The following is a 55,185-nucleotide window of genomic DNA, read 5'->3' as shown; positions in this document are numbered from 1 at the left end:
GTGTGGCGGCCTGAGTCTATCGGCCAGCAGCGTCATTGAGTGGATGGCCTGGCCGTCCAGCCTTTCGGTCGGCGCCGGTGGCGCGATCGGCTTCATTGGCGTTACAGCGATTAGAGAGTTGATCATTAAGTTCTTGGGTCGCAAGGCGGAGACGCCATGAAAGCAATCGCCGCTGCATTCATCATTACGCTGGTCGCCGTCTTGCTTGTCGGCCTGCAGCAGTTTCGAGTGATCGCTTTACGGGGTGAGGTGGCTGTCGAAACCCAGGCGAGACAGCAGGCCGTCGCAGCCAACCTTGAAAGCCAGTCCACCATCACCACACTGCGTGCGGAGATCGACCGCAACAAGGCATACCAAGCGGACCTCAATAGTCGGCTCAAGGCCAGCGAACAAAAAGCCCTGAAAGCGAGGAAAGACTTTGAAGACCTCAAGCGTAAGAGCCCGGCCGTTCGCAAGTGGGCTGATCAGCCTCTGCCTGACGGCCTGCGCGGCAAGCCCGCCGCCGGTAAGGACGACCACGGTGAGGCTCGAACCCCCTCAACTGGTTCCATGTGAGCGGATCAACGAGAAGGATGAGGACCTCGTACTAAACGGCGATCTTTGGGCTTTGAAGGATCGGGCGGTAAACCTGTTAGACACCTGCGCCGATCAGGTCGATGCCCAGATTCAGCGCAGTAAATCGAAGTGACAGTAAGCTAGGCTCATTTCACCAGTCGTAATTGAGGCTTGCCCATCGCTGTGATTGGTCTCGCCGTGCGGGGATAATTTTTTAGCTGTGCTTTTAGCTTACTGTTGGCGTCAAGCAGGATAGATACTGCGCTAATGAACCTGGGGTCAGTTACTGGGCCCTCCGTGATCGAGTTCAAAGCTGTCATTTGAGCCTCGAGAACAGTGTGAAGTCTTGATAGTTCAGTAAGGGCATCCACTCCGGATTCCTCGAATATGATGTGGGGGATAATGCCAGCCGCGCTCGCTGTATCCGCGGCAGCAACATACGAAGGCCATTAGCTGGCTGTGAGGCGCAAAATCAGTGCCTCCATGATTTCAACAGACCAAGGCTTGGAAACGTATGTGATACCTGATTCCAGCCTGTAAGCCGCGCCCCTCACGCCAGACGTAACGACGATAGGAAGTCCAGGGATTACCGACATTGCTTCGACTGCCAACTTCCCCCCGTTTGCCGTTCCCGGCATATGGAAGTCAGTCCACAGCAATCGGATCTCACTGCCCCCTTCACGCATAAATTCCAATGCTTCGTCCGCATTGCTGAAAATCAATGGCCTGAAGCCAAGCTCTGTGACCAGTTCGACCATGGCGTCTAACTGTAGAGGGTCATCTTCGACCAGCATCGCTGAACCGGAGCTAGCCGGCCGAGCTGGTAGATCGTCGTGAATCATCGCTTAGATTTCCATCAAAAGCGCGGCGCTGTCCTCACGGCCGCGCTGGCTTACGCCCGTTGATATGGTCTGTCAGTGGGTGGCGACTATGCCAAACATCGGGCTCAAGTGCAGCACCAAGTCAACTCAATCGACGAGATGCGCCTGATTCTTGCCGCACACACCGGAGCAACCTTATATGGCCAGAGCACCGAAAAACGTACACCAACCAACGGCACCCGCGCCCGAAGCGGCACAGGCCGTAAACGTGAATGCTGAGGTCGGACACCTAGAACGGGCGATCAACGCGGCCATCATCAACGCCAAGACTGGTGGTTTGCCCAATGGCTACATCGTCGCCGTGCTTCACGCTCTGGCGTTGAAGGAAACGCAGCGGTTGCTCGGGCAGGAATGAGATGAGCTGCAGTGGATGCGCCGCCCGGCGCGATTGGATCAAGAAGTGGTCGAGGATTGGTTATGAACGAGCGCGTGATCTCGTTGTTGGAAAGGACCGTGGCAGCACAGGAGGCTCAAGCCCAGGCGATGGCCCAGATAGCCGCACGACTCGACTTACTGATTCAAGCGATGGCGGAGGAACCGGAAGATCCTGACGCTCAGCCATTGCGTTACATGGATGGCACGCCATGCCGTTGAGGCCACAGAAGCCATGCAACGCCCAAGGCTGCAAGGCACTGACCCGGAACCCTCGGTACTGTGATGCCCACCTCCACCTGCTCAAGAGCCATGTCCGTGAGAAGCCCCGCGAGACAAGCGCTGCGCGTGGCTACGGCTACAAGTGGCAGCAGGCTAGGGCAGGGTGGCTGGCCAAGCATCCGCTGTGTGTTCGCTGCGAGAGTCGGGGCAGGGTGACTGCGGCGAGCGACGTAGACCACATCACACCGCACAAGGGTGACATGGAGCTGTTCTGGGACCGCACCAACTGGCAGAGCCTCTGCGGGCCGTGCCATTCGGCGAAGACGGCTGCCGAGGATGGCGGATTCGGTAACGCGAGGCGCTGAATCCCAAAAAAGTCTCGAAAAATCAGAAAAAAAAGCTTGAAATGAGACGAATTCTCGTTTCTGGGGTGGGGGAGGGTCAAAAGTCTAGTGCCTTCCGCTTCTAGACCGCGCCCTCAATCGTTTTTTCACACCCGCGAAATTAAAAGTTTAGGAGTTGCGCGATGGGAGGCACCGCCACGGTCGCCGGCCGTGGTCGCAAACCCAAGCCGACGGCGAAGAAAGCACTGGCCGGAAACCCTGGCAAGCGTGCGTTGAACACGTCTGAGCCAAACTTTTCGACGGTGCAAAATGTCGATCCGCCCGGGTGGCTGAGCGAGCGCGCTGCCACGATGTGGAAAATGATCGTGCCAGAGCTGTTGCGGGAGAAGGTCGTTGCCCTGACCGATCTGCATAACGTTGAAGCCTTCTGCGTAGCTTATGACAACTGGCGGATGGCGCAGGAGTCGGTGGAGAAGCATGGCATTGTGGTCGCCGGCGCCACCGGCGGACCGGTGAAAAACCCCGCACTCACCGCGGCGAACGAGACGATGCGGCAGATGGTGACCTTCGGCTCAATGCTCGGCCTGGATCCTGCCAGTCGGACGCGTTTGATAGGCGGGAACAAGGAAAAAGAAACCAACGAATTTGCCAAACTTTTGAGTTCATAGATGCCCAAGGCCCTGCACCCCAACGTCGACAAGGCGATGGCGTGGGGTCGGTCTGTGCTCCGAGGAAAGGTCCCGGCCTGCCGCTTTATCCACTTGGCTATCCAACGCCACTTTGACGACTTGGCAGCCAGCCGCAAACGCGGGTATCGGTTTAAGTTCGACCCGGCCAAGGCAGAGAAAAAGCTCAAGCTGATTCAGCTCCTTCCGCACACCAAGGGCGAGTGGGCGTTCAAACGCCAACTCATCACGCTTGAGCCGTGGCAACTGTTCGGCATGGCGGTCACGTTCGGCTGGGTTCGGAAGAAGGGCGGCCACCGCCGTTTCCGCGAAAGCTACTGGGAAGTGCCGCGCAAGAACGGAAAATCGGTCATCGCGGCCGGTGTCGGCATCAGCATGTTCGTTGCGGACGGGGAGTACGGCGCCGAGGTCTATTCCGGTGCGACGACTGAGAAGCAGGCGTGGGAGGTTTTCAGGCCCGCAAAGCTGATGGTCAGCAAGTCTCCGATGCTGGTCAAGGCGGCAGGAATTGAGGTCAACGCCTCGAACATGAACATTCCGTCCGACTTTAGCCGCTTCGAGCCGCTGATCGGCGACCCCGGCGATGGTGCCTCGCCCAGTTGCGCGATCGTGGACGAATACCACGAACACCGGACTTCTGCTCAATACGACACCATGCTTACCGGCATGGGCGCCCGTCGCCAGCCGCTGATGTTCATCATCACCACCGCCGGCGCCGATATCGAAGGCCCTTGCTACGACAAGCGACGCCAGGTCATCGAAATGCTCGAGGGCACCGTCCCCGACGAAGAGCTTTTCGGTTTCATCTGGACCTTGGATGAAGGCGACGACTGGACCGACCCGAAGATGTTGGCCAAGGCCAACCCGAACCATGGGGTGTCGGTGTTCCAAGAGTACTTGGAGAGTCAGCAGGCCCGGGCAATTCGGTCCGCCCGATTCACCAACACGTTCAAAACGAAGCACCTAAACCTGTGGGTTAGCGCGAAGTCCGGCTTCTTCAACATGGAGGACTGGAAATCTTGCGAAGACAAGACGCTGACGCTCGAGCAGTTCGAAGGGCAAGAGTGGATCGCGTCATTCGACTTGGCCCGCAAGTTGGACATGAACTCAAGGGCGCGTCTGTTCTGGCGGGTAATTGACGGAAAAATCCATTACTACAGCGTCGGGCCGAAATTCTGGGTTCCGTACGACACCGTTTACAACAGCGACAACAAGCGTATGTCGGAGCGGTACCAGGCATGGATCAACTCCGGCCACTTGGAAGTGACCGACGGCGCCGAGATCGACTACCGCGAGATCCTTGAGGACACCAAGGAGGCAAATCACCAAGCTCCACTTCGCGAATCACCAATCGACCCACATGGCGCGACAGGATTGAGCCACGACCTTGATGATGAAGGATTCAACCCGATCACGATCACCCAGAACTACACCAACATGTCGGATCCCACGAAGGAGCTCGAGGCGGCCATCACTGCCGGTCGCTTCCATCATGACGGCAATCCGATCATGACCTGGTGTATCGGCAACGTCATCGGCAAGAACCTCCCAGGCAATGACGATGTGGTCCGTCCGATCAAGCAAGGCGATGACAACAAGATCGACGGAGCCGTTGCGGTGATCATGGCCATCGGCAGTGTGTTGCGGATTGTCGCTCAGGGCAGCGGTGGCGCTGAACAACTTATGGCTTCTATCCGAGACCCTATCTACCAATGAACACGCCAACCATCCTTTATCTGACCGCAGCTCTGTGTGGCTTTGGCCTGGTCACCTCGGGCGTCTACAACCTGGCCGGAACCGGTTGGGCTCTTATTACGGGCGCTGTCTGTTGTTTTGTTGCAGCGGCGTTCATCCGCAGAGGGTTGAGCAGTGAGTAAAACCCTTTCCCGCGTTCTCACCGCGGCCGCCAGTGCTCCCCGGGCTTCGTTGACCGAGTGGGTCGGAAAGACCATTCGGATGACGGATGGGGGATTTTGGGGGCAGTACTTCGGCACCTCGTCGAGTGGTAAGTCGGTAACCGTGAACAAGGCCATGCGTCTGACGGCTTGCTGGTCCTGTGTACGACTGATTTCAGAAACCATTGCCACTTTGCCGCTCGGCCTCTACCGCAAGATGGATGACGGTGGGCGGCAGACGGAAAGCGGCAACGACCTCCACTGGCTTCTGCGTAACAGCCCAAACAGCCGGATGACTGCCGTGCAGTTCTGGGAAGCTGTGGTCGCCTCGATGCTCCTGCGCGGCAACGCTTACGTTGAAATCCAGCGCTTGGGCACTCGCATCGTCGCGTTGGACTTCCTGATGCCCAATCGCGTCGATCTGGACGTCGACGATAAAGGGAATCTGATGTACTGGTACCGACCACCGAAAGGTGACCGCCGCCAGATACCCTCCCAGGACATGATGCACATCCCGGCATTCTCGCTCGATGGCCAAGTCGGGCTTTCACCGATTGCCTACGGTGCGGATGTGTTTGGCTCGGCGATGTCAGCCGAGGATGTGGCAGGTGCCACGTTCAAGAACGGCTTACACCAGACCGTGGCATTCGAGGTTGACGCGACGCTCAACAAGCAGCAGCGAGACGAATTCCGCGACTACGTTCAGATGATTTCCGGGGCAATGAACGCTGGGAAATCCCCGGTCTTGGAGAAGGGCGTCAGCGCCAAGACCATTGGAATCAACCCTGTGGACGCGCAATTGCTCGAGTCTCGCGAGTTCAGCGCCGAGGATATTTGCCGCTTTTTCATGGTTGACCCGACACTAGTGGGCTATAGCGACAAGGCATCGAACTGGGGCACCGGGCTCGAACAGAAGCTGCTGCGTTTCCTGACTTTCACGTTGCGGGCCTACATGCGCCGGATCGAGGAAGGCATAAGCCGCAGCCTGCTGTCGCCTGGTGATCGGCGCGTGATCTACCCGGAATATTCAATCGAAGGATTACTTCGTGCTGACAGCGCAGCCAGGGCTGCCTTCTACTCGCAAATGGTCCAGAACGGTATCTACACCCGTGATGATTGCCGAATTCGGGAGAACCTGCCCCGGCGCGGTGGCAATGCTGATGTCCTGACCGTGCAAACCAACCTTTCACCCATTGACCAACTCGGTCAAGAGAATGACGGGCAAGCCGCAAGGGCTGCTCTGCAGAACTGGCTCACCCAGCCGGAACCTTCCAAGGAGTAACTCATGCAACTGAACGTGAAAGCTGGCACCTTCCGCTGCGAGCTGAGCCCGCGTGCGCTCGAAAAATGGAATCCGGCTCTACGCGCGGCGGTGGAGACCTCATCCGACACCATCACCATCTACGGGGTGATCGGCGAAGACTGGTATGGCGAGGGCGTGACGGTTAACCGGATTGACGCGGCGCTGCGCGCCATAGGCGACAAGCCGGTCACCGTCTACATCAACTCTCCAGGTGGCGATATGTTCGAAGGCATCGCCATCTATAACCGCCTGCGTGAGCACAGTCAGGAAGTCACGACCAAGGTTCTCGGTATGGCCGCCAGCGCGGCCTCTATCGTTTATCTCGCAGGTGCCAAACGGCAAGTCGCTTCAAGCGCATTCCTCATGATTCACAACTGCTGGACGCTGTTGGCGGGCAATCGCAACTACCTGCGTGACGTGGCTGATGACATGCAGGAGTTCGACGCGGCCATGGTTGATCTGTACGCCGAAACGAGCGGACAGCCCGCCGCCGACATCGCCGAGATGATGGACGACGAAACGTACATTCGCGGCAAGCGTGCTCTGGAACTGGGCTTTGCTACCGGGCTGCTCACAGCCGACGAAGTCGTCGAGCGTGAGGACGAGGCCAGCCAGCAGACGAACGCCCTCAAAGCGATGGACGTGGCACTCGCTAAAGCCGGTGTTACGCGCAACGAACGCCGCGAACTCTTCGCAAATTTCAAGTCCAGCACGCTTCGCGCTGCTGGCGGGGGCACGCATGACGCTGCCCCGACCGACAAGCCTCGCGCTGTCGCGCCAGACCTTTCCGCCTCTCTGAGCGCGGCAACCGACCTTCTTAAATCCCTCAAAGGAAAATGACCATGGACTTCGAAGCCCAAGTCAAAGAGCTCAACGCCAGCCTCAAAGGCATTGGCGATCAAATCAAGGCCCAGGCGGAAGCCAGCCAGAAGGAAATCACGCGGCACGGCGAAATGCAGGCGGAAACCCGCGCCAAGGTTGACGAACTGCTGACCAAGCAGGGCGAGCTCCAGGCGCGCGTGCTGGAAGCCGAACAGAAGCTGGTCAATGCAAGTTCCAGCACTCCGCGCAGCGAACCGATTCAGAGCGCCGGCCAGCTGGTCGTTGCCAGTTCGGAGATGGAGGGCGTCAGTTCCTCCTTCCGCGGTTCGCGTCGCATTTCTGTCCCGCGTGCAGCGATTACCACCGCCTCGAGCGGCAGCCTGGTTCAGACCGACCGCCAGCCGGGCGTGATCGCTCCACCACAGCGTCGCCTCACGATTCGTGACCTCGTCGCACCTGGCACCACGGATAGCAACTCGATTGAGTACGTCCGCGAAACCGGCTTCACCAACAACGCCGCTCCTGTGGCCGAGACCACTGCGAAGCCGTACTCGGACATTCAGTTCGCTTTGGCGACGGCGAACGTGCGCACCATCGCGCACCTCTTCAAGGCAAGTCGCCAGATCCTGGACGACGCCGCGGCTTTGCAGAGCTACATCGATGCCCGGGCGCGGTACGGCCTCCTGATGGCTGAGGAAGCCCAGTTGCTGTATGGCAACGGTACCGGTGCCAACTTGCAAGGACTCATGACGGTCGCTCAGGCCTACGCCGCGCCTGCAGGGGTGACTGTTGTCGGGGAACAGCGGATCGACCGTCTTCGCCTAGCACTGCTGCAGGCTGAACTGGCTGAGTTCCCATCTGACGGTATCGTCATCAACCCGATCGACTGGGCAGCCATCGAGCTGACGAAGGATGGGGAAGGGCGCTACATCATCGGCGAGCCTCAAGATGGCACCACCCCGCGCCTGTGGAATCGCCCAGTTGTGTCCACCCAGGCTATGACGCAGGACGATTTCTTGGTGGGCGCTTTCAAACTCGGCGCGCAGATCTTCGATCGCATGGAAATCGAAATCCTCATTTCGACCGAGAACGCCGACGACTTCGAGAAGAACATGGCGACCATTCGTGCGGAAGAGCGTCTGGCCTTTGCGATCTATCGCACCGAGGCTTTCGTGACCGGTTCTCTGACCGAGTAATCAATCTACCGGCCGGGAAACCGGCCATTTGGAGGTTTGTATGGCTGATGTACTGATCAAGCCGCTGCGCAGCTATGAAGATCGTGGGAAGGTCCGCAAGCGCAACGACGATCCTTATCCCGCGCCGCAGTCGTTGGCGAAGGAACTGATGCAGCAAGGTCTCTGCGAGATCGTCGGCGAGGCTCCCATCGAAAGCGCTGAGGAACCCGAAAAACCGCCGACGAAGCCACAGGCCAAGCCATCCGCCAAAGCCAAGGACTCCTGAAAATGAGCGCGATCGACATCGAAACCGCTATGCACCATCTGCTGGCCGAGCCTGAAGATCAGGATCTCGTTCAAGCCATGCTTGATGCAGCGGAGGAGTCGGCCGCGCAGTTCATCCAGCGTCGTATCTATGCCGATCAAGTATCTTTGGATGCGGACCGGCTTCTCGTTCCAGAACTGCGGGCCAATGCACGAGCCGTTTACGAACAATCGATCGCCGCTGCCGATGAGGTTAGCGCCGGCTGTGACCGGCAATCCGCGATCAAGGATGCCGAGTTCATTTACGGGGTCGCGCTCGTCGACGCAGATAGCCGTGTTTATGGCGTCGTCCTCAACCCCGCAATTCAAGCCGCTTGCCTCCTGATTCTCGGACACCTCTTTGCGAACCGTGAGGATGTCATTGTAGGCAGTGCGGTTGCTGAAATGCCCATGGGTTCCAGACCATTGCTGATGCCATACCGCATCAAGATGGGTGTGTGATGCAGGCTGGCAAGCTGCGGCACCGCATCGATTTCCAGATCCAGGGCGAGGTGCAGGACCCTGTTACCGGCGAGATGGTGCATGGTTGGGCAACGGTCTGGCGAAAGGTCCCTGCTTCAGTAACACCGCTCAGTGCCCGCCTGCTGTTTGCGGCGCAGGCAGCCCAGTCCGAGGCGACGGCTCGCATCGTGATTCGATACCGCCTCGGCGTGCTGCCAACCATGCGGATCATCTACCGAGGCGAGGTCTACGACATCAAGGGCCCGGCGCTGCCGGACCCAGACTCTGGCCTGGAGTACCTCACCATTATGGTGGCGAAAGGGGTGAACGATGGCTGACGGTGTCGAGTTCAAGCTCGAGGGAATCGATTCGTTGGTTTCCAAGCTTGAGGCGATCAGCTATGACGCCAAGCGCAAAGGCGGGCGCTCGGCGCTCCGCAAGGCCGCTCAAATTGTGGCCAACAAGGCCAAGGAAGGCGCGCAGCGGATCGACGACCCGGCAACGGGCCGATCCATCGCTGCCAACATCGCGCTCCGCTGGAACGGCCGACTGTTCAAGAGCAGCGGCGACCTGGGATTCAGGGTCGGCGTGCTGCACGGCGCTGTCTTGAAGAATGGCGGCGACACCAGCGCGAATGCACCAACACCCCACTGGCGGTTGCTGGAGTTCGGCACGGCGAAGATGCGTGCGCAGCCGTTCATGCGCAAAGCCTTGGCTGATCACATCAGCGAGGTGACCAACACCTTCGTCACCGAATACGAAAAAGCCATAGACCGGGCGATCCGGCGCGCGACAAAGAAAGGAACGACAGCGTGAATTCAGCCCCTATCTTTGCCGTGTGCGCCGCCGATGCTGGCGTGACTGCGCTCCTGGGCGTGTCGCCCACCCGGCTTTACCCGTTCGGGGAAGCTCCCGAGGGGGTCGCCAAGCCTTATGCGGTCTGGCAACTGGTTACCGGAAGCCCCGAGAACTACCTGGCCGGTCGCCCAGACTTGGACGGCTACACCCTGCAGGTGGACGTCTACGGCGCCACCGCTGCTTCGGCCCGCGCTGTGACCACGGCCATCAGTACCGCCATCGAGTTGCAAGCCTACGTGACGCGCTGGGGCGGCGAGAGCAAGGACACCGAAACAAAGCTCTACCGATCCAGCTTCGATATCGACTGGCTCGTCCCCCGATAGTCACACCCAAACCATCCGGCCCGCCTTGTGCGGGTTTTTTTATGCCCGACATTTGGAGATCACCATGTCGATTCTGTCCCAAGGAACCCAGATTTACGCCCTGGTGCCCCCGCTCAATGGCAACGGTGCTCGGACTGTGCTGGCGATCGAGTGCGCGACGGCGTTCAGCCCAGGCGGCGCTCCCGCTGACCAGATCGAGGACACGTGCCTTGAGGATCAGGAGCGCAGCTATAAGAAAGGCCTGCGAACGCCGGGTCAGGCCTCGTTGACCGTCAACGCAGACCCGAACAACGCCAGTCACATCCGGCTGCATCAGTTGTCCGAGGCTGATGGCGATACAACCATCAACTGGGCTGTAGGTTGGTCCGATGGAAAAGCGCCTCCGACTGTGAATGCCGATGGTGATGACTTCGAATTGCCGACTTCACGGACTTGGTTCGTGTTTCGGGGGTACGTGTCGGACTTCCCCTTCGACTTCGCGGCGAACACAGTAGTCAGCACCGCCGCAACGATTCAGCGGTCTGGCGGTTCGGCCTGGATTCCAAAAACCACGCAGGCCGGCGCATGAAACTCACTCTGGAAAGCCTGAAATCGGTGGGCGCTTTCACTGGGCGCCCGGTCGAGAAGGAAATCAAGTGGTCGCAGGGCGACGATGAATACACCGCCACCGTGTTCATCCGCCCGCTGGGCTATCAAGCCGCTGTCAGCGATGTCAACGCTCTGAACGGAAAGCATGACAACCTCGCGGGCCGTATTGCCGCGAGCGTCTGCGATGAAGAAGGCAATCCTATCTTCACCGTGGGCGATATCACCGGCACTGCCGATCCTGAGCGCGGCGCCCTGGATGGTCGGCTGACGGTTGCGCTGCTGGCGGCCATCTTCGAGGTGAACAACCTGGGAAAGACGACGACTTCACCGCCATCGAAGAGCTCTGGCACGAACTCGCGATCACGTTCGGCTGCACGATCGCGGAAGCCCAAGAGCGACTGAGTCTTCGTGAGTTTAACCGGTGGGCCAAGTACCGGCGCGAGCGCGGATCGCTGAACCCCGCTGCTCGCATCGAGCGGGCGGTGGCGTTGCTGACCACCATCTATGCCAACAGGATTTCCAAGGACAGCGATTTCAAGCTTTCCGACTTCCTGCCCCATGAGGCTTCCCGCGAACTGAGCCTTGAGGAAGCGATGGAGGCGTGGGCCTGATTATCTTGGAGACAATGAATGGCCAACTCACTGGGCACCCTGACGCTTGATCTGATTGCGAAGATCGGTGCCTTCACTGGCCCGCTGGACAAAGCAAGTCAGGAGTCCAAGAAGCGTACTGCCGAAATCGCCAAGTCGTTTGACAGCCTGGCGAAGGGGGTAGGGGCGGCCGTGGGTTCGATCCCGGCGGTGCTCACCGCGCTGGTCGTGCACTCGGCCAGTGTGGCAAAGGAGATATCGAACCAAGCGGCCCTGGCCGGCCTGGGCACGACGGAATTCCAGAAGTACGCGGCTGGCGCCCAAAGCGTCGGCATCCAACAGGACAAGTTGGCCGACATCTTCAAGGACACCAACGATAAGCTCGGGGACTTTGCGAACACCGGTGGTGGCGCGCTCAAGGACTTCTTCACCAATATCGCGCCCAAGGTCGGTGTCACGGCCGACAGCTTCAAAAAGCTGAACAGCAAGGACGCGCTGGCGCTGTACGTGACGAGCCTCGAAAAGGCCAACGTCAACCAGCAGGAAATGACCTTCTACATGGAGGCGATCGCCAGCGACTCCACCGCCTTGGTCCCGCTGCTGCGCAACGGTGGCAAGGCTTTCGACGAGCTCGGCGCTTCGGCTGAGGCTGCTGGGGTCATCTTGGACGAAGGTACGATCGCGGCGGCCAAGCAGTTCGGGATCGAAGTTCAAGGTCTGGAGCAGTATCTAACCTCTGCGAAAACCATGCTGGCCGCCGAGTTCCTGCCGGTGCTGGCGCAGTTCACCAAGGACATCAATTCGTCGGCCAAGCAGGCAGGCGGCCTGAAAGGAGTGGTGGGCGACCTCGGCGAGAAGCTTGTCGAATCCACTGCGTTCCTGGTCAACGCAGGCGACGGGGTGGTTCGCGTTTTCGATATCGTGGCCAACACCCTGGTCGGCTTGTTCGCCACCGCCGTGGGCCACACTGATAATCTCGCCGCGCAAGCGAACGCGGCGCTGGGGGCATTGACCTTCGGGGAGACCTCCAAAGAGTTCAAGCAGAACGCTGCCGACTTCGCCAACAGCGCCCAGGTGCAGTTCGGCGTCGCTGCGCAGGCGGCTGGCAAGATCAAGGAAGACCTCGAAACCCCGCTGGCGGGAGACACGTTCAAAACCTACGTGGCCAATGCCAAGGCCGCTGCGGCGGAACTGGCCAAGACCAATCTGTCGGTTACCCCTGGCACCGGATCTGGCGTTAACCCCGCTGCCATTGCCGCGGCCGCTGCTGCTGCAAAAAAGGCTGCATCTGACGCGGCCGCTGCCGCCAAGAAGATTCAGGACTCTTTCAAGGACTCTGAGACCGACCTGCAACGGCAAATCGAACTGATCAACACCTCGGTCGATGCCCGGAAAAACGCCACGGAAGTCGCAAAGGTCCAGTTCGAAATCGAGTCAGGGAAGTTGGTCGGCATCAATGCGGACCAGCAAAAGCGATTGCTTGGGTTAGCTGCCGAGCTGGATGCAAAGAAGAAACTCAAGCAGGCGAACGAAGACGAGGCCAAGGCCGCTGCCTACGCCGCCACGCTCGATGCGGCCAACCGGACAGCGAAGTCAGGCTTCGATCAAGAGATTGCGGGTATTGGGCTCGGCGACAAGGCGCGCGACCGGCTGAAACAGGATCTTGCCATCCGGGAAGATTACAACCAGCAGATGGCTGACCTGCAGAAGCAGTTCAATACCGGCGACCTCAGTCCGGAAAACTTCAAAAAACAAACCGAGCAGCTCAAAGCCTCGTTAGCCGAGCGCTTGGCGATCCAGCAGGACTATTACACCGGTTTGGACAAAGCGCAGGCCGACTGGACCAACGGGGCGACGGCTGCTTTGGCCGACTATCTCGACAGCGCTCAGGACGTGGCAGGACAAACCAAGGGCCTGTTCACCAGCGTCTTCACCGGGTTGGAAGATGAGGTCAGCAGTTTCGTCGTGAAAGGCAAGGCGTCGTTCGCGGACTTCGCGAAGTCGGTGCTGGCGGACCTGGCCAAGATTGCGGCGCGCCAGGCGGCTAGCGGGCTGCTCTCGGCAGGCGTCTCGGCAATCGCTGGTCTGTTTGGTGGCAGCGGAGCCGCGGGCTCGTCCCAATCGGACTACACCGGTGCAGCCTTCGCGAACTGGACGAAGACCCAGGCGAAGGGCGGGGCGTGGCTGGACGGCATTCAGATGTTCGCCAAGGGCGGTGCATTCACAAACGGTTTAGTTTCCTCGCCAACTGCATTCGGCATGGCTGGCGGAAACCTCGGGCTGATGGGCGAGGCGGGCCCTGAGGCGATTCTGCCGCTATCCCGCACCTCTGACGGCTCGTTGGGGGTGAAGGCGATTGGCGGCGGGGGGGCCGCATCCTCCACTCAGGTGCTCATTCAACAAACGATCGCGGTGCCTGATTCAGGCGGCGCTTCCACTCAGGACGTACAGGCGGTCGGCCAGGCCTATGCGGACACAGCGAAGCGCGGGGCCCAGCAGGCAATCGCCGAGGAACTTCGCCCGGGTGGCGCGATTTGGAGGGTCATCAATGGCCGTTGAGACATTCACCTGGTGCCCAAGGATTGAGCCGACCAGTGCGCCGGGGTACCGGGTGCGCTCATCGAAATTTGGGAGCGGTTATGAGCAGGTGGTAGGCGACGGGATCAACAACCGCGAGGACAGTTGGCCCCTCACCTTCGTCGTGAACGAAACGGTGGCCCGGCAGATCAAGGCCTTCCTTGATCGCCACGGCAACTTCAAGTCGTTCTTCTGGACGCCGCCGCTGGGCGAGCTGGGGTTCTGGCGAGCCACCGCCCCGGCCATCACACCCAATGGTGCCGGGGTTTACACGCTGACTACCACCTTCACCCAGTCATACCTTCCATAGGGCTCATATGCCTCTGATCAAAGATATTCAGGTACTCGAGCCTGGGAGCGAGGTGCTCCTATTCGAACTGGACGGCAGCGACTACGGCGCCGACGTGCTGCGCTTTCATGGGCATGCCATTCCCTACACGGCAGCTGAACTGTTGGCCGCTGGCGCCGATGCGGATCAACTGCCAGCCAAGTCGATCTGGTGGCAGGGCAACGAGTACGGCGCCTGGCCGATGCAGATCGACGGCATCGAGGCCAATGGCGACGGCACGGCAGTTCGCCCGAAGCTGTCAGTCGGGAACGTGAATGGGCGTATCACCGCTCTGTGTCTTGCCTTCGAGGACCTGCTCGAGTTCAAGCTGACCATGCATCACACGCTGGGCACCTACCTCGACGCCGAGAACTTCCCGGCGGGCAACCCCAACGCAGATCCGACGCAGGAGTCGATCGAGGTCTGGTACCTCGATCAGAAGACCTCGGAAAACGGTTCGAGCGTAACGTGGGAACTGGCCAGCCCTGGTGACGTGGGCGGGGAGTCGATCGGCAGGCAGATGACGACGCTTTGCCACTGGTGCATGACGGGTGGATACCGTGGGCCGAACTGCGGCTACACCGGTCCATACCGGGACAAAGACGGCAACCTCACCGACGACCCCGAGAAGGACGAATGCGATGCCACGCTGGCGCGCGGGTGCGTGCCTCGGTTCGGTGATGGTAATCAGTTGCCCTTTGGCGGTTTCCCAGCCGTCTCCCTCATCGCTCGGAGTTGATCATGCTGAAACACATCCTGAAAGCGGTGCAGGCGCACGCGGCCGCCGAGTACCCACGGGAATGCTGCGGGCTGCTGATCAGCATCGGCCGCAAGCAGCAGTACATTCCGTGCACGAACACCGCGACGGAGCCGAACGAAGAATTCTGGATCGCGCCGGAGGAGTACGCCGCCGCCGAAGACCTGGGCGAGGTGATCGGCATCGTTCATTCGCACCCCGACGCCACCAGCCGACCGTCCCCGCGCGACCTGGCCATGTGTGAGGCGACCGAGTTGCCCTGGCACATCCTGAGTTGGCCGGAGGGCGACTTGCGAACCATCGTGCCCACCGGCAACACGCCGCTACTTGGGCGCCCGTTCGTGCACGGCGCTTGGGACTGCTGGCAGGTTTGCGCTGACTGGTACAAGCGCGAGTGGGGGTTGGAGTTCGAAGCCTTCAAGCGTGAGGACGGATGGTGGGAGCAGGCCGGAGGCTCAAGCTTGTACGAGCAGGCCTACGAAGCTGCCGGGTTCGAGCGTGTCGGCACACCGCAGCGGGGCGACATGATCGTGATGGAAGTAGGGCGCACCAAGCATCCGAACCACGCTGGGATCTATCTCGGCACCGATCCTGCGCTCCCGGGCGAGTCTGCGGAGGTGCACGGAGCGGGACCGTTCTTGCTGCATCACATGTATGGCAGGCCGTCCGAGATCATCGTCTTCGGCGGTCCTTGGCATGACAGAACCCGCCTGATCCTCAGGCACAGGGCCGCAAGGTTGTGATCCACACTGCCAAGAATTTTGAGTCGAGTGCTTACTTTAACTTTAGTTCTTGAATGAGCTGCTTCGCCCAAGCCGGCGCATTTTCAGGATCAGAAGCAGCTTCAGCTAAGCTGTGCATGTACACCGATAACGCTTCTCCGGGAGTCATGCCGAACTTTTCGGAAGTCTCCAAAAACTGGAGGTACGCCGCTTTGGTCGCAGCAATGACTACGGGCTCTTCGACCTCATTGTCAAATTCAAGCTGAATTCGGACAGTTTCATCTCCATCCTCAAAACCGCCCAGAGCCGTCGCTTCTACCCCCAGCGCTTTCGCTAATTCATATAGGTCTTCGGTGCTTGGTGAAAGATCGCCGAGTTCAAAATCAAGAAGCACAGATGTTGGGATGCCGGTCATCTTTGCAAGCGTATTTAAGCTGATTTTTTGCTGGGCCCGCAGATCTAGCAGGCGTGCGGAAAACCCTTGATAGAGAGGAATGCTTGGCCTGTCATCTGTTTCTCCGGTCAGGGCCTCTGGCGACACGTGTAGTGCCTCCGCAAGCTTAAGCAGCATCGTTTTTCTAGGCATAGCCTGGCCGGCCTCATACCTCGAAATTTGTGAGGGGGATACGCCCGCAGCATCACCTAGTTCTTGCTGAGTGATGTTTTGTTCACTTCTGATCTTGATCAGGTTGGAGGCGAAATTCTTCATAAGCGAGGGTTCCTATTCAGCACGCAGCATACTGCAAACTCACAAAAAGCAAAAACCTGTTTGACAAACGCATGAAAGGCAATAAACTCACAAAACGCAAACAGGGAGGCATCATGACTAAATTGAAGATCACAACGGCCGTGCGGATGCTGTCTGAAATGAGGGAGCGGTTGGAGCTTAAGGCTCTAGAAAACGGCCGCAGCCTTAGCGGCGAGATTGTTTTTCGGCTCCGGAAATCTTTGGAACTGGAAGATGAGCAGATCAGGAAGGCATGAAAAAGCCCCAACCGCGCCAACGGTTGAGGCTCATGAAGCAGAACGTCTAACTACCAGGAAAAACGTCATGAGCGATCATAGCACAAACGTAATACCTTTCAATTTCGGCGAAAAGCTGGTTCGCACCATGCTGATTGGCGATCAGCCATGGTTCGTTGCGACCGACGTAGCCGTAGCTCTCGAATATCGTGATGCGTTCAACATGATCCGCATTCTTGATGACGACGAAAAGGGTACTCAGATAGTGAGTACCCTTGGCGGCGGACAAATGCTGCAGGTTATTAACGAGTCCGGGTTGTATTCGGCCATTTTGCGCAGCCGCAAATCTGAGGCTAAGCGCTTCAAGAAATGGATAACCTCGGAAGTTTTGCCAGCGATTCGCAAGCATGGGCGCTATGAGGACAATCATAAGAAAATGCCAACCCTCATGGATGAGCTGATAGGGATGAGCGAACTCAACGTTCTCAAGGGCTTGATTCGCGACAAGGCAAAAGCGGTTCCCGCATCGATGCAGCAGAGTTTTGCGATGACGATGCACCGTCGCCTGCATACCCGCTTCAATGTGCCTCGCACAGAGTTGATACCTGTCGGTCAATTCGACATTGCATGTAGCTTCATCGGTAGTTATGCCCTTGAAGGCGAATATCTTGGGAAGGAGATTGATCAGCCAGGACGGCTCAATATCCATCAGCCTCTTGACGCGTTGACCTGTCGCAGGCCGTCGATGTTGGTTGACCGAGGCAATGGACATGCCTGGCTGGATGTGAAGATTTCCGATCTGCATGAGAACTTTCGCTCACCTTGCGAGCTGATCTTGAGCGAACTGACGCGGGCTGGCTACGACGTCGACGGCGCATGGTGGGAAGTGCGGACAATGCGCAACAAGCTGCGAGACATCGGTTCGTTTGTCAAAGGCTTGAACGCCCTGATCGATGAGCCTCAGCGTTACGCAATCAAAGATGGGGTGATGGCATGAGTGCGTTGATGACTGTGCCATTTCACGGCGTAAATCTTTCTCTGGTAGAGCCCGATGGTCACCCATATGTGCCTATGAAAGCCATTGTGAATGGCATTGGGTTGGACTGGGTAACTCAACAGAACAAGCTGAAAAGTAATGAAGCTCGGTGGGGGTATAGGCTTATCCCTATACCTTCTCAGGGTGGTGAGCAGGATGCTGGCTGCCTACCGCTTCGGAAGCTTCCAGGCGCAATCAAAGACGGGGTGATCGCATGAGTGCCTTGATAATTGCGGGCATTGAGATTCACCAAGACCAAGACGGCCGGTTCAGCCTGAATGACTTCCATCGTGCAGCCGGTGGCGAAAAACGTCATGCGCCGAATGAGTGGATGAGGATCGGGCAGGCCAAGGAGCTGGCGGAAGAAATTGGCAAAGCGGGAATTCCCGGTTTGAGGACTGCTCGCGGCGGTCGCGCCCCAGGCACTTATGCTTGCAAAGAGCTTGTATACGCATACGCGATGTGGATCAGCCCTACGTTCAGCCTGCATGTGATTCGCACTTTTGACTCAGTAGCAGCAAACGACCAACACATTCCGCAAGAAAAACGCTTGCCCGTAGCCGCTGACAACCTTGATGCAGCCAGGCGCATTGCCGAGCTGTTCGGGCTTGAAGGAAATCAGGCGCTACTGAGCGCGAACAGCATGGTGAAGTCAGCCATTGGCGTAGACCTGATGGAAATGGCCGGGGTCAAGCGGCTGGTGAACGAGTCGCAGGAGCTGAATTTCACGCCCACTGAACTAGGTGCGAAGTTTGGTATGAGCGCCGTCGGCATGAATAAGCTGCTTGCGGACTGCGGCCTTCAACGCCAAGTGATTTGCAAGCCGGGCAAGAAGCGCTGGGAGGTCACGCCGGATGGCAAGCTATTCGCTGTTATCACCGACACAGGGAAAAAGCACAGTGACGGCAAGCCTGTCCAGCAGGTCCTCTGGAAAGAGTCGGTGCAGGAAATGCTAAAGCGCCTGGCTGACAAGCTGCGTGCTGAATCTACGTCAGTAGTAATAGGCGGTTCCCGCAGCTAATCCTTAATGATCACGAATGCACCCCGCAGATGCGGGGTTTTCGTGCTGTTGCTTCGCGTACCTTGTTGCCGGTGATAGAGTCTGCCGAAACCACAATGAGGGATCATCATGAGAATTTTTGTAGGGGCGCTTGCTGTTGCTCTGCTGGCTGGATGCGGCACAACGCCTGTGTCGTCAACCGATGCGTCACCTGTTCCCGAACAAAGGCTCCTTGCTCGCCAGTCGGCCGTAAAAGATGGCGGAACGTTGGTGGTGACCAGAGACAACGGATGGACGGCTGGCGGTGGATGCTACGTCGCTCTGCTACTTGATGGTCAAGTGGCAGCCCGCATTGGTACAGGTGAAGTTGCCCGGCTACAAGTCTCCCCAGGCCGACACTTGATTGGCATTTCTGGTGATTCTGAAGGTGCTGGTTTGTGCGGCCTGCAAATAGGTCAGCCAACCAAGGAAACATCTCTTGAACTGAAGCCTGGCGAATTGCAGAGATATCGCATCTCTGGCGATACAAATGGTCTTGATCTCAGGCCGACTTCGCTCTAGTTAAAAGCCAGAGCCGCTGAATAGCGGCTTTTTTATTGGAAGGTAGAAATGTCAGATCCAGCGATCCTCTACACCCCTAAAACGACTATTGAGCTTAGCAGCATCCTTGGCCGGAAATTCTTCCGAAAGCATCAATTCCAACTTGACACCGGAAGTGTGTGGGAAGTCTTCAGGGCTTTGAAAGCTGCTGTTCCTGGTTTTGCTGAAGAGATCTTAAGGCTGCAGCGGCTAGGAATGGAATTTGCGGTATTTCGCAACGGGCAGAACGTCGGCGTCGAAAACTTCGAACTGGGTGGTACGAAAACCCTCAGGATTTTGCCGGTAATCAAAGGTGGCAAGCGGGCAGGTTTACTGCAAACCGTGATCGGCGCGGTGCTCATAGTGGCCGGTTATGGATTGTCAGGATTTACTGGTGGTGCGAGTACCGCTCTCGTACCAGTTGGCGCCGCGCTAGCTGCCGGAGGCGTCATCCAAATGCTCAGCCCGCAAGCCTCAGGACTTCGCCAGAGCGCGTCGCCTGAGAATATGCCCTCGTACGCATTCGGCAGTGCCAAGAACACCGTCGCGAGCGGCAACCCGGTACCGATCTGCGTTGGCAACCGCCGATGGGGCGGGGCGATCATTTCCGCCTCAATTGTTGCCGAAGACAAAGCCTGACCCTGAACTGAAACACCCGGCCGCCAATAGGCGGTTTTTTTGTGCCTGGAGAAAAGTATGGGCGTAGTTGAACACCTGGATATCCACGGCTCGAAAGGCGGTGAGAGCAAGCCAAAATCGCCGATCGAGGCCGCCGACAGCCTGCGCTCTACCAACTTGGCCAAGATCCTGATCGCGGTGGGCGAGGGTGAGTTCGACGGCGTGCCGACGGCTGCGGACATCTACCTCGACAACACGCCGATCAACGATGCCAGCGGCAACGTCAACTTTCCGAATGTGAAGTGGGAATGGCGTTCGGGTTCGGTTGAACAGGACTATATCCCCGGCATCCCCTCCGTTGAAAACGAGACCACCGTTAACGTCGAGTTGCGCAGCGACAGCCCATGGGTGCGGTCCGTCACCAATACCCAACTGTCGGCTGTGCGCGTCCGCCTGGCCTGGCCAGTCCTTCAGCGTCAAGATGACAACGGTAACGTGGGCGGTTATCGCATCGAGTATGCAATCGATGTGTCCACAGATGGGGGCGCTTATCAGCAAGTGCTCAGCGAAGCCGTCGACGGCAAGACCACCACCCGCTATGAGCGCTCGCGCCGCATCGATCTGCCCCCGTCGACGTCTGGCTGGCTTATTCGCGTCCGTCGTCTGACTCCGAACCAGAACACCAACAAGATCGCGGACACAATGATCATCGCGGGCCTGACTGAGGTCATCGACGAGAAACTGCGCTATCCAAACACGGCGCTCCTTTACATCGAGTTCGATGCCGAGCAGTTCAGCAACATTCCGGCGGTGACGGTGAAGTGCAACGCCCGCAAGTGGCAGGTCCCGAGCAACTACGACCCAGTCGGGCGCACCTACAGCGGAGTATGGGACGGCACCTTCAAGCAGGCCTGGACCAACAACCCGGCGTGGATCACGTTCGGCATCTGCACGGTTGACCGCTTCGGCCTGGGTAAGCGCATCAAGCCGTACATGGTGGACAAGTGGGAGCTTTATCGGATCGCTCAGTACTGCGACCAACTGGTACCCAACGGCATTGGTGGCCAAGAGCCGCGTTTCCTGTGCGACATGAACCTGCAGGGCAAAGCCGAAGCCTGGACGCTGCTGCGGGATATCTCGGCTATCTATCGAGGGATGACCTACTGGGCCCAGGGCCAACTGGTTATGCAGGCCGACATGCCGCGGGCGCAGGATTTCGATTATGTCTTCACGCGGTCGAACGTGATCGATGGCGAGTTCGACTATGGCAGTGCCTCATCGAAAACCCGCTACACGCGGGCGATCGTCAGCTACGACAACCCGGCCAACAACTACGACACCGATGTGTCCGCTTTCTCCGACTTGGCGCTGCAGCGCCGTTTGGGCGACACGCCAGTTGAAATCAGCGCTATCGGCTGCACGCGCGCCTCTGAGGCTCAGCGCCGAGGCAAGTGGGCGGTGCTGAGCAATAACCAGGACCGCACCGTCATGTTCAAGACCGGCATGGAAGGTGCGATCCCGCTGCCTGGCTTCATCATCCCGATCGCTGATTCTCTATTGGCAGGCCGTGAGCTTGGTGGGCGTATTTCCGCGTCGGCCGGGCGCGTCGTGACGCTGGACCGTGACACGCTGGCCAAGGCGGGGGATCGGCTGATCATCAACCTGCCCAGCGGCAAGGCAGAGGGGCGGACGGTGCAGTCGGTAGCCGGCCGCGCTATCACCGTTACGATGGCCTACAGCGAGACGCCGAGTCCGCAGTTGCAGTGGGCGCTCGACGCCGATGACCTGGCCATTCCGCTGTACCGTGTGCTCAGCACCAAGCGCACGGCCGAGGGCGAATACGAGATCTCGGCGCTGCAGTACGAGCCGAGCAAGTTCGCCTACATCGACACCGGCGCGCGCCTGGAAGAGCGTCCGATCAGCGTCATCCCGATCACAGTGGTACCCGCGCCGGCGAGCGTCACATTGACGTCGACAACCGCCACTGCACAAGGCCTGGCTGTCACCACGATGACCATCATCTGGCCTGCGGTAAACGGCGCCGTCGGCTACGACGTGGAGTGGCGCAAAGACAACGGCAACTGGGTCAAGGTGCAGCGCACTGGCGCGACAAGCGTCGACATCGTGGGCATCTACGCGGGCGCCTACCTGGCCCGCGTCCGCGCGGTGAGCGCTTACGACATCTCGTCGATCTGGCGCACCTCGATTCTGACCCAACTGAACGGCAAAGAAGGTCTGCCCCCGGCAGTCACCTCGCTTGTAGCCACACCGCTGATCTTCGGCATCCACCTGAAATGGACTTTCCCACCAGGTGCCGAGGACACCCAGCGGACCGAAATCTGGTACGGGCCGACCACGGACCTTGAAGCCGCGACAAAGCTCAGCGACCTGGCCTACCCGCAGTCCGAATTCACCATGCAAGGCTTGCGGGCGGGGCAGAGGTTTTTTTTCTGGGCACGTCTGGTCGATCGTACCGGCAACGTGGGGCCATGGTTCCCGAATGACGGGACCGTCGTTTCCGGCATAGCCAGTACCGATGCCGACCCTGTACTGGATCTGCTGCTCGACCAGCTCACAAAGGACCAGTTCGGGCAGGACCTTAAGGCGGAGATCGACGGCAAGGCCACCCAAGCCTATGTCGACGGCCAGGTTGCCGACCTCGAGGAGCAAATCGGCCAGATCGTCAGTGGAGGTGTGTACGACCCGAACACCGCCTATGTGAAATACAACACGGTCCGTGTTGGAAACAATCTGTGGTCCGCCATTCAGGATGTCCCAGCAAACGCAGACGGCTCCAATGCTCCGCCCAATCCGACCTACTGGACCAACGCCGGGCAGATTACTCAGGAAGCCGGGGCGCTGGCGGCGCAGGTGGAACAGAACCGCGTGGACATCCAGCAAACCGACGACAAGGTCGAGGCGCAGGCCGACACCATCGAGGGGTTGCAGACTGAAATTGACGGTAAGGCAAGCGCCAGCGCTGTCGAGCAACTGTCCACGACGGTGACCCAACAGGGTCAGACCATCACTTCCCATGGGCAGTCGATCACATCGATCACCAACAGGATCAACGATCCGAATACTGGGCTGGACGCCCAAGCGGGCGCCATTGATTCGCTCGAGGGCACCGTCAGCAATCAGGGCAATCAGATATCCGCCAACGCACAAGCGATCGGCGGTGTCTATGCCCAGGTGAACCCGGCAATGGCTGGCGAAACCACCTCTTACGCAGGATCGGAGCAGACCTATGTCGGCGTGTACTCGATTCAGTCCGCCATCATTGAGGGCGACTTGGCTCAAGGGCAGCGAACCGACAACGTCGTCGTGCAGTTGGGCCAGCAGAGTGCAGCGATATCGGTCGCGCAGTCGGCGTCAGTCCGCGCCCAATCCACTGCGGAAGGGGTTAAAAACGCGGTCGATATCTCCTATCAGGTCAAGCTGCAGGCAAATAATGCGGGTGACTTCACCTGGGCGGGTTTCGGCCTTGGACTGAGCAACGCGAGCGGGGTGTTCCAATCCCGGTTTGTCATTGCCGCTGACCAGTTCGTCATCGCGACGACGCTGGGTGCCGATTACGCGACCTCGCCGTTCGCGGTGGTGGGCAACCAGACCTTCATCAAAGATGCATTCATCAGCAAGCTGGCGGTCGTCAACGGCGTAGTGGGCTCGACGTTGTACTCACAAACGCTCACCAGTTACGGGACGCCACGCATGACGGTGAATTTCAACTTGGGTGAGATGCTGATCAGAAACAACGCAACCAATGGTAAGTATCTACAGCTAAATGAAAGCGGCCTGTTTATGGTCTCTGGATCTGTGGTGGTCGTCGAACTGAGCATGTAGTTAGGAGTTGGTATGCCTGGATTAACAATTAGGCGGCCGGATACCGGGGCGACCATTCTGGCCTTGTCCGACAGAATCACACGCGTATTCGGGACCATTGGGATAATCGCTTCAAACACAAATGGCAGTTACACCTACCCTGGCACTGACGGAAATCCCTGGTACTTCATGCGGCTTCCGGTTGGGGTGGACAAGCCTGCTGGTAGCACTGGCTCCTATCCGTTGAGTGGTAGCGTGACACGGTCTGGAAGAACTCTAAGTTGGAGTAACGTTCCCGTGGGAACTCAGATAGTCGTGGGAGTTTATTAGTGCCTACTGTGAGGTTTCGTAACAACACCGGCAATGTTCTTATTGACGACACCTATCAGAACCTTGCGCTGAGAGCGTCGGGGCAAGTGACTACGGCCCCGACCAATATTCCTGGCTTGTCACAGTTCTTCCTGACCCTGCCGTCTGATCAAGGAGTTCTGGCTTTCCGATGTGCAAACCCATGCTCGATATTCAATGTGACATATGCCAACGGTAACGCGACCTACCAGCTATGCACGACAGGCGGCAATGCCGTAGTGAGTTACTGGCAATTCGATCTGCCTCAGTACACTGCAGCGCCGCTGAACTGGCCAAAGCTTATCGTTAGGAATCCGGTTAACGGGAGTCTGATATTTGACTCACGGCTGAAATATATGAGGGTTCTGGACTTCATTGAAATGTCCATAGATGACGGGAATCCCAATCCATATCAGCCTGTGTACGCGGGCAGGTTGCCTGCCGTAATTGAATCGAAGCGAGCATGGAACATGGTTTCGCAGATATTGCCAGGCACCCCGACTATTGCTGTCGGTGGCTATTCTGGAAGCTTTGCGTCTACCCCATCAACGCAGGTCAATATCTACAAAAACCAAGAGTATTACACCTATAACGACCGCCCAGCTAATTCGGATGGGTACCCGGCGGCTTCGTCCTACCAGTCCGCATACATGATTGTCGATGTTTCTAATTTTTAGGGGTCTTAAATGGCAGTTCAGACAATTAACCTGGGTACTCCTCCTACAGGCGTCGGGGGTGATACCCCGCGCAGCGCATTCATTAAAATCAATGCAAACTTCGCCGAATTGGCCACCAGCCCAGCCATTCAGAACTTGCGCGTGTTGTCTGCGGCAGGCTATGGCGCTGGTCAAGGCGGTTATACAGGCTGGAACGACCCGACCGACAGCAGCGGCTTTTCCGGTCATATGGCGTTCACCGCTAACAAGGGCGGAGGGAGCGGCGGATTCAGTTGGCGCTCGGTGAATGCGGACAACACGCAAGGTGGTCCTACGATGACCTATTCGTACGAGGGGCAGCTTAATATTCCTTACCGGTTGACATTAGGCGGCCGGGACGTGGTTGCGAGAGGCGTCAATGCGAACGGCACATGGATCAGGTTCGCCGATGGCACCCAGATTTGTCAGAAGCGGGTGGCCACTGACGCGCTAACCACAGCCGTCGGCAGCGTCTATGCATCAAACGCCTATGGCGGCGGCGCCTTTCCTGCAGCGTTTGTAGAACAACCCGTCGTGGTGGCAGAAGCCTCGATAGCCACCAACGGCACGTCGGGTGGTATCTGGGCTTCTTCGTGGTCTGCAAATGGGATCAACGAATGGGGCAACTACCGTGCATTTTCGGCAACCCAGGTGGCTGGCGCAGGTGCTTATATCAACCTAGTGGCCACGGGCCGGTGGTTCTGATGATTATCAAACTCTCCCCTCAGATCAGCGATGAAAAACTTGAAGTCATCAAGTCAGGCAGTGTCCTCACATTAAATGGCGAAGCGTTTGACTTCTCCCGGATGGCAGACGGCGACACGCTACCCCGGTCCGCGATCGCATCGGATTGGTTCGTGGGCGACGTCGACAAGATCGGTGAAGAGCTCGTCGTGACGCTCACGTTGCCGCTGCCGGTGAATTACAGCCAGGAGCAGGCATTTCCGGCCGACCTGCTGAACGTGGCCGACGGGCCGGTTGCCTTTCCTCAGCCATTGCCTGAGCCAGTAGCGTTACAGGAAATCACGCAGGAGCCCGCCGCATGAGCAATATCGACTGGTCGCAACTCATCACCAAGGCCATGAAAGATGCCGCCGCTGCCGCCGCAACGCTGGCCGCCGCCAAGGCAGAACTTGCATCGCGAAACACTCTCGCTGCTCAGCAGATCGCCAGGATCCAAGACCGTGTCGATACGCTGGGGTACGGCGTCGATTCCGGCGAAGCGACGGAGGAGGACGAGAACGAGCTCGCCGCCCTGACCGTCAGCCTCAAGGCCTGGAAGACCTACAAATATGCCCTAGGCAACGTGACCAAGCAGACTGCCTGGCCTGCAGCACCTGTCTGGCCAACGGCTCCTGCCATCCCTGATATCGCCGCCGATCCCGCCGCGCTGGCGCCTGACACCGTCTGATCGCGATCACGCGACCCGACCCGCCATTGAGCGGGTTTTTTTATGCCTGGAGAAAAGTGAATGCCTGCAGAAACCCGCGGAGTCCGGAACCGAAATCCCGGAAATATCGACTACAACCCCCGCAACCAGTGGCAGGGCCAGCTCCCGCCAGATCCCTCGATTGAGAAGCGCTTCGCCCGATTCGACACCGCAGAGAACGGCATCCGCGCCCTGGCCAAGCTGGTGCTGGCGTATCGGGGCAAGGATGGGATGCCAGGCGTGGGCGCAACCGGCATCGACACGGTTCGCGAGGTCATCAACCGGTGGGCACCGGGCGTCGAGAACGACACCGATGCCTATATCAAGGCCGTGGCGAACGGCGTGGGCGTTGCGCCGAATCAGCCGATCGATCTGCGCAACTTTCGCACGCTGATTGCCATCACCACCGGCATCATCAAGCAGGAGAACGGGGGCGTGCCTTACGCGGCGTCGGTGATAGCCGAGGGCGTGCGGCGGGCTTTGGCATGATCGCTAATCCCGCTGCACCCTCGTCACTCAATGTCTAAGCCTTGGGAACAAACTGGGACTCGCCTGAATCAAGCGTCAGAGAATTGATCGAATAAGCGCTATGCCTACAACGTTAATAATCGACTGGAACTCTCACTGGCGGCTGAGTCCAGACAAGGTGATATGCCGCGGCTGCGAAGCGGAGCAGGTCGAAAAGTATAAAGATCGACCATTTGTGCATATTGATCGCTGTCTCTACGGAGAACGCCGGTAGCCTTGGGTAGAACTGGGGACGGCGCTCAACACCGCTGGCGTCAGGAGCCGGATAGCTAGGCTCTGACTGTTAGGCGCAGCATCGCTGATCGCCGAGGGAGTACCGCGGGCTTCGGTCTGTAGGCTCGTAGAGCTGTTCCTGTGGGCTTTGCGCCTGCAATTCACCGCTGCGGGCCGCGACGGCCTGCTCAACCAGGAGATACGACGTCTCGATCAATGCAGGTTGCAGCGCCTTGGCCCGCTCAATATCCAGCAAAAAATTCTCTGCACGATTACCGTCACCTTCAAGCTCATCGCTGTCGGGCGACCTGTTGATCGTCGAAAGCAGATGGTCAAGCTCTTTGCGGATTGCCGCTGGCATCGCGATGTGGTCTGGCGTCATGGAGCGCCTGATACGATGAGGCTACCGAAATTCATGGTAGATGAGCTGTAACGACGCGGGAGGCTTTCCAAGTGGATTAGTTGCTTGCCTTCATCGCTGCCGGGTTTGATGCACGGCTGTCGGCTTTGGAGGGAGACGACCGAGCAAAATAGTGCATTGTGCCGATTGCTCATCGAAACGTAGAATGCCGCCCCATTCAGGATGCCAGCCAGGCATCGGCCCGGTTTCTACTTTCAAGGGAATTGTTTGATGAGCCTTCACTTCGCGGAAAAGCACAATCCTCACTTGAGCTATCGTCCCGATATAGACGGTATGCGGGCGATTGCCATTTTGTCGGTTGTGCTTTTCCACGCATTTCCAGCCTTGCTGACGGGTGGATTTGTCGGGGTTGATGTCTTCTTTGTGATTTCTGGCTATCTGATTTCCAGCATCATTATGAAGGCTGTATCGAAGGGGAGCTTCAGCTTCTACGACTTCTACATGCGTCGTGTCAGGCGGATATTCCCCGCCCTCATGGTAGTGATAGCTGCCACCTTTGCGGCTGGCTGGGCAGTCATGATGGGAGATGAGTTTAAACTTCTGTCGAAACACATCATGGCTGGCATTGGGTTTCTGCAGAACGTGTTGCTCTACACTGAATCAGGCTACTTCGACGCCAGCGCTGAAACAAAGCCACTACTTCATCTTTGGTCGCTTGGGGTGGAAGAGCAGTTCTACCTAGTCTTCCCTATCATTCTGATCGCTTTGCACAAGGCGAAGATCCCACTCCTGCCAGCATTGGTATCAATGTGGCTAGCATCGTTTATCTTAGGTGTGGCCTTCTTAGCTGACAGCCCTTCTGGCGTGTTCTTCCTTCCTCAGTATCGTTTTTGGGAAGTCCTCACCGGGAGCATTCTGGCTTACCTATCTCTTCGTAAGGGTGGACTCAAGGCTTCAGATGCAACCGGCAACCTGATGTCCTTTACAGGCATCATCATGATTTCCTTGGCGATTGCCTTAATCGACAAGACGGCTCGGTTCCCAGGATACTGGGCGCTCCTGCCTGTCGTAGGTGCTGCATTGATTATTGCTGGCGGCCCTGAGGCATGGGTTAATCGCAAGATCCTGTCAAACCGAGTCATGGTGTTCGTCGGGCTGATCAGTTATCCGCTTTATCTGTGGCACTGGCCAATCTTTTCATTTGCCTATATCGACCTGTCCGGGACACCTTCTACGGGGATTCGTGTTGCGTTGGTGTTAACTGCATTCATTCTGGCCTATCTCACATATCTTCTGATCGAGACGCCACTGCGTGTCAATGTGCCTGGACCAAAAGCATTCGCTGGGCTAATCGTCATTGCCCTCGCATTCATTGCTGTAAGCGCAACGACTGTCCATAAAAACGGCTTTCCGGGACGACAGGATGAGCGCCAAGAATTTGCAGAATACTTCGCCAATGGGCGCCCGGAGTGGCATTACTTCACTGAAAACAAGATCCCAGAACGTTTCCGCTACGACTGCGATTGGTACGATCAGACAGCATTTTTTAGCGGTGCAGCCACGAACGTACCAGTATTAAGCATTGCAGAGAAGTGCTACAAGTCTGCCGCGTCAAAGAAGGTGCTGTTCTGGGGCGACTCACATTCTCAGATGTATATCTATGGCGTAACCCATGAACTGCCAGCAGGTATTGGCATCCTAAGCGCCGCGAGTTCGGCTTGCCTGCCAAATCTTCCAGAGGTCGACACTTCGCCTGCTGAGTACTGCCGCAGATCTAATCAGTTCGCCATACAGACCATAAAAGACCAAAAGCCAGATGTGGTCATAATCGGGCAAATCATCGGTCACGACGTTTCGAACAGCCTCCCTCAGATTGCTGGCGCTCTGAAATCATATGGGGTGAAGCACGTAATTGTTATGGGGCCGGTGCCACGCTGGGAAACCAAGCTTTATCAGATCGTCCTGCGTAAATATTGGAAATCTACACCTCGCTTTATCAAGGATGACGTCGTTCAAGACGTTCTAGTGTCTGATGCATCTCTGCAGGCCAAGTACGGCGAAGGGCAGGGAGGCTTCGAGTACATCTCCATGATTTCGAATATATGCAATGGTGACGGATGCATGGTTTATATAGGTTCAGATCGTAAAATCGGCCTGACTACCTTTGACAACAGCCATATCTCACCAGCGGCATCGGTCTATGTCGCCCAAGGGATACTGGTTCCTGCCATCATGAGGAATCTCGAAGGCGACAAGCGCTGACGTCACCTGTCGCTCGCCATCGCATCCAGTATTGACCCTTTACGTCGATTGCCAGTTAACTGTATGTACATACAGTTCTGGCAGCCCATCATGTATTTCCTCATCACCCCACGCAGGCGGCTCGGTGTCGCCCTCACAAAGGAAGAGGTCCGCAAGGCAACGCCTGCAATGGGCGATGTCCACATTCGAGAAGATCGCGATGAAGCGCTGGGTCGCGTCACAATCACAGCCAGAGTGTTCAACACTTCCGCGACAGGGCTTGATGAATTGCCAAGCCTGGTTGATGCCAGCGTCACTAGCATGGCGCAGAACGGGATGAATGTCTCAGGTGTGGAAGAGGTAGAGGGGGTGTATTACTTTCAGTCGTGGTGGTGCCGCGTTGAATGGCCCGCTGGCAGAATGGGGCGGGGCTATCCGTCAGTCGGCAGAACACGTCATAGATCCCGACGGATTCAGGCGCAAGCTCTCGGTCTTGGCTGTTCGAGCATTTTCTGCGCGCCAGGTCGGCATCGAGGATCTGAACGAAATGCTCGAACTTGTCGATGCCGGGAGGGAGTGGGCGATGGCAGAGTTTGAAGGGGCGAACGCGATCGCCGAGTCGCCCAGTGGGCTTACATGCGACAGCTATTTCGATCGAGGATCCTCTTCAACGGCGGGGCCAAGGAGATCGTAGTACCGGTAATGGAAAACAGCCTGATCCTCGCGACCCTCCACTTTTGCTCTCAATGCCTGCTTCAGGTGCCAATCGCGCATCCGGCGCAGACTTTCCATTTGTCGTTGAGAACGAGAACTCTGCGGCATATGCCCTCCCTGACAGATATTGCTCCCTGATAATGTGAGCATAGCTATTCGAAAAAGGTGCCGAGATTATCCGTACGATTGCTTTTTCCCGACGAGCGTGAAGTTCGCCTATGAAATCGGTATTCTCGCCCAACGCTCGTCGCCTCATCTGTATAAATCCGGGAACAGGGAGGGGGCTGCGTGAATCGAGTAGTGAGAGCTGAAATCGGATCAATGCTATGCCCACAACTTTAATAACAGATTGGAGCGCTCACTGGCGGCTGAGTGCGGAGAAGGTGACATGCCGCGGCTGCCAAGCGGAGCAGTTGGCAGAGTGCAAGGATGAACCATTCAGGCATGCTGATCGCTGTCTCAACGGTGAGCGTCGCTTCCCCTGGGTGGAACTGGAGAAAGCGCTAAAGGCCGCTGGGCGTTAGCTTTTTAGTTTTTCTTGATTCAGAAACCGGGCAATTCAACTCTGAATGTTGTCCCAGTTCTCTCTGCCGATCGCACGCTGATCTGTCCTCTGTGGCCTTTGACTATCTCCGAAGCAATGTAGAGGCCCAGCCCAAGTCCGTCCTGGCGTCCCTGAGCTCGGCTCGCAAGGTTTGAAAATCGAGCGTTTGGCCCGAAGATGTCTGGGATCGCTTCACGAGGGATTGGATCTCCGTAATTGGTTATCTCAAGTACCGCCATCGAATCAGCTCGCTCGAGCGTCACTCTAATCGGCCGGTCTGCATCGCCATGACGAATAGCGTTGACGATGAGGTTTGAGATCACTTGTTCGACGCGATGAGGATCGAATGCCCCAATCATCTCGGTCGACCGCAACTCAATAAGAAGCTCTGTTTCAGGATGAGCGGAGTGAACTTCATTAACGATTTTGCTACAGACATTCGCAAGGTCGTTCGTCTCCAAGTTCATCGCCAAGCCTAAGCCAACGTTGCATCGGGCCAGGTCAAGTAAATCGTCAACCATACGGCTGGCACGCACCGCGCTCGAATAGACCTGATCGGCGTATTGACGAACTCGTTCTGACGCTTCCTTGTTCCGCCGAATCAGGTCCCCTCCAATGAGCACCGAGCTTAACGGCGACCTTAGATCATGTCCCAGTACGCCGAGCACAGTTGTCCGGGTGGTTTCGACTGCTCGGCCATAGGTGGCAACGGACTCAGCGAGTGCTTGATCTATCGCTTCGTCGAACCTGATGACGTCTGCTACCTGCTGAGCTTGGTTTGTCGCTAAATCCCGAAGCCATAATCTCAGAACGCTTGAGCGCAACGCTCGGTACTCCGAAATCATCTGCTCCAAAGAGAACCCAGCCGCAAAGCGCGTCTCTGCGTGAGTCTCGGCGGCAGATTCTCCAGTTTCTCGAGGGCCCAAACCTTGGGATTTTGCGATCTGCTGATCTTCATCTTGATCTTTGCGCATGTCGAGAGCGGCGGTCCGGATTACGTATTCAGCGTGGTTCCGCAGACCGGTTGAATCCATAACGGGTCTAGACGTCTTCACCGTCCGAGCAAAATCTTCCCACTCCTGAAGGATGGGTTCCAGGTTGGTTAGGATAAAATCTGACAATCTCATATTAAAGGTCCTCAGACCGTCTAAACCTATGGCGTCCCTAAACACTTTTGAAGCAGTCCAACGGCACACATGAAGTCTAAGTCCAACCGAAGGGGCAGGTTCGTCAGCCTTTAGGACGACAGCCGAAGCATTTAGGCCGTTCACGGCGCTCGGTGGCTAGGCTCGGAAGTATGCCGGTTGGGCGCACATTAGTAGTAGGGGATGTTATGGGCCCGCATGATCGGCCATGCGCCCATTTAGTCCTCCGGTATGCCGTGAGGCGTAATGATTACTGCTTCGCTTTCTTAAGAATCAAATGGGGGCCTTGATTCCTCACATTTCCAACGTCCTTGCTCACTTCGAACCAGGTGAACTCATCAGTTGGGCGGCAACATTCCTTGGCGATCTCGGCGGCACGCTCCGGCGTGGTCTCCGGATCGACCCACTCCCGCGCATGCTCCGGGCTCAGCACCACCGGGCGCCGGTCATGAATGTCCACCATACCCTGATCCGAATCCGCAGTGATGATCACAAAACCATCCTGCGGGTCCGGCTCCATCCCCTGATATACTTCAGCCAACGCGGCGAAGAACATCGGGCGTTCCTCCTTCAGCCTGATGAAAAAGGGTTGCTTCTTCTTCGGTTCGTCCGGGTCTTTGACCCACTCAAACCAACCGTTTGCCGGGGCCAGTGCACGCCCATTCGGCCACAGCTGGTTGAAGTACTTCCCCGTCATCACCGTCTCGACCCTGGCGTTTATGGGGGTAGGGCGCTTCGCATCCTTCTTCGCCCAGAAAGGCGACCATCCCCATTTCACCTTGTCCACGCTCAATCCGCCGTCCACCGGTCGGATGATCTCCACCCGAGTGGAGGGCGCGACGTTGTAGCGCTCAATCGGCCACAGGTCGTACCCGTTGATCACCAACTGCTCTGGCGCAAGCTCTTTAAGGTAATGGTCCATTGATTCGTAGATCGAGTAGCGTCCGCACATGCTGTCACCCGTCGAAATTTCCCACCCATGAGATTGACCGCAAGCGATCCAGAACGTTAACTGTATATACGTACAGCTACCCAGAGCAAGGCTTGCATCATGAGCGTTTCCATCCTCGGCCCACTATCAGCGCACGGCGAAAAGCTGCCTCTATACTCATTTCACGTACCGGCAGGCTTCCCTTCGCCCGCGGCGGACCACATCGAGAAGCACATCTCCCTCGATGAGTTGTTTGACATCCGCGCGCCACACGTCTACCTCTGCAAGATTGAGGGGGATTCGATGCAGGGGGCAGGGATCTACTGTGGCGATTTGGTGATCGTGGACCGCAGCCTGTATGCCGAGCACGGTGACATCGTCATCGCGGCGCTCAACACTGAGCCGGTGTGCAAGCGCCTGCACATGCGCGGAAACGAAATCATCCTGCAGTCGGAAAATCCGAAATATCCGGCGCGGCACGTTATGGAAGGCGATGAGCTTGTGATTTGGGGCGTTGTGAAATACAGCGTTCGCGATCATGACAAGGCCTGAGCCCGTCTTCGCGCTGATCGACTGCAACAGTTTCTACGCGAGCTGCGAAAGAGTCTTCCGGCCTGACCTGGCCAGGACACCCATCGTGGTGCTGTCGAACAATGACGGCTGCGTCATAGCCCGCTCGTACGACGCGAAGCCTTTCGTGAAGATGGGCCAGCCGTATTTCCAGATCCGCGACCATCTGCGACGAAACGGCGTCGTCGCGTTCAGCAGTAATTACGCGCTCTATGGCGAGATATCTGAGCGCGTCATGACCATCATCGAATCGATGGTACCCGCGACCGAGATTTACTCGATCGACGAGTGCTTCGCTGATCTGACTGGCATCCCAGGGAATCTGACCCAATTCGGCCGCGAGATTCGTGCGCGAATCCTGAAGCACACCGGCATTCCGGTCGGCGTCGGTATTGCTCGCACGAAGACGCTGGCCAAGCTGGCGAACCATACGGCCAAACGGCTGTTAGCGCACACCGGCGGGGTCGTCGACATCTGCGAACCGTTTCGGCGCGATTGGACGTTGCGCAACACCGAAGTGGGTGAGGTGTGGGGCGTGGGCAAGCGCATGAGGGCGCATCTCGAAGCCATGGGGATCAAGACGGCGATGGACCTGGCCCAGGCCGACGCCTGGACGCTGCGGCAGAAATTCAGCGTGGTCATCGAGAAGACGGCTCGGGAGCTGGCCGGTACTCCGTGCCTGGAGCTCAGCGAGGCAGATCCACCAAAACAGGAGATTTGCTGCAGCCGGATGTTCGGCACCCGCCAGAGTGAGATCGAGCCCATCAAGGAAGCCGTGGCCACATACACCCAGCGTGCGGCGGAGAAGCTGAGGGCACAGGGCTCGATGTGCAAGAAGATCAGGGTGAGCATCCGCACCGGGATGTTCAATCCGGAGGAAGCGAAGTATGCCAACGGCGCACTGGTTGAACTGCCATACCCAACGAACGATGTCCGGCTGCTGACGAAGGCGGCGGTCGAAGCCGTGAACCGACTGTTTCGGCCTGGCTTCAAGTACAGCAAGGCCGAGGTACTGCTGATGGATTTGCGGCAGCCAGGCGAATTCACTGAGGACCTGTTCGCGGCGTCTCAATCTGCCGCGGCAGGGAAGGTGATGGAGGTTTTAGATGAGATCAATGGGCGGTGGGGGCGGGGGACATTGCGCGCGGCCAGCGTTCCGTCCGATCCGGCCTGGGCGATGCGGAGGGAGCTGATGAGCCAGAGCTTTACCACACGGCTCGATCAGCTCTGGACGGTCAAATGTAACTGAGGGGTATAGGTCGGCAGAACGCCTAAGGAGGGGGCTAAAACCGTTCCGAAACTAAAAGCGAGGCCCTTGTGGAATGCGGTGTACAGGCCGGTGATTTCAAAAAAGTATGGGAACTCCAATTGCATCCGAGGTCGCGGCCCGGTTGTTTTTCTATAACGGTCTTGAAAACCGGCGAACGTTAATAGCGTTCCCAGGGTTCGAATCCCTGGTTTCCCGCCACACAGATACAGAAAAGCCCTGCAGATGCAGGGCTTTTTTGTTTTCGCCGTTAGGGGCCGGGGGGCTACGGGGCAGCGCTTTCAAGTGTCAGATCCTGAACTGCTTGATGGCGGCCTCCAGGTCTGCACTGAGTGACGACAGCTCCCGCGCGGTATCGGCGCCGCGTTGGGTGTCCTGCGCAACGGCGTCGATGGACACGGCGATCTGCTGGACGCTGCGGTTGATCTCTTCGGAGACGGCGGTTTGCTGCTCTGCCGCACTGGCGATCTGCGCGTTCATCGCGTTGATGGACGAGATCAGACTGGCGATTGCCTCCAGCGAGGTCATGGCGCGCACGGCCTGTTCGCGAGTCTTGCCGCCTGCTTCACTGGATTGCTGCATCGCAGTGACGGTATTGACGGTCCCGGCCTCCAGCCGTCCGATCATCCCATGAATTTCCTTGGTGCTATCCTGCGTGCGGCTTGCCAGCGCTCGGACTTCATCGGCGACGACCGCAAACCCGCGGCCTGCTTCACCGGCGCGAGCCGCCTCGATCGCGGCGTTGAGTGCCAGCAGATTGGTTTGCTCGGCGATGGCGCGGATAACCGCCAGCACCCCGGCGATCGCATCGACTTCGGTCTGCAGCTGAGTCAAGGACAAGCCGCTGGCGGTGAGGTTTTCCACCAGGCCATTGACGCTGTCGACGCTGGCGTTGACGACGGTCCCGGCCGAGGCGCCTTCGTTTTGTGCCTGGCTCGCGGCCCGGGCAGCTTGCTGAGCGTTCTGCGCGACTTGCAGGGCGGCGGTGGACATTTCATGGATGGCCGTGGCGACTTGATCGGTTTCCTGGCGCTGCAGGTCCATCGCCTTTTCTGAGCGTTGGGCCTGATCCGCGACATCCGCGACCAGCGTGTTCAGGCGATAAGTCATGCCTGCGACATGGCCGATCAAGCGGTGAATCTTGTCGACGAAACGGTTGAAGGCCAGGGCCAACTGCCCCAGTTCATCCTCGGCCGCAATGGGCAAGCGATGGGTCAGGTCCCCGTCTCCCGAGGCGATGTTGTCCAATTGCAAGCGGAGTTGGAGTAAGGGCGAAAACAGCCGTTTGACCTGCCACGCAGCCAGCAAGGCCAACAGAACCGAGGCCACGATGCTCAGCGCAAGCACCTGCCAGACCAACTCTGAACGACGCGACTTCAGTTCGGCGGAAACCTGCGCCACCTGCGCGTCGATGTCGTCCAGGTTCACCGCGGTCCCGATCATCAGGTTCCACTTGGCGAGATAGAGGGCATAGCCGATCTTCGGGACAACCTTATCGCTGTTGGGGATGGGAAAACGGTAGCGCTGGTAGTGCGAACCTTCTTGGGCGACGCGCACCAGTTCGTTGATCACGGGCACGCCGTCGGGATCGCGGAAGTCGCGAAAGCTCTCGCCGATTTTGACGTCTTTGTCGGCCCAGAAAACCCTGACGCTGTTGGCATCGTAGCCAAAGTAGTAGCCGTCAGTTCCGTATTTCAGTTGCTTGAGGATGCTGACGGCTTTGTCACGAGCGGTCAGGTCTCCGGGGGAGGAGGCTTCGTAGAGGGCCGCGATGGCGCTTTGGGCAACCTGGACAGAGTGTTCCAGCGCACTTTTTCGGCTGGTGATCAGCGTGTTTCGCGTGTCGTTTACCTGGTCGTCAGCGGTTTTTTGAAGGAGGGTGACCGATAAACCAGCAATCAGGAAGGCGAGCAGGAGTGCGGGAGCGACGCAAAGTACCACCACTTTGCTACGGATGGACAGAGTCATTGTTCAATACCGGAATTGTTATTGGGGTGTCGGCAAACGGCACGATGATAGTCGCCATTTACTTGGCAGGATGCTCGTAATACTACGTAGAAATCGGGCAGTGTTTGACTGCGGCCAATGTCCCGCAGCCAGTGGTGGAAGGCGGGTATGCGGCCTGAGCGTTCACGTTTTCAGCTATCCGAACGCTTTCCCATCATCGTCGCAGGGGTCACATGGCAGCGGATCTATAACGGACCAGACTTTTCAAGATCATGAGCGGCGCGAGCGTTGTTCGCTTGACGCTGCTTTCTTATTTATCCAGCTTTTTTGCCTTCAGTCGGAAACTCACCGAAAAACCCGGATAGCAAACCGCTGACTGTGTCTACGTTTTCCACTTATCACGCTTCCCGACCACTGGTCAGCTCTATTCGAAAAGTCATTTCGGCTATCCGTTTAAGAGTATTGTGGTTGGACAGCCAAGAGCGGCGCTGTTTCGCTCCAAGCTTAAATTGGACGCTTACACTCCAGCCCCCCATTGCATCTGCGGATGACACCGCGCAGGTGAATTCAGCAGGAGCAATAACATGGAACTACTCGGAACACGATTGAGAAACGAGCGTAAAAGACTGGGCCTCACCCAGTTGGCATTCGCAAAGATCGCCGGCGTCGAGCCAAATGCGCAAAGTCATTATGAAAAAGGGCTTCGCTTACCAAAGGCGGACTACCTCCAACGGGTCTGCGATGCAGGGGTGGACCTCCTGTACCTGTTTAACGCAGGTGAGCGCGACGCTGGGAAAGCTGGACCCGGTTTGTCCTCTGTAGCATTCGCGCAACGTAGGCGCGAGGCATATCGTGAAGTCAATAAACCTGTCGATGCCGGGCTGATACTGGATGACCTTTTCCAGTCGCTGTCCCATACCACGCAAGTCATCGAGGACGTCGCAACCTGGTTTCAGCCAGCACACGGGGAAAGCCCGGGCGCCAGTTTCGCCTCTCAGGTCACCGAGTTCAGGAAGGACTCCCAGCGATTCATTGACCGTGCGTTGATGCATATCGCCAGTTCATCTTCATCCCCTTGATGGGTCCGGGCAAACACTGAAATAGCCCTTGCATCGGCCAAGTGCAAGGGGCAGGCCACACTCCACACTCAACCGCCACACTGCTTGACCACGTCCACCCCGGCAATGGCTGAATGTAGCCATCCCGCTCAATGAGGCCGCTGCTTCTCAGACACTCGGCCTATGACGCTTGGCTAGATGGCTGACTGCCCCGGCACACCCCCGGTGAATTCTCCAAAGCGGCTCGCACTTGCGGCACAGAATCTGCTACGGACGCATACAATGACGTCCTTCCCACGCTTTACAGAAAGACCAGGCAGTTATGGCGCTCGACCCAATTACCCTGTTGACCCTCTCAATCGCCTTGGCAGCCGCTGCCGCGCTTTACTTGGCTGCTGAGTGGCGCCATGTCAGAGAAACTTCACTGCTGTTCTGGAGCGCCGGTTTTGCGACGATCACCGTGGGGTCGACCCTGGCGCTCTTGCGCAGCAGCGGCATTTTGTTCATTGGCATCTGGTTCGCCAACGGTTTGCTGGTCACGGCGCACTTCTTGTTCCTGTTGGGCGTGGGACGCTTTACCGAGTCGAAACTGGCGCGAGGCTGGTACCTGATTTTTGCCGTTTGGGTGGGGATGTTGCTGCTGCCCGAGGCGCCGTGGTGGTCCAAGGTCATGCTGATGGTCAATTCGACGCTGGTGGCGTTGTTGATGTTCAAGGCCAGTTCGCTGCTGCGGCCCCACGGCAGGTCGCTGAGTGTGGGCGCGGGTCAGTTGCGCTATGTGTTAATGGGTCATGGGCTGTTTTACCTGGCCAAGGCCATCACGGCAGGGCTGCCGGGGACCTTGATAGACCTCGCGGCATTTCGAGGGGAAATTATCCAGGTTTCGCTGGTGGAAGGTGCGATGGCAATCATGCTGATTGCCCTCTCGATGACGGGCTCGGAACGCTATCGCCGGGAAAAACGCATTGAACGTCTGGCGGCCCGCGACCCTCTCACCGCGCTGTACAACCGTCGTGCGCTGGAGGTCCGTGCACCTCGTTTGCTGGAAGACGTACGCGCCTTTCGCCTGGGTGCCTTGTTGTTGATCGACATCGATCACTTCAAGTCGGTCAACGACCTGCATGGTCACCTCTCGGGTGACCGCTTGCTGATCACCCTCAGTGAGATGGTTCGCTCGCTGTTGCCCAATGGAGCGCTGGCCGCGCGGTTGGGCGGCGACGAGTTCGTGATCCTGTTGAGCGACACGTCCCACGAGCAGGTCGATGCATTGAGTGGGGCGCTGCGCCAGCGCTTTCACGACGCGGCATCGGTGGCGTTCGTCACCCCTGAGGCGGTGACGTTGAGCATTGGTGCCATTCTGTTCGACACCCCTCCGACGAGCCTTGGCGCGTTGATCGAACAGTGTGACGCCGCGCTTTACGCGTCCAAGCGCGGCGGGCGTGACAGCACGCGGCTGGTGGATCGGACGAACTTGGCAGAGACCCTGCTGCCGCCCGTTTGACGAGTCGCCGTGCAACTGGTCCGAATTTTTGCGGCGCTCACGGCACTGGTCTGAACCTTGCTGTAACCCTGGGGCAGGCGGCGCGATCACCATTTTTTTGACGTGATGACACCCTGCATCATCCCCGCAGTCATGTATTGGCGCGCCTCGCGCGCGCCCTGGAGCCCGTCGTGAGTACCCTCTCGGAAATTGCAGCAAACCTGATGAAGCGTGAACGTATGGCCGAAGCGGCCAATGAAAGCCGTGTTGCATCGCAGGGGATGGGCTGGCAGGCGTTGATGGCGTTGTCGCAGGAGAAGGACATTCACCGGTGGCAGGCTGCGCTCAATCAAATGATCGCGCAAAATCCGGGAAAACAACGGGTCACCGTGTTGAGGGTGATAGAGGGCGGGCTGTCCTGATCAATCTGTCCTTTTGCCGCTATTCACGGACTCATTGGCGTTAGCCCGCACCTGTCTGAAGGCGTACAGTCGCAACACTGTCCATGCCTTGACCGGATAACGCCCATGAGTCGTCCTCGCTTTCTCCCCGATAATTTCACGTTGACGCTGATCGCTGTGGTGATCATTGCCAGTGTGCTTCCCGCCAGCGGCCAGGTCGCGGTGGGTTTCAGTTGGCTCACCAACATCGCGATCGCACTGCTGTTTTTCCTCCATGGCGCCAAGCTGTCCCGCGAGTCGATCATTGCGGGCGCCGGTCACTGGCGCTTGCATGTGCTGGTATTCGGTTTGACGTTCGTGATCTTTCCGCTGCTGGGGTTGGCGCTCAAGCCGGTTCTGTCGCCGCTGATCGGCAACGACTTGTACATGGGCATTCTGTATCTGTGCGCGTTGCCGGCGACCGTGCAATCGGCCATCGCCTTCACGTCGCTGGCCAGAGGCAACATTCCCGCTGCGATCTGCAGCGCTGCAGCCTCGAGCCTATTCGGGATTTTCATCACGCCGCTTCTTGTCACGTTGCTGCTGAATGTTCATGGCGACGGCGGCTCGACCGTCGACGCGATCGTGAAAATCAGTATCCAGCTGCTACTTCCCTTCATCGCCGGTCAGATTGCGCGCCGCTGGATTGGCGGCTGGGTGGGGCGCAACAAACACTGGCTGAAATACGTCGACCAAGGTTCCATCCTGCTGGTGGTCTATGGGGCCTTCAGTGAAGCGGTCAACGAAGGTCTCTGGCACAAGATTCCGCTGTGGGACTTGGTCGGCCTGGTGGCGGTGTGTGGCATCGTGCTGACGCTGGTGCTGGTCATCTCGACCCTACTGGGCAAGGCGTTCGGTTTCAGCCTGGAAGACCGCATCACTATCCTGTTCTGCGGGTCGAAGAAAAGCCTGGCGACCGGTGTCCCGATGGCACAAGTCCTGTTCGCGGGCAGCACCATCGGGGTGTTGATCTTGCCCTTGATGCTGTTTCACCAGATCCAACTGATGGTCTGCGCGGTTCTGGCTCAGCGCTACGCGAGAAGAACCGAATCGGTCCCCGAGCTCATGGCACAGGTCGATCCTTGAAGGCCTGACAGTCAACCGGCCATCCGGCACGTGTGCCGACACTTGGCTGATCAGGGCGGTGGCGTCTTCTTTCGCCGCCACCGCACCCACCTCGAAGCCGGCGGACGGTTTCACGCCTCGGCCAGCTGCTCCTCGTACTCTTTCACGTAGCGGCTCGCCAGCGTTTCTTTCTGTTGGTCGTCCAGCAGCTTCCCGGCCATCTGGAAGAATTTGTGTTCTTCTTCCTTAAGATGGTGGTGCACCTTTTCCGACAGCTTTTTCGCGGTCGCCAGCCACGCCGGACTGGACATGTCGGTCTCGTCGAGCTCTTCCATCATCTCGTCCATCTCATGGTGTTCCGATATGGCGTGTCGGCTGAGATCGACGCCGTTGTCGTAGGCCATGAGAGGAATGTAGAAAAAACGTTCTTCGGCAGTTTCGTGGGCTTGCAGCTCGGCCTTCAACTGCTCGTAGGCGTCGGCTCGCTCTTTCGTGTCGCCGTGGGTCTTGATCAAGGCATCGGCGTAGCCGCGCTGACGGTCATGGCTTTCTCTCAGGGCTTCAAAAATATTCACGATCACTTCCTCGGTCGGGCTCACCTCATCCTAGACCTCGCGGGGGTGTGAGGCGTTCCACTCGGTGCCCGGCATAAGCTTAGATCTATACGTTTCTTTAATAATTCTCCGCGGTTTTTATAATCAAAAATAACTTACATGGCCGGCACTCATGCCTTTCGGTGCTGAACGCGTCGGGCCCTTTTCTACAACCGCCCCCAAGGATCGTCATGCCCCTTCGTAAACTTTTCCTGGCAGCTGCTCTGCTGCTGACCACCGTGGCGGCGCAGGCCGAGCAGGTGATCGATATCGGTTACCAGCGCTCATCGACGCTCTGGATCTTGCTCAAGAATGATGGCCAGCTCGAACAACGCCTCAAGCCCTTGGGTTTTACCGTCAACTGGCATGAGTTCAGCAGCGGCCTGTTGAGTGCGATGAATGCGGGAAGTGTCGACCTGCACGCCGATGTGGCGGATGCCTTCGCGCTGTTCACCCAGGCTGCCAATACCCCGTTGACCTACTACGCCCGAGAGAACCCATCGCCGAGCGCGCAGGCGATCATCGTCCAGGACGCCTCACCCATCCGCACGGTGGCCGATCTCAAGGGCAAGCGGGTGGCGGTCTCCAAAGGTTCGGGCAGCAATTTTCTGCTGATTTCGGCGCTCAAGAAAGCCGGGCTGACGCTGGCAGACATCACACCGGTGTATCTGGAAGCGCCGGATGGCGTGGCGGCATTTTCCAGCGGCAATGTCGATGCCTGGGCCATCTGGGACCCGTTCCTGGCGACGCAGCAACGCGAACACCATGTTCGGGTGATTGCCGACGGCAAGGACGGCATCGCCAACTACAACCGCTTCTACGTCGCCAATACGCGCTTCGCCAAGGCTCACCCGGATGTGCTGCAAGTGGTGTTCGACACCCTTCGCGACACGGGGCAGTGGGTCAAAGGCCACCCCCAGGAAGCGGCCAAGAAGCTGGCGCCGCTGTGGGGCAACATCCCGCCTGAGACCGTGGAATTGGCCAACAGCCGGCGCAGCTACGACATTGTCCCGGTCAAGGTGGACCAATTGGCCGAGCAGCAACGCATCGCTGACTATTACTACGAGGCCAAGCTGATTCCGAAGCCGCTGACCATTTCCGATATTGCCGTCTGGACGCCCCAGGCTCACTAAGCAGGGCGGGAGAACCTCATGAGTCGCCAAATTCACCTGTCGGCCTTCCTGCTCAGTGGGCCGGTCATTCACAGCCACGCCGTCTGGCGCCACCCGGAAACCCTGGGCAATTACCTGGACCCCGAGTATTACAGCCGCACCGCCCAGGTGGTGGAGGAGGGGTTGTTCGACTTCCTGTTCTTCGCTGACCGCCTGGCCGTGGGCGACCAGATGGGCGGATCCCGCGACACTGCGCTGCGCTATGGCGCACAGGACGCCACCCGGCTGGACCCGCTGCCGATCCTCTCTTATCTGGTGGGCCAGACCCGCAAGTTGGGGCTGGGGGCCACTCGGTCGACCACCTATTACGAGCCTGCGCATATCGCCCGCGAGTTCGCGACGCTCGATCATCTGTCGAAGGGGCGTGCTGCCTGGAACATCGTCACGTCGATGAATGACAGCGAAGGGCGTTTGTTCGGCAAGGACAAGCACTTGGAGCATGACTTGCGATACGACCGCGCCGACGAATTCGTCGAGGTCGCGCTCAAGCTCTGGCGCAGTTGGGCGCCGGGAGCATTGAAGCTGGACCGTGAAAACGGCGTATTGGCCGATCCATCGAAGATCAGCTCCGTGCAGCACCAGGGTGATTGGTTCCGGGTGGAAGGGCCCTTGAACATTCCGCGTGGCCCGCAAGGCCGCCCGGTCTTGATTCAAGCCGGCTCGTCGGGCCGCGGGCGGCGTTTCGGGGCGCGATGGGCTGAGGCGATTTTCACCATTCATCCGCATTTGAAAGCCATGCAAGCGTTTCGCGAAGATGTCCGCGGCCAAGTGGTACAGCAAGGACGCAGCGCGGACAGTTGCAAGGTGTTGACGGCGGTAATGCCCTTTATCGGCGGCAGCGAAGCGGAAGCTCGAGCCAAGCGCGACAAACACAATGCACTGGCGCGGCCGGAGTTGGGGTTGGTGACGCTGGCGTCGCAGTTGAACGTCGATTTGTCGCCCTTTTCCCTATCATCGACGCTGGCAGAAGTCGCGCGAGCGCCGTCCATTCATCCGGCTGCCGCGGAAAAGCTGCTGATGCAGGGGGCCGACACCACATTGGAAGCATTGGGAAGGATCTTTGCCAGCAGCGTCCGCGTGCCGCAATTGGTGGGCACCGGAGCCCAGATCGCCGATCAGTTGGCTGAACTCTTCACTCAGGGCGGGTGCGATGGTTTCGTGATTTCCCCCGCCTATTTGCCGGGGTCGTTCAGCGAATTCGTCGAGAGTGTGATTCCGCACCTGCAGCGCAAAGGATTGTTCCGCACGGCCTACGAAGGCTCGACGTTACGCGAGCATTTGGGGCTGGCTGCGCTCCAGGAGTGACGCTGAAGGGTTGGGCCTCGAACGCCGCACGGACATTCTGCAGGGCGTGCTGATCTGGGCCCATGGCCAGGCCCGCCTCAGGTGTTCGTACAGGCCTATTGGCGGGCTGTACAGCTTCCCGACAGCCTTTACCCATCGATTGCGGGCTGACATCCGATGCCTGCTGCGTATGATGGGCCCGACGTTTTCCTCAAAGGGCCCGTTTTCAATGAAGAGTTTTTTCGCCGCGTTGCTGTGCGTGTTCACAGGCTTCGCCCATGCCGCCCCGGCCTTGCTGACTGATCTGGCGTTACCCTATCTCGCCGCAGCCCCTGCCGACACCCATGACAAGCCCCTGATCATCTTCTTGCACGGTTACGGCAGTGATGAGCGTGATCTGTTCGGCATCAAGGACGAGTTACCCCGCGATTTCAGCTACCTGTCGGTGCGTGCGCCGCTGGAGGTCGACGGCGGAGGGTACAAGTGGTTCACCCAAGACACCGATCAAGCCGAATACGAGGGCGTGACCCGCGATGTCGACACGAGCACCGACCTGCTCAGGACCTTCATCGAACAGGCGACGGAGAAGTACCGTACGCAGCCGGACAAAGTGATCCTCGTGGGTTTCAGCCAAGGCGCCATGATGACCTACCAGATCGGCCTGCAACATCCGGAACTGGTGCGCGGGATCGCGCCACTGAGCGGGAAAATCCTTTCGGCGCTCAACGCCAGGCTGCAACCGGACGACCGCCTGAAGTCTCTGCGTGTCTTCATCGGGCATGGCCAGGCAGACAACCGCGTGCCGTTCACGGGTGCCACTGAGGCGCGGACCGTGCTCGAGAACCTGCTGATCAACCCTGCGTTCCACGCCTACCCTGGCGCGGGGCACACCATCACGTCCAATGAGGTGGAGGATCTGAAGGGCTGGATTGCCGCACAGTTGAAGTGACCACCGACGCTCGAAAGCGTCGGTGGTTTGCGCTCGCGCGTTAAAGACGCGGGCGGGCGGGAACGGGGGGAATACGCTGGCGCCTCTGATTCTCGCGCGGCGCCGCTACACGCCGAAGGCCTCGGGCGGTCCAATCCTTCAAAATGCGGCTTTGCCGACCGAGGCGCCCCCATCGACGAACAGGGTCTGGCCAGTAATGAAGCCGCTCTGTTCCGACAACAAGAAGGCGATGGCTGAGGCAATTTCTTCCGGCTGGCCGAACCGCCCCATGGGCACGCCGGCGAGGTAGCGTTTCTCGCCTTCGCTTCCCACGGGGTTGTTCTGCCGGAACAGCTCGGTTTCGGTCGGACCGGGGGCGACGGCATTGACGGTGATGCCCGTCTGCGCAAGCTCCAGCGCCCATGAACGAGTGAAGCTGATCAGTGCTGCCTTGGCGGCGGCGTAGGCGGTGCGCTGGGTAATCCCGAGCACCGTCAGGCTGGAAATATTGACGATGCGGCCCCAGCCTTGCTGGCGCATGTGCGGCAGCAAGGCCTGAGTGGCCAGCAGGGCCGAATGCAGGTTGACGCTCATCACCGCGTCGAAATCGTCTAGCTGGATCTGCCCCAGCGCCTGCGGGCGCACCAGGCCGACATTGTTGACCACGCCATCGAATGGATAATGCTGCGCCAGCTCGGCCAGGCCACAGCGGGTCTGATCCTTGTCGCTCAGGTCCATGGCTTTGAGGACGCCGGGGAAGGTCGGGTCGTCGGCGTGGCGGGCGATGCCCACCACTTGGTGGCCGGCGGCGACAAGGGTCTCGGACAACGCACGACCGATGCCTTTACTGGCTCCGGTGATGAGGAAAGTGCGGCGGGTCATGACATCACTCCTTGAACTGTGTGAAAGGTGCTGACCGGTTCAGGCCAATCACCTGTGAGAACCCCGTCTCATGCGGGGCGCGCGGCGGTGGCGTTTTTCAGGAAGGCCAATAGCGCCAGCAGTGGGAAAGCGCTGCCCGCGATCACGATCCAGCCCCAGCCGCCGTGGTCGTACAGGGCGCTGGCGATCACCGAGCCGATCGCGCCGCCGATGAAAATACTGGTCATGTACAACGCGTTCAAACGGCTGCGGCTTTTGGCATCCAGGGCATAAACGGCGCGCTGGCCGACCACCATGTTCATCTGCACACAGAAATCCAGCACCACGCCCGTCAACGCCATGCCGATGACCGCGTAGGCCGGTTCTACAAGGCTGGGAAGAAAACTCAGCGCCGCGAACAGCATGGCGCACAGACTGGCGACCCGGCTGTGACCCGCATCTGCCAGGCGGCCGGCAATCGGCGCTGCGACGGCGCCAATGGCCCCGACCAGTGCGAACAGGGCAATCTGGCTCTGGGACAACCCATGGTTGCGCGCCAGCTCCAGCGGCACGGCGGTCCAGAACAGGCTGAACGTGGCGAACATGCACGCTTGATAAAACGCGCGCTGGCGCAACACCGGCTGCTTGCGCAGCAGGGTCCACAGGGATGTGAGCAATTGCCCATAACGGGCGCTGTGGGTGGGTTGGTGTTTGGGGATGGTCGTTGCCAGTACCAGGGAAATGACCAGCATCACGACGGCCGCGGTACCGAACACTGCGCGCCAGCCGAGATGATCGGCGATCAGACTGGAGGCCGGCCGCGCCAGCAGAATGCCAAGCAACAGGCCACCCATGATGCTACCCACCACCCGCCCACGGCTCTCTTCGGGCGCCAGATGGGCGGCGAGGGGAATCAGGATCTGCACGGCCACTGAGCTGAAACCCACCAGCAGGGAAGCCAATAGAAACACATCGGGGGACTGGGAGAACGCCGCGCTCAGCAAGCTCAGGAGCGCCACGCCGGTGGTGACCATCATCAAGCGACGGTTCTCCAGCAGATCACCCAAAGGCACCAGGAAAAACAGCCCCAGCGCGTAGCCAATCTGCGTCAGCGAAACAATGAAGCTCGCCACGGTGCTCGACAGGCCGATATCGGGCGCAATCAGGCCAATGATCGGTTGAGCGTAATAGATGTTGGCGACGATCGCGCCGCAGCAAAAGGCGAACAGTGTCGCCAGTCCCTTCGTCATGGTAGTGCCGTGGGACGGATGAGGCATCGAAGTCATGAGCTACTCGGTTGACCGTGAGGGTGTCGACAGCTTGCGCCATCGGAAGACAAGGGTTGAGGACCAGAGGCTAACGCTTTTCCATAGCCTTAAGAAGGTCTAGCGAATCGATATGAGCTATGCCTGAAAGGAATGGCATGACCTCGTCGGGAGGGCGTCAATCGGCCGAAACTTTTCCACTTTCTGTCCGGTCATTCCTGTACACACCCCAAGGGAATTCAGGCAATGGCTCGGGCAATCTGGAAGGGCGCGATCAGCTTCGGACTGGTGCACATACCGGTGGCGCTGGTGTCGGCAACGTCCCATCAAGGGGTCGATTTCGACTGGCTGGACAAGCGCAGCATGGACCCGGTCGGCTACAAGCGGGTCAACAAAGTCACCGGCAAGGAAGTGACCAAGGAAAATATCGTCAAGGGCGTGGAGCACGAGAAGGGCCGTTATGTGGTGATCAGCGAAGATGAAATTCGCGCCGCCCACCCACGCTCGACTCAGACCATCGATATTTTCGGCTTTGTCGACAGCGCGGACATCCCCCTGCAGAACATCGATACCCCGTACTTCCTGGCACCCGACAAACGCGGCGAGAAGGTCTACGCTCTCTTACGGCAGACGTTAGTGGACACCGGCAAGGTGGCACTGGCCCATGTGGTGATCCGCACCAGCCAGCACCTGGCCGCCGTGATGCCGCTGGACTCGGCGATCATGCTGGTGCTGCTGCGATGGCCTGCCGAGGTGCGTGGGCTGGACAGTCTCGAATTGCCCAAGGAAGTGACCGACGCGAAGCTCAATAAAAGCGAGTTGGACATGGCCAAGCGGCTGGTCAAGGACATGAGCGCCGATTGGACACCGGACGCCGACGAGTACCGCGATCGTTTTCAGGAACAGATCATGGCGCTGGTTGAAACCAAGGCCCGGGAAGGCAAGATCGAAGATGTGGAAACCGACGCCGGTGAGGACGAGCGCAAATCCGCTGATGTCATTGATTTGACCGAATTGCTCAAGCGCAGTCTGGGCAGCCGTGGAGGCTCTTCCAAGGCAGAGGCCAAGACCAAATCTGCCGGCAAAAGCAAGGCAGCCGCCGACGAGGCAGGCCCCACCAAACGACGAGCGCCGGCCAGGAAGAAAACCACCAAAGCGTCCTGACGGACGAAGCCTTGCGTACAGCCGTGCGTTGGCATCGATCTGTGAAACGGCTCTGTGAAACGGCTCTTTGAAATAACGGTGCAGAGGTTGAATCGACCATGGCCAGACCCGTGAGTGAATACGCCCGCAAGCGCAACTTCGACATCACATCCGAGCCCCCCGAATCCGACGTCTCGGCCAGTGACGAGAAGGGCCGCGCATTGACCTTCGTGGTTCACAAGCACGACGCCCGCAACCTGCATTACGACTTTCGCCTGGAGCTGGACGGCACCCTCAAGAGCTGGGCGGTCCCCAAGGGGCCTAGTCTGGACCCCAAAAACAAGCGCCTTGCCGTTCACGTTGAAGACCATCCGCTGGATTACGGCAGCTTCGAGGGCCACATCCCGGAAGGCCAATACGGCGGCGGGGATGTGATCGTTTGGGACCGCGGCGTCTGGCAGCCCCATGGCGACCCCCGCGAGACGTACAAGGCTGGCAAACTCAAATTTACCCTGATCGGTGAAAAGCTCACCGGGGATTGGGCGCTGGTGCGCACTCACTTGCCTGGCAGCGGCGACAAGGAACAGTGGCTGTTGATCAAGGAGAAAGACAGCGCCGTGCGGTCAGCCGACGATTACGACATTGTGGTGGACAAGCCGCTGAGCGTGGTCAGTGGCGCCACGGTGGGTGACAAGCGCGCGACAGCCAAGACGAACAAGCGTAAGACGGCCGCCGCCGCACCAGCGGCAGCGGAGAAGAAGGCGTCCGGCAACACGGCGTCGCCCCGATCCTCGTCGGCCGGTTCATCGCCTGTTCCAGAAAAGTTTTCGCCGCAACTGGCCACCCTCATGGACACGCCGCCAGAGGGCGAGTGGCTGTACGAAATCAAGTACGACGGCTACCGGATCCTGGCAAGGATCATCGGTGGTGAGGTGCGGATGATCACCCGCAATGGCCATGACTGGACCGACCGTCTGCCCCTGCAAGCCAAGGCCATCAGCGAGCTGAACCTGGGTGATGGCTGGCTCGACGGCGAAGCGGTGGTGCTCAACGACGACGGCCTGCCGGATTTTCAGGCCTTGCAAAACGCATTCGACCGCGGCCGCAGTAACGACATCGTGTATTACCTGTTCGACGTGCCGTTCATCAATGGCGAGGACATCCGAGAGCGGCCGGTGGAAGAGCGCCGTGCGGCCCTAAAAAAGCTGCTGGGTAAACAGAAAAAAGGCCCGTTGCGCTTTTCTGAGGCGTTCTCTGCCAGCCACCGGGACATCATCGAGAGCGCCTGCTCGCTGTCCTTGGAAGGGGTGATTGGCAAGCGGGCGGGCAGCGCCTACCAATCTCGCCGCAGCCCGGACTGGATCAAACTCAAGTGCACGTTGCGTCAGGAGTTCGTGATCGTCGGGTTCACCCAGCCCCAAGGCACTCGCAGCGGCTTCGGCGCGCTGCTGCTGGCGGTCAACGAAGAGGGGGCCGGGTTGGTGTATGCAGGTCGAGTGGGCACCGGTTTCAACCAGAAAATGCTTGGCGAAATGGCCGAACGCCTGAAGGCGATGGAACAGGACACCTCACCTCTGGCGAAGAAACTCACCAGCGCCCAGGCGAAGGGGGTGCACTGGGTCAAGCCGTCGTGGGTGGGCGAAGTCCAGTTCAGCGAATGGACCCGCGAAGGGATCATCCGCCACGCCTCGTTCATTGCGTTGCGCAACGATAAGCCCGCGAGTGAAGTGGTGCACGAATACCCCAGAACGCCGAAGGACATCAAAGCCCCGTTCAAGCCCCGCGCCGGAAAGTCAGCCTCAGGCAAGACGAAAGCGTCCACCGAGCAGGCCAAGCCCGCGGGCAAGCGCTCAGGCAAAGACAAGATCGAGGTGGCGGGCGTCCCGATCAGTCATCCCGACCGGGTCATCGACAGCCAGAGCGGCTTGCACAAGATCGATCTGGCGCATTATTACGAGTCAGTCGCCGACTGGATCCTGCCTCATCTGGATCACCGGCCAGTTGCGTTGTTGCGTTGCCCGGAGGGCGTGGAGGGCGAGCAGTTCTTTCAGAAGCATGCCGATCGGCTGGCCATTCCTCATATCAAGCAGCTCGATCCTTCGCTTGACCCCGGCCACGCACGGTTGATGGAGATCGACAGTGTGCAGGCCCTGGTGGGCGCAGCGCAGATGGGCACGGTGGAGCTGCACACGTGGGGCGCGACCTACGACAAGATCGAGTTGCCTGACCACTTTGTCCTGGACTTGGACCCGGACCCCGCCTTGCCATGGCGCAGCATGATCGAAGCGACGCAATTGACCTTGTCGGTGTTGGATGAAATAGGGCTGGATGCGTACATCAAGACCAGTGGCGGCAAAGGCATGCACATCGTCGTCCCGCTGGCGCGCAAGGCCGACTGGGAGACCGTCAAAGCCTTCGCCAAGGCGCTGGCACAGTTCATCTCCCAACAACTGCCTGAACGCTTCACCGCCACCTCCGGCCCCAAGAATCGCGTGGGCAAGATCTTCATCGATTACCTGCGTAACTCACGGGGAGCGAGTACCGTGGCCGCTTATTCCGCCCGCGCACGTCCGGGCCTTCCGGTGTCGGTGCCGGTGACCCGAGAGGAGCTCACTGGCCTGAAATCTTCTGCGCAGTGGAACATCGGCAATGTGCTCAAACGGCTGCGCAAGCTCAAGGCCGACCCGTGGGCCGGGTACAAGAACACCCAACGGATCACCAAACCGATGTGGAAGAGGTTGGGGGTCAAAGCGCCGGGGTGACGCGTCGGTGCCAGGCCATGGCCGAGGTGGCACCCATCACCCCGATTTAACGCTCGCCAGACTGCGCCGCATCTGCCCCGGCGCCAGGCCATAGGTGTCTTTGAACACTTTGGCGAATGCCGCTTGTGATTGATAGCCCACTTCAGCGGCGATGTCGCTCAACCCGCTGCGCGACCGGCTGAGCAGCCCGAACGCCATCTGCATCCGCACTTGGGTCAACAGGACCCAGGGTGAGCTGCCGCTGACCTTGCTGAACGTGCGCATGAACGTTGCGCGGGACATGGTCGCCAGTTCCGCCAGGCCTTCGACGGTCCATTGGTGGGCAGGGTTGGCGAGCATCGCCTGCCAGGCGCGGCTCAGACGGCGGTCGCTCAACAAGGCCAGGCTGCCATTGCCCTGGGGCGACTGAGCCAGATGGGCACGCAGGACCAGCGTGAACAGCGCCGAGGTCAGCGCATTGACCATGTATTGGCCGCCCGCCTGATCCGTATCGGCTTCGCTGCGCAGCAAGGCGACCAGCGCGCCAAGCGCGTGCTCTGTGCCCAGTGCGTGAGTCGAAATCAACACGTGATCGGGCAGCGCCGAGAACAGCATGGAACCCTGTTGGTAGTGGAAGCTGCCGCACAGCAAATCGAGATCGGCGCCGTCGCCGAATCGCTTGACCTCCAACAAACCACCGGGCTCTCTGCGCGGCACTGACGGCATGACCCGCTTCCCAGGGCTGCGAAGGGCATGGGCCGCGCCTCCCGGTAGCACGAGGATGTCGCCCGCCACCAGCTTCACGTCGCGACGGTCTGGCAATTCAACGTGGCATTCACCTGCCAGGACAATGTGATAAGGCGCGGTACCCGGGGCTTCGGGGGGATGATCCAGCGCCCAGTCGCCCTGAAACTGGCAGCGCAGATCAAGGCTGCCCCGGACATCCGCGAGGGTAATGAGCGTGTCGATCGCGTTCATATGAGACGTTCGAACAAAAAAATGAGTAAAACAGGCAAGTTCCACCAGCGCAACGGAGGGAAACTGGTCGTGTTCCCGGCGCAGTCTAGTCGCCGCTCTCAGGAGATACCACCATGTTCAGCAATTGGCCCGACCTCGTTTCCACCATCAAGAAATCCTTCGGTTCACTGTCCAAATCCAACCCGAAAATGGTCAAGGCCTACATGGCGCTTGGCGATGCCGCCGCAGAGAACAATGTCCTCGACGCCAAGACCCGCGAGTTGATTTCCATCGCGGTGGCGATCACTACCCGTTGCGACGGCTGTATCGGGGCCCACTCCGAAGCCGCCATCGCGGCGGGGGCCACTCGAGAAGAAGTGGCCGCGGCCTTGGCGACCGCCATCTCGCTGAACGCAGGTGCGGCCTACATTTACTCGATGCATGCGCTAGAGGCGTACGACGCCTTGAAGAAGTGAGGCGGTCCCGCTTCTTCGCAACACGGCTGAGCGGCGACGCGTCCCTCGGCCGTGTTGTTCGACTGCACGGGGTGGACGGCGCTGCCGTATTCCGTTTGGCGCAGTGCGCAGCGGCTGTCAGCTTTCGGGTAATGCGGGCACAGGCCCGACGCAACTGAAATCCACCGATTCACTGACCTCTTTCCAGCGCTCGGCGGTGTCGGCCCTGTTCGCCTCTACGGGTGCCAGGTAGTGTCGCGCATCGCTTCCCAAGAGCAGACGCAGCGGTGGCTGGGGGTGTTCGACGAGCTTGAGGATCACTTGGGCGACCCGGTCAGGGTCGCTGTTTTCGTTGCCCGTGATCGTCCGTAACAAGGCACGCATCTGGCCAACGTTCTGTTCATACGCCGCCATGTAGGGCACGTCGCTGCCGCGGGCACGGACGGCCCATTGGGTGCGCATGCCGCCAGGCTCCAGGGTGGTCACGTGCACGCCCAGTGGCTTGAGCTCTGCAGCGAGCACATCAGAGAAACCGCCCACCGCCCATTTGGCCGACTGATAGGCGCTCAAGCCCACCGTGGCCATCCGTCCACCGACCGAGGAAATCTGTACGATCCGGCCCGCGCCCTGTTCCCGCAAGACCGGGACGGCGGCTCGGCACAGATTCACCACGCCGAAAAAGTTCGTCTCGAATTCCAGGCGGAAGTCCGCTTCAGCGATTTGCTCGAACGGCAACATGTGACCGAAGCCCGCGTTGTTGACCAGCACATCCAGCCGGCCAAAGGTCGACACCGCTGCGTCTACCGCCGCCTTGGCGGCGGAGGCGTCGGTGACATCCAGTTCAAATGGAAGGATGCGCGACGGGTAGCGCTGCTTGAGATCCTCAAGGCGATCGATTTGACGGGCGGCGGCGAGCAGGCAGTCGCCTGATTGCAGCACGGCTTCGGCAATGTGGCGGCCAAGGCCACTGGCGCTGCCAGTGACTAACCAGACTTTAGACATAATGAACTCCTAGCAAGTGAATAACGTTATGAGTAAGTAATCACTCATTTAAAAGCGCATGTATCAGTCCTGTGCAATTGCATTCCAGTAAGCCTCGAAGCCTGCGTCGCAATAGCGCTCGGCGTGCTCCGGTTCGTTGGTCATGAAGTCCATGGTGGTTTCTGCCAGCGAACGCATGATCGCGGCGATGAACGCCGTAGGCTGATCCCGCAGCACGCCGCGGGTGGTGCCTTCTTGCATGTGGCGCTGAATGTCGCCGAACGCCTCGCTTCCAGACCGTCGGCTCGCTTCGGTCAGGCGGTCGCACATCATCAGCAGAGCCATCGCTTTGCGTTCGAGAGGGTGGGCCACGCCCCAGTTGACGTAGGTGTGCCAGGCATGGTGCAAGCGGCGTTTGAGGTCTTGATCTTTCGGGTAACCCGGAATCATGGCATCGCGCAGTTGCGCTTTGACGTCCAGATACACCTGATTGAGGAGGTCGTCCTTGGTCTCGAAGTAGTTGTAGAGCGTGCCTTCGGATACACCCGCGCCTTTGGCAATCCTGGAGGTTGGTGCGCCGAGGCCCTGTTCGGCGAAAACGCGAACAGCGGATTTCACGAGTGCAGTACGCTTGTCTTCGCTTTTGGGACGAGCCATGGGCAATCTGGAATTGAGTGAGTAGTTACTCATTTATACGCCGGAGCTTCTCAGGTGACAAGCGGGTGGTGGACGCTCGGTCGGAAACTCCGGCACTAGGCAAGTCCCGGCAACTGCCGTGTCGTTCGTCAAACGGCGATGATCAACCTTGCGTCGAAACGCAGCAGCCTGGGCCGGGCGGTCGTCCCGTAATGCATCAGCCGATCGAAGCGAGCCCGTCACCGGTCTCTGCCGGGTAGAACTCACCTTGTAAATTCAGCGTGTTCAAGCGCTGGCGCACCGTGTCTTCAATCTCGATGACCTGGTCCGGGTCGTCGATGTCATCCACCACCAGCCAGACACCGTGCAGGTTCTGGTCGTGGGTGCCTTCGCTGAGCATGTCGTGGGTGTAGGCCTGGTTCGAGCGCCACAGGCACATTTCGTCTTCCCTATGGCCGCTCTCCGTGAGCGCTTCGGCAGAGGTCAGCCAGACTTCCTTGTAGGGGCGCAAATCCGCTTCGGCAAGTTCCTTGAGGGTGATCACTGTCTTCATTTCGGGCCTCCTGGGTCTGTGCATAACGTGTGACGCGTGCTCGCGCGCAGTGTTCCATCGTCCTGTGCCTGTGGGCCGATGGGCGGTTGAACCGATGCCGACAGTGGAGGGTCGATCAGTCATTGTCCGATCAGGAGGCACGGTCATGAGGCACTCGGCGCTGTTTACCCGTCGACGTTTGCTGAGGGTGGCTGCGGGGGTAGCGGCGGCATTGGCGTTCGACGCACTGCCGGTCATGGCTGACGAACGAATAAAACCTTCAGGCAACAGCACAGGAGCCCGGAACATGTTGACCCGAGACATTCCCTCCAGCGCAGAGCCATTGCCGATGATCGGTGTCGGCACCTATCGCGGTTTCGACGTAGCGCCCGGTGATCCAGCGTATCAGGCGCTGCCTGAGGTGCTGTCCGAGTTGTTCAAGGCCGGCGGAACGGTGGTCGACAGCTCGCCTATGTACGGGCGAGCCGAACAGACCACAGGAGAGTTGCTGTCGATCCACCGGCCACGCTCGCCAGCCTTTCTCGCCACCAAAGTCTGGACCCGTGGCGCCCAAGCGGGCATTGCCCAGATGGAGGCGTCGTTTCGGCTGCTGCAGACAGATCGCATCGACCTGATGCAGATCCATAACCTGCTGGACTGGAAAGCCCACCTGCCGACGTTGCGCCAATGGAAGGAACAGGGCCGTATTCGCTACATCGGCATCACCCACTACACCCCGTCGGCGTATGACGAAGTCGAAGCGGTCATCAAAGCCGAGCCACTGGACTTTCTGCAGATCAATTACGCGCTGGATGACCGCGCGGTGGAGTCGCGGTTGTTACCCCTGTGCCGGGACCGCGGGGTGGCCGTCATCTGCAAC

General features: G+C 58.9%; 60 protein-coding genes and 1 pseudogene (1 of these 61 only partly in view). 48 read left to right on the top strand and 13 right to left on the bottom strand.

Annotation, left to right across the window (positions count from 1 at the left end):
- The 3 genes in view from DBP26_RS19805 to DBP26_RS27130 are tightly spaced (each overlapping or abutting the next) and all read left to right on the top strand, a layout consistent with a single transcriptional unit that may run on beyond the window.
- On the top strand, positions 1-160 hold the 3' portion of the coding sequence (locus tag DBP26_RS19805) for a phage holin, lambda family (protein ID WP_108239299.1). The gene continues 158 nt to the left of window position 1, outside the view; the window shows 160 of its 318 coding nt (coding positions 159-318); its start codon lies off the left edge, out of view; the stop codon is at positions 158-160.
- Entirely contained in the window at positions 157-555 is a 399-nt protein-coding gene (locus DBP26_RS19800; RefSeq protein ID WP_108239220.1) for a hypothetical protein, read from the top strand. The genes DBP26_RS19805 and DBP26_RS19800 overlap by 4 nt, the downstream gene beginning before the upstream one ends.
- Positions 461-688: a hypothetical protein gene (locus DBP26_RS27130; RefSeq protein ID WP_256604729.1), complete on the top strand. Its 228-nt coding sequence runs from the start codon at positions 461-463 to the stop codon at positions 686-688. The genes DBP26_RS19800 and DBP26_RS27130 overlap by 95 nt, the downstream gene beginning before the upstream one ends.
- 316 nt (positions 689-1,004) lie before the next feature.
- Here DBP26_RS27130 and DBP26_RS19795 read toward each other — a convergent pair whose 3' ends face one another.
- On the bottom strand, positions 1,005-1,397 hold the full coding sequence (locus DBP26_RS19795) for a response regulator (RefSeq protein WP_108239219.1): 393 nt from the start codon (positions 1,395-1,397) through the stop codon (positions 1,005-1,007).
- A gap of 178 nt (positions 1,398-1,575) precedes the next feature.
- Here DBP26_RS19795 and DBP26_RS19790 point away from each other — a divergent pair, with 178 nt between their 5' ends.
- The 20 genes from DBP26_RS19790 to DBP26_RS19700 all read left to right on the top strand — a co-directional run bounded on the left by DBP26_RS19790 (position 1,576) and on the right by DBP26_RS19700 (position 15,784).
- A complete protein-coding gene (locus DBP26_RS19790) occupies positions 1,576-1,791 on the top strand; it encodes a hypothetical protein (RefSeq protein ID WP_108239218.1) in 216 nt (71 codons plus the stop codon).
- A gap of 62 nt (positions 1,792-1,853) precedes the next feature.
- Entirely contained in the window at positions 1,854-2,030 is a 177-nt protein-coding gene (locus DBP26_RS27065; protein ID WP_177411093.1) for a hypothetical protein, read from the top strand.
- Entirely contained in the window at positions 2,021-2,395 is a 375-nt protein-coding gene (locus DBP26_RS19785; protein ID WP_108239217.1) for an HNH endonuclease signature motif containing protein, read from the top strand. Before DBP26_RS27065 ends, DBP26_RS19785 begins: the two co-directional genes overlap by 10 nt.
- A 161-nt stretch (positions 2,396-2,556) precedes the next feature.
- Complete coding sequence (locus tag DBP26_RS19780) at positions 2,557-3,042, top strand: phage terminase small subunit P27 family (protein WP_108239216.1); 486 nt, start codon at positions 2,557-2,559, stop codon at positions 3,040-3,042.
- A complete protein-coding gene (locus DBP26_RS19775; RefSeq protein WP_108239215.1) occupies positions 3,043-4,776 on the top strand; it encodes a terminase large subunit in 1,734 nt (577 codons plus the stop codon).
- Between the two features lie 153 nt (positions 4,777-4,929).
- A complete protein-coding gene (locus DBP26_RS19770; RefSeq protein WP_108239214.1) occupies positions 4,930-6,237 on the top strand; it encodes a phage portal protein in 1,308 nt (435 codons plus the stop codon).
- 3 nt (positions 6,238-6,240) lie between these two features.
- On the top strand, positions 6,241-7,098 hold the full coding sequence (locus DBP26_RS19765; protein WP_108239213.1) for a head maturation protease, ClpP-related: 858 nt from the start codon (positions 6,241-6,243) through the stop codon (positions 7,096-7,098).
- A gap of 2 nt (positions 7,099-7,100) precedes the next feature.
- On the top strand, positions 7,101-8,276 hold the full coding sequence (locus tag DBP26_RS19760) for a phage major capsid protein (protein WP_108239212.1): 1,176 nt from the start codon (positions 7,101-7,103) through the stop codon (positions 8,274-8,276).
- Between the two features lie 40 nt (positions 8,277-8,316).
- The gene (locus DBP26_RS19755; protein ID WP_108239211.1) at positions 8,317-8,541 is read left to right on the top strand and encodes a hypothetical protein; all 225 of its coding nucleotides are present in this window, start codon (positions 8,317-8,319) and stop codon (positions 8,539-8,541) included.
- A 2-nt stretch (positions 8,542-8,543) separates the two neighbouring features.
- Positions 8,544-9,020 (top strand): head-tail connector protein, encoded by a 477-nt coding sequence (locus tag DBP26_RS19750; RefSeq protein WP_108239210.1) that lies wholly within the window; start codon positions 8,544-8,546, stop codon positions 9,018-9,020.
- Positions 9,020-9,358: a phage head closure protein gene (locus DBP26_RS19745; RefSeq protein ID WP_108239209.1), complete on the top strand. Its 339-nt coding sequence runs from the start codon at positions 9,020-9,022 to the stop codon at positions 9,356-9,358. Before DBP26_RS19750 ends, DBP26_RS19745 begins: the two co-directional genes overlap by 1 nt.
- Positions 9,351-9,836 carry an HK97-gp10 family putative phage morphogenesis protein gene (locus DBP26_RS19740; RefSeq protein ID WP_108239208.1) on the top strand — a complete coding sequence of 162 codons (486 nt, stop codon included), beginning with the start codon at positions 9,351-9,353 and terminating at the stop codon, positions 9,834-9,836. The genes DBP26_RS19745 and DBP26_RS19740 overlap by 8 nt, the downstream gene beginning before the upstream one ends.
- Complete coding sequence (locus tag DBP26_RS19735; protein WP_108239207.1) at positions 9,833-10,201, top strand: DUF3168 domain-containing protein; 369 nt, start codon at positions 9,833-9,835, stop codon at positions 10,199-10,201. The genes DBP26_RS19740 and DBP26_RS19735 overlap by 4 nt, the downstream gene beginning before the upstream one ends.
- A gap of 64 nt (positions 10,202-10,265) precedes the next feature.
- Positions 10,266-10,769, top strand: coding sequence for a phage tail tube protein (locus DBP26_RS19730; protein WP_108239206.1), 504 nt, complete (start codon positions 10,266-10,268; stop codon positions 10,767-10,769).
- Positions 10,766-11,191, top strand: a complete 426-nt coding sequence (locus DBP26_RS19725; protein WP_108239205.1) for a phage tail assembly chaperone family protein, TAC — start codon at positions 10,766-10,768, stop codon at positions 11,189-11,191. Before DBP26_RS19730 ends, DBP26_RS19725 begins: the two co-directional genes overlap by 4 nt.
- Before the next feature lie 80 nt (positions 11,192-11,271).
- Positions 11,272-11,400: a hypothetical protein gene (locus tag DBP26_RS27390; RefSeq protein WP_256601956.1), complete on the top strand. Its 129-nt coding sequence runs from the start codon at positions 11,272-11,274 to the stop codon at positions 11,398-11,400.
- A 171-nt stretch (positions 11,401-11,571) separates the two neighbouring features.
- Positions 11,572-13,938: a phage tail tape measure protein gene (locus tag DBP26_RS19715; protein WP_158541443.1), complete on the top strand. Its 2,367-nt coding sequence runs from the start codon at positions 11,572-11,574 to the stop codon at positions 13,936-13,938.
- Positions 13,928-14,266 (top strand): phage tail protein, encoded by a 339-nt coding sequence (locus DBP26_RS19710; RefSeq protein WP_108239202.1) that lies wholly within the window; start codon positions 13,928-13,930, stop codon positions 14,264-14,266. The genes DBP26_RS19715 and DBP26_RS19710 overlap by 11 nt, the downstream gene beginning before the upstream one ends.
- A 7-nt stretch (positions 14,267-14,273) precedes the next feature.
- Positions 14,274-15,023, top strand: a complete 750-nt coding sequence (locus tag DBP26_RS19705) for a phage minor tail protein L (RefSeq protein ID WP_108239201.1) — start codon at positions 14,274-14,276, stop codon at positions 15,021-15,023.
- Positions 15,024-15,025: 2 nt separating this feature from the next.
- Positions 15,026-15,784, top strand: a complete 759-nt coding sequence (locus DBP26_RS19700) for a C40 family peptidase (protein WP_108239200.1) — start codon at positions 15,026-15,028, stop codon at positions 15,782-15,784.
- Between the two features lie 31 nt (positions 15,785-15,815).
- On the opposite strand, the gene DBP26_RS27385 is transcribed toward DBP26_RS19700, so the two are convergent.
- The gene (locus DBP26_RS27385) at positions 15,816-16,472 is read right to left on the bottom strand and encodes a helix-turn-helix transcriptional regulator (RefSeq protein ID WP_146749677.1); all 657 of its coding nucleotides are present in this window, start codon (positions 16,470-16,472) and stop codon (positions 15,816-15,818) included.
- 113 nt (positions 16,473-16,585) lie between these two features.
- Between DBP26_RS27385 and DBP26_RS19690 the strand changes: the two genes are divergently transcribed.
- From DBP26_RS19690 to DBP26_RS19635, 11 genes are all read left to right on the top strand, one after another.
- Entirely contained in the window at positions 16,586-16,747 is a 162-nt protein-coding gene (locus tag DBP26_RS19690) for an Arc family DNA-binding protein (RefSeq protein ID WP_108239199.1), read from the top strand.
- Positions 16,748-16,814: 67 nt separating this feature from the next.
- Positions 16,815-17,723, top strand: a complete 909-nt coding sequence (locus tag DBP26_RS19685; RefSeq protein ID WP_108239198.1) for a Bro-N domain-containing protein — start codon at positions 16,815-16,817, stop codon at positions 17,721-17,723.
- A gap of 253 nt (positions 17,724-17,976) precedes the next feature.
- Complete coding sequence (locus DBP26_RS19675) at positions 17,977-18,783, top strand: KilA-N domain-containing protein (protein ID WP_108239196.1); 807 nt, start codon at positions 17,977-17,979, stop codon at positions 18,781-18,783.
- A gap of 108 nt (positions 18,784-18,891) precedes the next feature.
- Positions 18,892-19,323 carry a hypothetical protein gene (locus DBP26_RS19670; protein ID WP_108239195.1) on the top strand — a complete coding sequence of 144 codons (432 nt, stop codon included), beginning with the start codon at positions 18,892-18,894 and terminating at the stop codon, positions 19,321-19,323.
- Between the two features lie 48 nt (positions 19,324-19,371).
- Positions 19,372-19,980, top strand: a complete 609-nt coding sequence (locus tag DBP26_RS19665) for a tail assembly protein (protein WP_108239194.1) — start codon at positions 19,372-19,374, stop codon at positions 19,978-19,980.
- A gap of 57 nt (positions 19,981-20,037) precedes the next feature.
- Positions 20,038-23,802 carry a phage tail protein gene (locus DBP26_RS19660; protein WP_108239193.1) on the top strand — a complete coding sequence of 1,255 codons (3,765 nt, stop codon included), beginning with the start codon at positions 20,038-20,040 and terminating at the stop codon, positions 23,800-23,802.
- A gap of 308 nt (positions 23,803-24,110) precedes the next feature.
- Positions 24,111-24,806: a hypothetical protein gene (locus tag DBP26_RS19655; RefSeq protein ID WP_108239192.1), complete on the top strand. Its 696-nt coding sequence runs from the start codon at positions 24,111-24,113 to the stop codon at positions 24,804-24,806.
- A 9-nt stretch (positions 24,807-24,815) separates the two neighbouring features.
- A complete protein-coding gene (locus tag DBP26_RS19650; RefSeq protein WP_108239191.1) occupies positions 24,816-25,529 on the top strand; it encodes a hypothetical protein in 714 nt (237 codons plus the stop codon).
- Complete coding sequence (locus DBP26_RS19645; protein WP_108239190.1) at positions 25,529-25,870, top strand: hypothetical protein; 342 nt, start codon at positions 25,529-25,531, stop codon at positions 25,868-25,870. Before DBP26_RS19650 ends, DBP26_RS19645 begins: the two co-directional genes overlap by 1 nt.
- Entirely contained in the window at positions 25,867-26,235 is a 369-nt protein-coding gene (locus DBP26_RS19640; protein ID WP_108239189.1) for a phage tail protein, read from the top strand. The genes DBP26_RS19645 and DBP26_RS19640 overlap by 4 nt, the downstream gene beginning before the upstream one ends.
- Before the next feature lie 60 nt (positions 26,236-26,295).
- Positions 26,296-26,742, top strand: a complete 447-nt coding sequence (locus DBP26_RS19635; RefSeq protein WP_108239188.1) for a structural protein P5 — start codon at positions 26,296-26,298, stop codon at positions 26,740-26,742.
- A gap of 322 nt (positions 26,743-27,064) precedes the next feature.
- Here DBP26_RS19635 and DBP26_RS19630 read toward each other — a convergent pair whose 3' ends face one another.
- Positions 27,065-27,376 carry a hypothetical protein gene (locus DBP26_RS19630; RefSeq protein ID WP_108239187.1) on the bottom strand — a complete coding sequence of 104 codons (312 nt, stop codon included), beginning with the start codon at positions 27,374-27,376 and terminating at the stop codon, positions 27,065-27,067.
- Between the two features lie 249 nt (positions 27,377-27,625).
- Between DBP26_RS19630 and DBP26_RS19625 the strand changes: the two genes are divergently transcribed.
- Positions 27,626-29,617, top strand: a complete 1,992-nt coding sequence (locus DBP26_RS19625; protein ID WP_158541444.1) for an acyltransferase family protein — start codon at positions 27,626-27,628, stop codon at positions 29,615-29,617.
- 1,236 nt (positions 29,618-30,853) lie between these two features.
- Here DBP26_RS19625 and DBP26_RS19615 read toward each other — a convergent pair.
- Together DBP26_RS19615 and DBP26_RS19610 are read right to left on the bottom strand one after the other, a co-directional pair.
- The gene (locus tag DBP26_RS19615) at positions 30,854-31,981 is read right to left on the bottom strand and encodes a HAMP domain-containing sensor histidine kinase (RefSeq protein ID WP_108239185.1); all 1,128 of its coding nucleotides are present in this window, start codon (positions 31,979-31,981) and stop codon (positions 30,854-30,856) included.
- A gap of 268 nt (positions 31,982-32,249) precedes the next feature.
- Complete coding sequence (locus tag DBP26_RS19610) at positions 32,250-32,951, bottom strand: SOS response-associated peptidase family protein (protein WP_108239184.1); 702 nt, start codon at positions 32,949-32,951, stop codon at positions 32,250-32,252.
- Between the two features lie 99 nt (positions 32,952-33,050).
- Here DBP26_RS19610 and umuD point away from each other — a divergent pair, with 99 nt between their 5' ends.
- Together umuD and DBP26_RS19600 are read left to right on the top strand one after the other, a co-directional pair.
- Positions 33,051-33,482, top strand: a complete 432-nt coding sequence (gene umuD, locus DBP26_RS19605) for a translesion error-prone DNA polymerase V autoproteolytic subunit (protein ID WP_108239183.1) — start codon at positions 33,051-33,053, stop codon at positions 33,480-33,482.
- Complete coding sequence (locus DBP26_RS19600; RefSeq protein ID WP_108239182.1) at positions 33,469-34,749, top strand: Y-family DNA polymerase; 1,281 nt, start codon at positions 33,469-33,471, stop codon at positions 34,747-34,749. Before umuD ends, DBP26_RS19600 begins: the two co-directional genes overlap by 14 nt.
- 306 nt (positions 34,750-35,055) lie before the next feature.
- Here DBP26_RS19600 and DBP26_RS19595 read toward each other — a convergent pair whose 3' ends face one another.
- Positions 35,056-36,735, bottom strand: coding sequence for a methyl-accepting chemotaxis protein (locus DBP26_RS19595; protein WP_108239181.1), 1,680 nt, complete (start codon positions 36,733-36,735; stop codon positions 35,056-35,058).
- Between the two features lie 563 nt (positions 36,736-37,298).
- On the opposite strand from DBP26_RS19595, the pseudogene DBP26_RS27380 reads away from it, so the two are divergent.
- The 4 genes and pseudogenes from DBP26_RS27380 to DBP26_RS19575 form a co-directional block, all read left to right on the top strand.
- Positions 37,299-37,481 (top strand): annotated as a pseudogene (locus DBP26_RS27380) (helix-turn-helix transcriptional regulator); the annotation flags it as partial.
- A 613-nt stretch (positions 37,482-38,094) separates the two neighbouring features.
- The gene (locus tag DBP26_RS19585; protein ID WP_108239179.1) at positions 38,095-39,273 is read left to right on the top strand and encodes a GGDEF domain-containing protein; all 1,179 of its coding nucleotides are present in this window, start codon (positions 38,095-38,097) and stop codon (positions 39,271-39,273) included.
- 137 nt (positions 39,274-39,410) lie between these two features.
- Entirely contained in the window at positions 39,411-39,674 is a 264-nt protein-coding gene (locus DBP26_RS19580) for a hypothetical protein (protein WP_146749678.1), read from the top strand.
- Positions 39,675-39,779: 105 nt separating this feature from the next.
- Positions 39,780-40,778: a bile acid:sodium symporter family protein gene (locus tag DBP26_RS19575; protein WP_108239177.1), complete on the top strand. Its 999-nt coding sequence runs from the start codon at positions 39,780-39,782 to the stop codon at positions 40,776-40,778.
- Positions 40,779-40,888: 110 nt separating this feature from the next.
- Here the strand turns inward: DBP26_RS19575 and DBP26_RS19570 are convergent, their stop codons facing one another.
- Positions 40,889-41,332, bottom strand: a complete 444-nt coding sequence (locus DBP26_RS19570; RefSeq protein ID WP_108239298.1) for a hemerythrin domain-containing protein — start codon at positions 41,330-41,332, stop codon at positions 40,889-40,891.
- A 209-nt stretch (positions 41,333-41,541) separates the two neighbouring features.
- Between DBP26_RS19570 and DBP26_RS19565 the strand changes: the two genes are divergently transcribed.
- The 3 genes from DBP26_RS19565 to DBP26_RS19555 all read left to right on the top strand — a co-directional run bounded on the left by DBP26_RS19565 (position 41,542) and on the right by DBP26_RS19555 (position 44,755).
- Positions 41,542-42,483: an aliphatic sulfonate ABC transporter substrate-binding protein gene (locus tag DBP26_RS19565; protein WP_108239176.1), complete on the top strand. Its 942-nt coding sequence runs from the start codon at positions 41,542-41,544 to the stop codon at positions 42,481-42,483.
- Positions 42,484-42,501: 18 nt separating this feature from the next.
- Positions 42,502-43,827 (top strand): LLM class flavin-dependent oxidoreductase, encoded by a 1,326-nt coding sequence (locus DBP26_RS19560; protein ID WP_108239175.1) that lies wholly within the window; start codon positions 42,502-42,504, stop codon positions 43,825-43,827.
- Between the two features lie 208 nt (positions 43,828-44,035).
- Entirely contained in the window at positions 44,036-44,755 is a 720-nt protein-coding gene (locus DBP26_RS19555; RefSeq protein WP_108239297.1) for a dienelactone hydrolase family protein, read from the top strand.
- A 138-nt stretch (positions 44,756-44,893) separates the two neighbouring features.
- Here the strand turns inward: DBP26_RS19555 and DBP26_RS19550 are convergent, their stop codons facing one another.
- Positions 44,894-45,616 carry an SDR family oxidoreductase gene (locus DBP26_RS19550; protein ID WP_108239174.1) on the bottom strand — a complete coding sequence of 241 codons (723 nt, stop codon included), beginning with the start codon at positions 45,614-45,616 and terminating at the stop codon, positions 44,894-44,896.
- Positions 45,617-45,684: 68 nt separating this feature from the next.
- Positions 45,685-46,872, bottom strand: coding sequence for an MFS transporter (locus tag DBP26_RS19545; protein WP_108239296.1), 1,188 nt, complete (start codon positions 46,870-46,872; stop codon positions 45,685-45,687).
- A gap of 234 nt (positions 46,873-47,106) precedes the next feature.
- Here DBP26_RS19545 and DBP26_RS19540 point away from each other — a divergent pair, with 234 nt between their 5' ends.
- Positions 47,107-48,024, top strand: coding sequence for a Ku protein (locus tag DBP26_RS19540; RefSeq protein ID WP_108239173.1), 918 nt, complete (start codon positions 47,107-47,109; stop codon positions 48,022-48,024).
- A 98-nt stretch (positions 48,025-48,122) separates the two neighbouring features.
- A complete protein-coding gene (gene ligD / locus DBP26_RS19535) occupies positions 48,123-50,765 on the top strand; it encodes a DNA ligase D (RefSeq protein WP_108239172.1) in 2,643 nt (880 codons plus the stop codon).
- 36 nt (positions 50,766-50,801) lie between these two features.
- Here ligD and DBP26_RS19530 read toward each other — a convergent pair whose 3' ends face one another.
- On the bottom strand, positions 50,802-51,722 hold the full coding sequence (locus DBP26_RS19530; protein WP_108239171.1) for an AraC family transcriptional regulator: 921 nt from the start codon (positions 51,720-51,722) through the stop codon (positions 50,802-50,804).
- 113 nt (positions 51,723-51,835) lie between these two features.
- On the opposite strand from DBP26_RS19530, the gene DBP26_RS19525 reads away from it, so the two are divergent.
- A complete protein-coding gene (locus DBP26_RS19525) occupies positions 51,836-52,177 on the top strand; it encodes a carboxymuconolactone decarboxylase family protein (protein WP_108239170.1) in 342 nt (113 codons plus the stop codon).
- Positions 52,178-52,294: 117 nt separating this feature from the next.
- Here DBP26_RS19525 and DBP26_RS19520 read toward each other — a convergent pair whose 3' ends face one another.
- The 3 genes from DBP26_RS19520 to DBP26_RS19510 form a co-directional block, all read right to left on the bottom strand.
- Positions 52,295-53,158: an SDR family NAD(P)-dependent oxidoreductase gene (locus tag DBP26_RS19520; protein WP_108239169.1), complete on the bottom strand. Its 864-nt coding sequence runs from the start codon at positions 53,156-53,158 to the stop codon at positions 52,295-52,297.
- Positions 53,159-53,221: 63 nt separating this feature from the next.
- The gene (locus tag DBP26_RS19515) at positions 53,222-53,794 is read right to left on the bottom strand and encodes a TetR/AcrR family transcriptional regulator (protein ID WP_108239168.1); all 573 of its coding nucleotides are present in this window, start codon (positions 53,792-53,794) and stop codon (positions 53,222-53,224) included.
- 196 nt (positions 53,795-53,990) lie between these two features.
- Positions 53,991-54,326, bottom strand: coding sequence for a hypothetical protein (locus DBP26_RS19510; RefSeq protein WP_108239167.1), 336 nt, complete (start codon positions 54,324-54,326; stop codon positions 53,991-53,993).
- A gap of 145 nt (positions 54,327-54,471) precedes the next feature.
- Here DBP26_RS19510 and DBP26_RS19505 point away from each other — a divergent pair.
- The coding region (locus DBP26_RS19505) for an aldo/keto reductase (protein ID WP_108239295.1) at positions 54,472-55,185 on the top strand (714 nt) is incomplete at its 3' end.

This window comes from Pseudomonas sp. RIT409, assembly GCF_003052515.2.
Classification (GTDB): Bacteria; Pseudomonadota; Gammaproteobacteria; order Pseudomonadales; family Pseudomonadaceae; genus Aquipseudomonas.
Note: the sequence above shows the minus strand (reverse complement) of the source record. Positions and strands in the feature narration are given on the sequence as shown.

Excerpts from the sequence above, each read along its gene's own strand:
- DBP26_RS19585 (WP_108239179.1), top strand. The coding sequence starts at position 38,095 with ATGGCGCTCGACCCAATTACCCTGTTGACCCTCTCAATCGCCTTGGCA.
- DBP26_RS19560 (WP_108239175.1), top strand. The coding sequence starts at position 42,502 with ATGAGTCGCCAAATTCACCTGTCGGCCTTCCTGCTCAGTGGGCCGGTC.
- DBP26_RS19700 (WP_108239200.1), top strand. The coding sequence starts at position 15,026 with ATGCTGAAACACATCCTGAAAGCGGTGCAGGCGCACGCGGCCGCCGAG.
- DBP26_RS19665 (WP_108239194.1), top strand. The coding sequence starts at position 19,372 with ATGTCAGATCCAGCGATCCTCTACACCCCTAAAACGACTATTGAGCTT.
- DBP26_RS19530 (WP_108239171.1), bottom strand. The coding sequence starts at position 51,722 with ATGAACGCGATCGACACGCTCATTACCCTCGCGGATGTCCGGGGCAGC.
- DBP26_RS19640 (WP_108239189.1), top strand. The coding sequence starts at position 25,867 with ATGAGCAATATCGACTGGTCGCAACTCATCACCAAGGCCATGAAAGAT.
- DBP26_RS19660 (WP_108239193.1), top strand. The coding sequence starts at position 20,038 with ATGGGCGTAGTTGAACACCTGGATATCCACGGCTCGAAAGGCGGTGAG.
- DBP26_RS19595 (WP_108239181.1), bottom strand. The coding sequence starts at position 36,735 with ATGACTCTGTCCATCCGTAGCAAAGTGGTGGTACTTTGCGTCGCTCCC.
- DBP26_RS19775 (WP_108239215.1), top strand. The coding sequence starts at position 3,043 with ATGCCCAAGGCCCTGCACCCCAACGTCGACAAGGCGATGGCGTGGGGT.
- umuD (WP_108239183.1), top strand. The coding sequence starts at position 33,051 with ATGAGCGTTTCCATCCTCGGCCCACTATCAGCGCACGGCGAAAAGCTG.
- DBP26_RS19705 (WP_108239201.1), top strand. The coding sequence starts at position 14,274 with ATGCCTCTGATCAAAGATATTCAGGTACTCGAGCCTGGGAGCGAGGTG.
- DBP26_RS19790 (WP_108239218.1), top strand. The coding sequence starts at position 1,576 with ATGGCCAGAGCACCGAAAAACGTACACCAACCAACGGCACCCGCGCCC.
- DBP26_RS19525 (WP_108239170.1), top strand. The coding sequence starts at position 51,836 with ATGTTCAGCAATTGGCCCGACCTCGTTTCCACCATCAAGAAATCCTTC.
- DBP26_RS19545 (WP_108239296.1), bottom strand. The coding sequence starts at position 46,872 with ATGCCTCATCCGTCCCACGGCACTACCATGACGAAGGGACTGGCGACA.
- DBP26_RS19510 (WP_108239167.1), bottom strand. The coding sequence starts at position 54,326 with ATGAAGACAGTGATCACCCTCAAGGAACTTGCCGAAGCGGATTTGCGC.
- DBP26_RS19675 (WP_108239196.1), top strand. The coding sequence starts at position 17,977 with ATGAGTGCCTTGATAATTGCGGGCATTGAGATTCACCAAGACCAAGAC.
- DBP26_RS19625 (WP_158541444.1), top strand. The coding sequence starts at position 27,626 with ATGAGCCTTCACTTCGCGGAAAAGCACAATCCTCACTTGAGCTATCGT.
- DBP26_RS19520 (WP_108239169.1), bottom strand. The coding sequence starts at position 53,158 with ATGTCTAAAGTCTGGTTAGTCACTGGCAGCGCCAGTGGCCTTGGCCGC.
- DBP26_RS19780 (WP_108239216.1), top strand. The coding sequence starts at position 2,557 with ATGGGAGGCACCGCCACGGTCGCCGGCCGTGGTCGCAAACCCAAGCCG.
- DBP26_RS19565 (WP_108239176.1), top strand. The coding sequence starts at position 41,542 with ATGCCCCTTCGTAAACTTTTCCTGGCAGCTGCTCTGCTGCTGACCACC.
- DBP26_RS19615 (WP_108239185.1), bottom strand. The coding sequence starts at position 31,981 with ATGAGATTGTCAGATTTTATCCTAACCAACCTGGAACCCATCCTTCAG.
- DBP26_RS19600 (WP_108239182.1), top strand. The coding sequence starts at position 33,469 with ATGACAAGGCCTGAGCCCGTCTTCGCGCTGATCGACTGCAACAGTTTC.
- DBP26_RS19670 (WP_108239195.1), top strand. The coding sequence starts at position 18,892 with ATGAGAATTTTTGTAGGGGCGCTTGCTGTTGCTCTGCTGGCTGGATGC.
- DBP26_RS19515 (WP_108239168.1), bottom strand. The coding sequence starts at position 53,794 with ATGGCTCGTCCCAAAAGCGAAGACAAGCGTACTGCACTCGTGAAATCC.
- DBP26_RS19685 (WP_108239198.1), top strand. The coding sequence starts at position 16,815 with ATGAGCGATCATAGCACAAACGTAATACCTTTCAATTTCGGCGAAAAG.
- DBP26_RS19630 (WP_108239187.1), bottom strand. The coding sequence starts at position 27,376 with ATGACGCCAGACCACATCGCGATGCCAGCGGCAATCCGCAAAGAGCTT.
- DBP26_RS19730 (WP_108239206.1), top strand. The coding sequence starts at position 10,266 with ATGTCGATTCTGTCCCAAGGAACCCAGATTTACGCCCTGGTGCCCCCG.
- DBP26_RS19725 (WP_108239205.1), top strand. The coding sequence starts at position 10,766 with ATGAAACTCACTCTGGAAAGCCTGAAATCGGTGGGCGCTTTCACTGGG.
- DBP26_RS19800 (WP_108239220.1), top strand. The coding sequence starts at position 157 with ATGAAAGCAATCGCCGCTGCATTCATCATTACGCTGGTCGCCGTCTTG.
- DBP26_RS19635 (WP_108239188.1), top strand. The coding sequence starts at position 26,296 with ATGCCTGCAGAAACCCGCGGAGTCCGGAACCGAAATCCCGGAAATATC.
- DBP26_RS19760 (WP_108239212.1), top strand. The coding sequence starts at position 7,101 with ATGGACTTCGAAGCCCAAGTCAAAGAGCTCAACGCCAGCCTCAAAGGC.
- DBP26_RS19745 (WP_108239209.1), top strand. The coding sequence starts at position 9,020 with ATGCAGGCTGGCAAGCTGCGGCACCGCATCGATTTCCAGATCCAGGGC.
- DBP26_RS19540 (WP_108239173.1), top strand. The coding sequence starts at position 47,107 with ATGGCTCGGGCAATCTGGAAGGGCGCGATCAGCTTCGGACTGGTGCAC.
- DBP26_RS19650 (WP_108239191.1), top strand. The coding sequence starts at position 24,816 with ATGGCAGTTCAGACAATTAACCTGGGTACTCCTCCTACAGGCGTCGGG.
- DBP26_RS19755 (WP_108239211.1), top strand. The coding sequence starts at position 8,317 with ATGGCTGATGTACTGATCAAGCCGCTGCGCAGCTATGAAGATCGTGGG.
- DBP26_RS19750 (WP_108239210.1), top strand. The coding sequence starts at position 8,544 with ATGAGCGCGATCGACATCGAAACCGCTATGCACCATCTGCTGGCCGAG.
- DBP26_RS19710 (WP_108239202.1), top strand. The coding sequence starts at position 13,928 with ATGGCCGTTGAGACATTCACCTGGTGCCCAAGGATTGAGCCGACCAGT.
- DBP26_RS19740 (WP_108239208.1), top strand. The coding sequence starts at position 9,351 with ATGGCTGACGGTGTCGAGTTCAAGCTCGAGGGAATCGATTCGTTGGTT.
- DBP26_RS27065 (WP_177411093.1), top strand. The coding sequence starts at position 1,854 with ATGAACGAGCGCGTGATCTCGTTGTTGGAAAGGACCGTGGCAGCACAG.
- DBP26_RS19645 (WP_108239190.1), top strand. The coding sequence starts at position 25,529 with ATGATTATCAAACTCTCCCCTCAGATCAGCGATGAAAAACTTGAAGTC.
- DBP26_RS19690 (WP_108239199.1), top strand. The coding sequence starts at position 16,586 with ATGACTAAATTGAAGATCACAACGGCCGTGCGGATGCTGTCTGAAATG.
- DBP26_RS19785 (WP_108239217.1), top strand. The coding sequence starts at position 2,021 with ATGCCGTTGAGGCCACAGAAGCCATGCAACGCCCAAGGCTGCAAGGCA.
- DBP26_RS27385 (WP_146749677.1), bottom strand. The coding sequence starts at position 16,472 with ATGAAGAATTTCGCCTCCAACCTGATCAAGATCAGAAGTGAACAAAAC.
- DBP26_RS19555 (WP_108239297.1), top strand. The coding sequence starts at position 44,036 with ATGAAGAGTTTTTTCGCCGCGTTGCTGTGCGTGTTCACAGGCTTCGCC.
- DBP26_RS19765 (WP_108239213.1), top strand. The coding sequence starts at position 6,241 with ATGCAACTGAACGTGAAAGCTGGCACCTTCCGCTGCGAGCTGAGCCCG.
- DBP26_RS19610 (WP_108239184.1), bottom strand. The coding sequence starts at position 32,951 with ATGTGCGGACGCTACTCGATCTACGAATCAATGGACCATTACCTTAAA.
- ligD (WP_108239172.1), top strand. The coding sequence starts at position 48,123 with ATGGCCAGACCCGTGAGTGAATACGCCCGCAAGCGCAACTTCGACATC.
- DBP26_RS19550 (WP_108239174.1), bottom strand. The coding sequence starts at position 45,616 with ATGACCCGCCGCACTTTCCTCATCACCGGAGCCAGTAAAGGCATCGGT.
- DBP26_RS19575 (WP_108239177.1), top strand. The coding sequence starts at position 39,780 with ATGAGTCGTCCTCGCTTTCTCCCCGATAATTTCACGTTGACGCTGATC.
- DBP26_RS19795 (WP_108239219.1), bottom strand. The coding sequence starts at position 1,397 with ATGATTCACGACGATCTACCAGCTCGGCCGGCTAGCTCCGGTTCAGCG.